Raw genomic sequence first — 56,929 nt, 5'->3', positions numbered from 1 at the left:
ATCGCTTCGTACTTGGATCAGAATCCGGATCTTGCGCTTTACCGTCATGCATTTGACGAGTTGAACCGTGAACGGGAACATGTCTTGTCAGAAGCGGAAGAGGCAATTCTCGCAAAAGCAGGAGAAGTTCTCGGACAGTCGGGAACGACATTTGGCATGTTAAATAATGCAGATATGAAATTCCCGAAAATCAAAGGTGAGGACGGGGAAGAGGCAGAACTGACGCACGGACGTTTCATCACGTTCATGGAGTCAAAAGATCGTTCTGTCCGCGAGGACGCGTTTAAAGCGATGTATGGGACGTATAGTCAGTATACGAACACATTAGCCTCTACTTTAGCCGGTTCCGTCAAAAAAGATAACTTCTATGCCGAGGTCCGGAAGTTCAAAACGGCCCGCGAATCAGCGTTACACGGAAACACGATTCCGGAGCAGGTATATGACGGATTGATTGAAGCGGTTCACGAACACCTTCCGTTGTTACACCGTTATGTTGCTTTACGTAAACGGATTTTAGGCGTCGATGAACTGCATATGTATGATATGTATACACCGCTCGTCAGTGAAGTCGAAATGAAGGTGACGTACGAAGAAGCCAAACAGTTGATGGTGGATGGATTAGCACCACTAGGACCTGAATACAAACATATTCTTGAAGAAGGTCTTGCGGAACGCTGGGTCGATGTCCGTGAAACACGTGGTAAGCGGAGTGGTGCCTATTCTTCAGGCGCATACGATACACAGCCGTTCATCTTGATGAATTGGCAGGATAACGTCAACAACTTGTTTACATTAGCACACGAGTTTGGTCACTCCGTCCATAGCTACTATACACGTCAGAATCAACCATACGCTTATGGTGATTATTCAATCTTTGTCGCTGAGGTAGCATCGACGACAAACGAAGCACTCCTAAATGATTACTTGTTGAAACGTGTGACGGATAAAAACGAGAAACTGTACCTCTTGAACAACCAATTGGAAACATTCCGTGGAACGTTATTCCGTCAGACGATGTTTGCAGAGTTCGAACACCAGATTCATGAAGCGGCACGTCTTGGACAAGCGCTGACACCTGAATTCTTAACTAAGACGTACTATGCCTTAAATGAAACGTATTTCGGTGAGGGTATCGTGTTAGATGAAGAAATTGGTTTGGAATGGGCACGGATTCCACACTTTTATTACAACTATTATGTCTATCAGTATGCGACAGGTATTTCTGCAGCAGCGGCACTGACTTCGCAAATCTTAGAAGAAGGAGAGCCGGCGGTCGAGCGCTACATCAATAACTTCCTCAAAGCAGGATCAAGTGATTATCCGATTGAAGTCCTCAAGGCGGCAGGCGTCGATATGACGACGAAAGCTCCGGTTGAAGCAGCCCTCCGTCAATTCGAACGGGTACTCGATGAATTTGAAGCACTGCTCGGAGAATGACAATTTTGTGAAAATATGAACAAAGGGCTTTCGAAGAGGGATGTATTCGATTATACTAAACATGTGAAGCGAATCACATTCCCCCTGATGATTCTCTTTTCCCCCATCCGAGTTTAAAAGAACGACAAAGAAGCTGCTTCCGCGATTGACGTGGAAGCAGCTTCTTTAAGTTAAGCATGGGCAGAATCTTTTAAATGACGCCATACTTTACCGTCACAATACGTCAGTGAAACGCATTTTTGTTGAAGCATTAACTTTTTCAATTCGTGTTCAACCTGCGCTTCTGTTGCATCATAGATAAATGCAATTTCAGAAGTCGTTGCGGTGTCATACCGTCTCAAGAATTGTTCGAGAGGAGGCTTTGCCTGTTTCTCAAACGGTTGTTCTAACAATTCGTTCAGAATCGATACATAAATCAAGTATTCATAATGGCCTTCAGCCTTGATTGCTTCCTCATCTCCAACAAAAGCAAGCGTCGGGAGAATACGTACGTCCCAATCGGTCACCAGTTCAGTTTCCTTTTCGAGCATCAATTGAATGGTATCTGATTCGATATCACGATGGAATTCTGCTAAATCAAGACCAAATTCCGTTAATGCTTCTGCCAATCGCATCAGGGAAGAGCGCGAATAAGCGCTTTTTCCTTCGACATTATGCAACATGCGTAAACGACGCATGAATCGCATGCCAAACGTTTTCCCCTGCAATTCAATTGCTTTTAGAATCAGCAGAGGTGACATATCACACGCTGATCGCGAAGGCGCACAAGGAATTGTTGCAATTGTCCGAAGACGGAACAGATGACCGTATTCTAATTCTAATTTCTTGAGAACGGGAATCAACCGTAAACCATCCGTTTGTGTGATGTCTAGAAAATGATAGATTTCTAGTGGTTTTGTCGGTTGTTGAATTGATGGTTCGTCCAATGAACAATATGAACCGTTGCATTGTTCGTGTTCCATCCGTTCACCCCTTTTCTTTTTAATATCGTTACCCTATTTTAGCAACGAAAAAAAAGAAAGAGCAAAGGTTTTGCTTGTACATTTCTACACGATTAACGTGTAAGCGCTTTACGGTCCATAAAACGGACGATTTTATTTTTTGTTTCACGAAGGGGAATCTCGTTTGTTTGCAACAGTTCTTCGAACGCACGTTTACCGGCCGCGTAGTTTGTCACTTCAAATTCAAGTTCATAATCTGTGGTGCCTAAATACGTACTTTTATCTAAAACTAACAAACCGCTTTCCAGTTGTTTCTCGAATCGTTCTGTTTCAAGGCGTCCTAAATGTTCAAGTGAAGTCGTTAATTCGAATTTTTCCAACTGCTGATTCATTTCAGGAGAGTGGATCAAACCGTATTGGAATAAATCTTCCGCCTCTTGTTCGGACAAAGACACATGTGTTTCAAGTAACCCGTCGTCCTGCGGTTCTTTCAAAGTCAAAACCAAACCGGTCTTCTTTTCACGAATGCGCAATGCAGCACCGTAGCTACGAAGTTCAAACGTAGGTGTATCAAAATAGTCATTTGCTTGCCAAACAGAAGACCCGGATGTATTGTACCGTTCCATCAGTTTGGTGTAATCCGTTTCGTTTAACAGGTTTTTAAATTCAATTTCCATTTCTTGTCTCATTTCCGACCACACCTTTCTAGTTGAATGCTTGAAAATATGATACCATGAATGGTGTAGTGGAACGAATTGAACTAACAATTTAGACTAAAAGTGGTGACAATAACGATGACAAAAGAAAATTGGGACTTATTTCTCGCACCGTATCAAATCGCAGTGGATGAACTGAAAGTAAAACTAAAAGCCATTCGAAAACAATTTCAACAACGTGGGGAACATTCACCGATTGAATTTGTCACAGGACGTGTCAAACCTGTAAAAAGCATCATACAGAAGGCTGAGCGGAAATCGATTGATATTGAATTACTCGAGCAAGACATGCAAGACATTGCAGGTCTCCGAATCATGTGTCAATTTGTGGATGATATCATTCATGTCTTGGAGTTGTTACGTTCACGGGGAGACTTTAAAATTGTTGAGGAACGCAACTACATTACACAAAAGAAGGAGAGTGGGTATCGTTCGTACCACATCATCATTGCTTATCCTGTCCAAACGATTGAAGGAGAAATCCCGACACTTGTTGAGATTCAAATCCGGACACTTGCAATGAATTTTTGGGCGACGATCGAACATTCTTTGAATTATAAATATCAGGGGAACATTCCCGAAGAGACACGGGAACGATTGAGGCGTGCGGCTGAAGCAGCGTTTCTGCTCGATGCGGAGATGAGTCAGCTGAAAGTAGAGATACAAGATGCTCAAGTCGTTTTACATGAACGAGAGGCGACCGAAGCAAAGAATCGAACAAAAGAGTAGGGGGATGACGATGCGTTTTGCGGTTACGGCTCGGGGCGATGAACGTTCCCATATGCTGAAGGAACAAGTAGAACAGGCGTTGATCGAACGGGGAAGTCATCGAGACGTCGTTACTCCGGAAATCGTGATTTCAATCGGCGGGGATGGTACGATGTTGCAAGCCTTCCATTCTTATTTGGATCAGGTCGAGGAAATCACGCTGGTCGGAATTCATACCGGGCATCTCGGCTTTTATGCCGACTGGAGACCGGAAGAAATGGATGAATTGATTCAACACATCGCGGACGATAACATAGCGACCGTTGAATATCCGCTACTTGAATTATCGATCGATTATGCAGACGGTTCGACGAATAAACTGTTGGCATTAAACGAATGTACGATTAAAAGTTTTAATCAGACATTGGTCTGTGATCTGTCGATTCGCGGAGAGTATTTTGAAACATTTCGTGGTGATGGTCTGTGTATTTCAACCCCATCCGGTTCAACAGCCTACAATAAAGCACTGGGCGGGGCCATTGTGCACCCGGCGCTCGAGGCGATCCAGATCACAGAAATGGCTTCAATCAATAACCGGGTGTACCGGACGATTGGATCCCCGATGTTATTGCCGAAGCACCACGATGTCGAGATTCAACCGGTCAATCCGATTGATTTTCAATTGACATACGATCATTATGCATCGATTGTGCATCAAAATGTTAAGTCAATCCGTTGTCGTGTGTCCGATAAAAAAGTCAAATTTGCCCGATTCCGCTCTTTCCCGTTTTGGCAACGCGTCCGAGAATCATTTTTAGCAGAAGAAAGAAGTTAATTATAAAGAGGTAACGTGATGGCATTTCAAATTGAACAACAAGTAACTTCTATTGAAGATGGCTGGAGTGTCGGTCATTTTTGTACGACACGCCTCCATATTTCCCGAAAAATGTTAGTTTCGATCAAGCACCACGGGAATATTTTACGGAATGGACAACATGTCAACGTCAACGAGCCCGTTCATGAAGGCGACCGGATTCATGTCCGGTTTCCGGAAGAACAGCCTGCTCAGGACATGCATGCGACAAGCGGGGAACTCGATATCCTCTTTGAAGATGAATGGCTGTTGATTGTCAATAAACCACCGGGCATGGCTTCCATTCCGTCCCGACTCCATCCAGAGCGGTCATTATCGAATTTCGTGCTCGGTTATTACCGGCAACATCAAATTCCATACGCGATTCATATCGTCAATCGGTTGGACCGTGACACGAGTGGTTTGGTCGTTTTTGCAAAACATGCCCTTGCGCATCATCAGTTGAGCAAGATGCAACAGAATGGTTTGCTCGATCGCCGGTACGTGGCGTTGATTGAAGGATCAATCAAACCTCAGACAATTGATCTTCCGATCGGTCAAACCGATCATTCCTTCATGGAAAGAATGGTCCGGGAGGATGGTCAACAGGCAGTAACGCATATCTTAACGAGTGAGCGAATTACTGCGTTTTCGCGTGAATTGTCCCGATTGACGATTAAACTGGAGACGGGAAGGACGCATCAAATCCGGGTTCACCTTGCTGCACTTGGTCATCCGTTAGTCGGAGATACGATGTATAAAGGGACACCATTGATTGCGAGACAAGCACTACACAGCGCATCTGCTACGTTTCCGCATCCGGGGACAGGTGAGGTGATGACATTCGTCGCACCGTTGCCGGACGACTTAAGTCTTTCGTGAATACCAAAAGAGTGGCACCCGACTGGATGCCACTCTTTTTTGAAGTTAATCTTCATCAAACATCGAGATACGGGACTGTGAAGCAATTGCCATGATCAAGCCGAGTCCAACCAAGTTAACAATCATCGTCGACCCTCCGTAACTAATGAAGGGAAGCGGGAGACCGGTGATCGGTAAGACACCCATCGTCATACCGATGTTTTGGAAGATTTGGAATGTGAACATGGCGACATAACCCGTTACGATATACGTTCCAAACGGATCTGCTGTTTCCAGCGCGATTTGAATCAACCGGTAGATGAAAAGGAACAAGATAATTAGAACGACGGCTGCACCGATAAAGCCGTAGTGAGCTGAGATCGCGGTGAAGATAAAATCGGTATGCAGTTCGGGAACTGATACTTGCAGTTTTCCGTACCCGACACCAAACATCTGACCTGAGCCGATGGCGTTAATCGATTGGACCAGCTGATAGGAAAGGTCATCCGCATACTCAAACGGTTGTAACCAAGCCATAATCCGGTTCATCGCATGCCCCGGGAAGAAGGTGGCGAGTAAATCATTCTGGAAATAAAACAGATAAAAGAATCCGACAATTGCGACGGTCAACAAGCCGAACATAGTAAGCAACCATTTCCAGTTCAAGCCGGACAGTAACATCGCACACGCTAAGATGACGCAGAGAATCAAACCGATTCCTAAGTCAGGTTGAATGATGATTAAAGCAAGCGGAAGCAACGTAATCGCGGCCATCTTGACTAACAGCAGGAAGTCCCGTTCATGTTGGACATACCGGGCATTGTGTTCCGAAATCACCGCAGCTAACGTAACAATCAGAAAAAACTTCATGAACTCAGCCGGTTGAACGGTTCCGATGACGGGGAACTGATACCAACCGTACGCCCCTTTAATGTTTGCGACCAACGGCGTATTACGTAAAACAACGAGACCAATCAGGGAGATGATCCCTGCTCCATATAAGTACCAGTGAAAACGTTTCAGCTGCTCATAATCGATGAGAATGACGACAGACAGTGCGATAAATCCGATGATATACCACTGAATCTGTTTTGCCATGAAATTGATTTCACTGATTGCCCCTTGTAAGAAAGGTTGCGCGGTATAGATTGCGATGACACTGATGACCATCAAACAACCGAGCAAAAAAAGCAACGTGTTATCATAACGTTGTGTAAATGATTTAAAACGGTTCATTCCATCCCTACTTTCTGTCTCTTTCTATATTACCGTAATTTATCAAAATCGCAATATCAAGAGCGATGGTTGACAGAAGCGTTACGTTTTTGTAACCTAGATATAGGTGTTATTACCAGGTACTAATTTAAGGGGGAACTCATAATGAATATTTATCCTTCGCTTGAGGGAAAGACGTATGTTGTAATGGGTGTCATCAATCAACGGTCAATCGCATGGGGAATCGCACGTGCTCTTGATGCAGCAGGGGCAAGTCTTGCCTTTACGTATGTCGGAGAACGCTTCAAGGCGCCACTCGAAAAATTAGGTCAAGAACTTTCACGACCGGCGACGTATTATACGTGTGATGTCACGAGTGATGCTGAAATCACACAAGTATTTGAAACGATTCATGCCGATCACGGACAGATTTCAGGAATCGCTCACTCGATTGCTTTTGCCGATAAAGAAGCATTACGTGGTGAATTCTCAGGTGTGACACGCGAACAGTTTGCGCAAGCACTCGATATCTCGGCATACAGTTTGACGGCTGTTGTGAAAGCGGCAAAAGATTTCTTCACGGAAGATGCCTCTGTTATTACATTGACGTATCTTGGTGGCGAAAAGATGGTCCCGAACTACAACGTGATGGGCGTCGCGAAAGCGGCACTCGATGCAAGTGTCCGTTACTTAGCAGCAGAGTACGGAAAGCAGGGTGTTCGCGTCAACGCGATTTCAGCCGGTCCGGTCCGAACGGTTTCTGCAAAAGGTGTCGGTGATTTCAATTCGATTCTCGAAAGTATTGAAGAGCGGGCACCACTTCACCGTAACGTCACGACAGAACAAATTGGTCAAAGTGGATTATTCCTCTTGTCCCAGATGTCGAGTGGTGTTACGGGTGAGATTCTTCACGTCGACAGCGGTTTCCATATCTTATAATATAATAAGAATTTTCGTTCATTCCGAACTAAACTGTACAGTTAAAACCAAGGGAAACCTTGGTTTTTTGTTTTTCTTAAAGAGATTTTGGGAATAACAGAATAACGAGCTGAACTTTAGGGAGGGATATTCTATGTACCAAGTAGATTTTACGGTAGTCCAATATGTGAATCGACAAGTCAGAGTCGATTTGGAGCGGAAAACAGAACCGGTCGCCCGCATCAATCCGATCAAGCGTGTCGAGCCGCATCATGCTGAGCTGGAAGAACAAGCAAATGCTTATGGGGTTTTGCCAGAACTAAAACTTCCCGGTCGCAAGTTCGACCGGGAAGTTTGATGTTATTGACCTGTAAATCGGAACGTTTCGTACACACTCCATGAACCATTTTCGAGTTCATACAGAAGAGCCATCTTGGTGACATCTTCTTGGAAACGGATATCTTCCATTTTCAATCGTTCGAGAACGTCGAATAATTCGACATCGGATAAATCTTGACCGATTGTAATGTGAGGTAAGAAATCATACTTCGGTGTGTGACTAAGATCACCCGAATGCAAGGCTTGATGTAATTGTTCCAATTCATCCGTCGGCATGACTTTTAAAAATAAGACATTATTCGTCGGATGGAAAGACCGAGCGCCTTGGATATGAAGTGAAACCGGTTTCGTTTGCTCTGCTACCTGATTGAGAGCAGCTACGATGGAATCAAGTTCGGTATCATCGACACTGATCCGTTCTCGCATCGTAATGTGTGGTGTGATTAACGCATACTTGGAATCGTACCGTTTTCGGTATGAATTCGCAAAATCCTGAATTCGTTTCGATGGAAACAAAACTACCCCGATGTTCATCGAAAATCCCCTACTTTCCCCTGAAATGATAACGCTTTACAGGATAATCATGACGGATTATCGGTGTGATGTCAAAGAAGTTTGAGGGGAGAGCAGCAATCCGTGTATACTTGTGAAGAACTTTGTCAGAGAGGTGGATTTTGTCATGAAAGAAAAAGCACATTCTAAAGAAGTAAAACAAGCAGCAATCGATAAGCTGCATGAGCGAGGTGTCACGATTCATGCAATTGCTGAAATCGTGTATCAAATGCAAGCACCATACACGATTGAACTTACGCTTGAAACCTGTGTCAGCTCCGTGGAACGTGTTCTCGAAAAACGGGAGTTGCAGCATGCTATTCTCGTTGGGGCAGAACTCGATATTTTAGCCGAAAAAGGATTGTTATCTGAACCGCTTTTATCCATCATTCGTAGTGATGAAGGATTGTTTGGCGTCGACGAGACGATTGCAATTGGAGCTGTCAATACGTATGGTTCGATTGCCGTAACGACGTTTGGTTACTTGGATAAGGCTAAGATCGGGATTATCAAAGAGCTGGATACAAAGGTCGATGACGGACGCGTCAATACCTTCATGGATGATATCGTAGCAGCCATCGCTGCCAATGCGTCTGGACGTCTTGCACACCGATTACGTGATAAAGAAGATTATTCGGCCGAAGAACTTGAGCAACGGAAAGGGACGTATTGATGAAACTAAATCGAAAAGCTTTAGCTGTTTCAGGAATTGCGTTCGTCATCTTTCTCGGAATCGCTATCTCCATCCGGTTGACGGGCTATTTTTTATTTGACGCGCAACTGTCCAATCGCATGTCGAAACAAGTCCCGGCTGACTATGTCAGTTGGTTCACGCAGTTAGGATCAGGAGTAGGAGCCGTAACGGTGACACTTCTGTTAACCGCCATCAGTTATTACCTGTGGCGAGATCGGGTGGGAAGTATTTGGTATCTGTTATCCTTTTTGGCGGTGGCCGTTCTCAATCAAGTTGCTAAAGCTTTTTTTGTCCGGGATCGTCCTTCACTCAATGAATTGGTTGGCGGAGTCGGCTACAGTTTTCCGAGCGGTCACTCGTCAATGGCTTTTGCAGTGTACGGTGGATTTTTGATTTTGAGTTGGCGGTTTTTAAACCGGGCCGGGAAAATCATTTTGGGAATCTTTCTTAGTCTGTTGATTTTAGCAATGGGTTCGTCACGTATTATCTTGAACGTGCATTACTTCTCAGATGTTGTTGGTGGTTTTTGTTTTGCTGCGTTCATCTTGTGTCTGTCCTATGCCTTCATCTCATCGCGACGTAAACAAAAGGAGACCGGTCATCATGTTATTAATTGATATCGATCACAGTCTGCTTTTTGATGAAACGGCGATGAAGACGATTGCAGTTCCTACTTTATTAGTAGAGCGAGTAGGAGAAGAAAAACGGTTCATGACGATGCGGACGCATTTGCGATTGAAACGTCTCGTTGAAAAGAACGGTTTGATTCCATTTACGAGCCGCACGTTTGAGGGATTCCGGCATTTGGAGTTGTTTCAAATCGATGCGAAGCCGAAATGGTCTATTCTTGAGAGTGGTAGAACCTTGCTGAAGGATGGGAAACCAGATAAACGTTATGCAAACTGGTTACGACAATACGAAGAAAACCCTTCTCTGGAAACGGTACTCCGTTATTTAGAGGAAGTGGAGCAGTTCGATTGGACCGTTTATCCGGCAGAAGCATGGGAAAAACGAATCACTCGTCCGCATCAGACGATTTTGCGCCAAGAAGATGAAGCGACGATGCTTGATGATGTCTTTAAACAAATGAATGATTTGCAGCAAGGATAACACTTACCCGAATGGGGACACTTAATTCAAAGGTCCCATTCGGTTTTTTTGTGTAGATGGACTGTTATACGGGCACTAAAAAAGATGACTCTGATGTAATATCGGAATCACCTAATAAGCGGGAGCAGCGTCCAAAATAAAGGAAGTCGTTCAAGGTTACTTCTTATACGTTGACAGTCAAATCATCGAACCAGTACACACCAACGGTTTCCGATCCAGCGTGCGTGAGAATGGATGGACCAAACTGTGTAATTTCGATTGAAATCTGTGGCAATTTTGTTTGCAGCAAATCGCGTAATTGTTCGGCAGAAGACCGCGCAAGTGTATGGCCGATGTAAAGGGTCTGATTGTATAAACCAAACTGTTCGATTTTAGTAGCGATCTCGAATGACATTTCGTGAAAAGCTTTTTTAATCGACCGCACTTTTTTAAACGGAACCAGTTTACCGACCTCGTCGAACTTCACGATCGGTTTAATGTTCAGCATGTTGGCCAGTAAAAATTGACTGCTGGAAACACGACCACTTCGACGCATCGTCTCCATGTTGCCGATAATCAGATAGAAATGAGAGTGGTGCTTGAACTGTTCCAAGACTTGCATGACTTCTTCCGGCTGCTTACCAGCTTGCGCCATTTCGATGGAAAGACGTAACATGTTTTGTTGATTCGTAGCACCGGTGTAAGAGTCAATGGCATATAACTTAAAACCGACAGCATCCGCAGCGGCGACAGAACTGGCATACGTCCCACTTAAGCCGCTCGTGATGTGAACAGCATACGCATAATCATAACCGTCTGCTTGTAAACGCTCGTAAAGTTCAACTAACTCACCAAACGACGGTTGTGAAGTCGTCGGGATGACAGAAGAATTTTCGCGCATTTTTTGATCCAGTTGTTCAATCGACAGATCAGCATATTCCCGGTATGATTCTCCGTTGATGATGATGACTGTTGGTACGACATGGACTCCGAGTTTTTCAGCTTCCCCGGATGGGAAAAAAGCCATACTATCGGTAATCCAAGCAATCTTATCCATTAAAGCGACGCCTCCAGTAGAATTTCATTTTTTTAATCATACCATAGCGATGAAAGCGGCATCACTAGCCAATCTGTTTTTCAGGAATAGAATTTGGAGAAACGTGTCTAATCGATGAACTGATGAAGAAGGTGATCAAAACAGGCAACAGCCAAGCTAAACTTTTATCGGATAACGGCAAGAATGAATATACAGCGACTATCGGATCAGGCAAAACTTTTAACGTATGGAGAGCACTTAATAAAGAGAACAAGGCCGTGACCGATAAAGTGGTTCGATACACAAGTGATGGTCTCTTCAGCAAAGAACGGATAAAGGTCAAACCAATCAGGACGATGACAATCGGATACAGGAACATCAAGACAGGTACCGCAATCGCAAGTAAGGCATCAAGTCCGACAATTGAAACGGAAAAACCTAAAACGGTTGTGATAATGCCGGTGACCGGAAGTGTGAGACGGGTTGAGAGCGACATCATATATTCTGAAAAAGCTGTGATAAGACCAACAGATGTCGTTAAACAGGCAAGCAAAATAGCGACTCCCAAAATCATCAGACCAATCGTTCCGAATGTACTTTCGGCATATTGTTGTAATAATGAAGGACCATTGATTACCCCGACTGCTCCAAAACTATTCCGACCAATGAAGCCGAGTCCGGTGTAAACCAGAGTCAGTGATAGTGCAGCAATCAATCCTGCTTGTGTCACGGTCTTTAATTGGACTTTTCGACTTTTTAAACCTCTGGCATCTAGCGTATGCAGGACGATGACACCAAATACAAGAGCGCCGAGAGCGTCAAGCGTCAAGTATCCTTGAAGAAATCCCTGAATGAATGCATCTGTAAAACCATCGTACGAAGAGGCGGGGGGTTGAACTGCCGATAATGGCGTTAAGATACTGCTGATACTGAGTGTCGCAAGTGCCAACAGCAACAACGGAGTGATAAAACGACCAATGATATCGAGCAGTTTGCCCGGTTTAAGGACAAGATACAACGTGATTAAAAAGAAAACGGAAGAAGAAATCAACAGCGTCGTTTGACTAGGACCACTTAAGAAGGGAACAACACCAAGTTCATACGTGACGACGGAAGTCCGTGGAATTCCAAAAAAAGGTCCGATGGCGACATATAAAGCAAAAGTCAGTAGAGCACCGACGAATTTAGGAAGCGGACGGGCAAGTGTACTGATTCCCCCGCCGACCCATGCGACAGCAATTAATCCAGTCAGAGGTAATCCGACACCGGTAACAATGAAGCCGAGTATTGCAGGAAAAAACTGTGTTCCGGCCAGGGCACCGAGTTCAGGAGGGAAAATCAAATTACCCGCACCAAAGAATAATGCGAAAATCATAAAACCTAAAGCAAAAACATCTTTTTTACTCATAATATATCTTACCTCCTGTTTTTTTTACGTTATTCACTATATCACCGGATGAGAAGTGATGAAAGAATTTTTAGAAAATTCATTTGTTTTCAAGGTTTATTTTTTGACTTTACCAAAAAAAGCCCATGTCATGGTTAGAAGATCTCTAACAGTGACATGAGCAGGATGTTGCAGGAATGATAAAGTAAAGGAGTAAGTGGTTTAGCTAGACGCCATGAAACGACCTTTTTTTTGTCGTCTTAATTTATGGAGGAGCCAAGCGTGAACGACTTCGCACGATTGACGAGGGAGGGTCAGTTCCACGAGTGGTTCTTGCTGCTGACCATGGATAATAAATAATCCTGTTTCTTCATCAATAGGTGAGATAGTCATTGAGCTCGCTTCATTCAACGATACTTTCAGTTCGCCTGTTGTGGCATCCTTCAATTTCAGGATGTTTCCGTTCGTTGCAAACTTGGTGAATGAACCGATACCGTTCACTTTTAACTGATCCATGCTAAATTCCTCCTTCGGTTGATCCAAACTTATTTAAATCATCAGAAAAGCGGTTCCAACTTCTAACTTCCAAAAGGTTAATCTCATTATAACGAAGTCTGGACCAGATACCAGTCTTAATTTATGTGAAAATTCCGATTAATCAGTAATGGTATTGTCATATAGAGGATTATACAAAAAACGAGCAAAAAGTACCGTATGAAAAATATGAGAAAACTATCCTGTTATCAAGTAAAAAAAGTGATTAGGATCAACGTAACTCCAAACTCCAATTTTTTTTACGATGGATCAACTCACCACGAAGGATGATCGATTCTTTTTTTGTCTCAAGATCTTCTTTCAGAACATGCATGTCTTCGTATCGACCGGCGATATAAACCGGAATGGTCGTTTGACGTGTGAACATCGATTGCCGTGTATGCGTGAAATCGATCAAAATTCCTTTTTGTAACAATTGACGCAGATTAATGATGATTTCCGCTGTAAGAGGTGAAAGGGTCGGAATACGGAGTTCGCGACGGATTTTTTGTTGCACTAATGTGGATAAGACTTGTTCGATACTGGGCCAATCTTTTAAATAAGCCGTTGCCTGTGTCCCATCATGCTCACTGAAATAGGCCCATTCGTTTTCGACGGAAGTCATGAATGGACTAGGCATTCCGCGTTTCATATGCATTAAAAACAACAGCTCTGCAATTTCAACATCTGTCAGGATATCCAGGGAATGAGAAGAACGGATATCAATGGCGTTCAGTGGAAAACGTTCTACATCATTCGATTGGACAAATTGTTCGACTTCATGCGCCTCGACATAATGAAAGGCGGTCCGCGAAGAATATTTGATGGATTTGAAAGCGGCTCCTGAGACAAGCAGGGCACTTTTTGAATCAATAGACGTGATAAAGTCCGCAAAAGTAACACCGGACATCGTCAAACGATGATTTTCGGCATCTTCATACAAGTAGAGCAGGGAGTTGGACATAAACGAGCGACTTCCTTTCGTGGTCAGGACGTGAATAAGTTCAATAGTAGCAAAACTTCTAATGAGCGAAAAGGGTATTTCCTTCTGAAAACGGGCATAATATAAAAAAGAGGTGATTGGGCATGTGGGGGTTAAGAAAACCATTCCCGGAACTAAAAACAGAACGCTTCATCTTGAGAGAACTGGAAAACAAAGATGCACGAGATCTATTTAAGATTTTATCGGATGATGAGGTCATGTATTATTACGGATCAGATCCGCTGGTCACGGTGTATGAAGCAAAAAATGTCATCAGTTACTTCAAAGAACAATTCACCCAAGGGAAAGCGATTCGATGGGCGATTGCCGACCAACAAACGAATCAACTGATTGGAACGATTGGATTTCATAATTGGTTGACCCAGTATCACCGGGCAGAAATCGGATTTGAAGTCAGCCAAGACTATTGGCAACAGGGAGTGGCCTCGGAAGCAGCACGGGCAGTCTTGACACACGGATTTGAAGACTTCGCGCTGCACCGAATCAGTGCACTCGTTGCACCTGAAAATATCGCGTCCAATGCACTGGTTCAGAAACTTGGTTTTCAAGCAGAAGGATTACTTGAAGATTATGCGTACAGTCATGGACGATTTATGGATTTAACGATCTACCGAATGCTTGCATCGGAATGGAAAGGATGACTAGTCGAATGTCGAAACAATCACTTGTGTTACTACATGGATTTGCCGGAGGAACGGATTATTTTAATCGGGTTGAAGCGAAACTGCGTCTGTCGTTTGATGTACTCGTGCTGGCTCTGCCTGGTCATGAAGGACAATCAGTCGGTCCGGAGACGATTGAAGAATTTGCCTCATGGGTGATGGAGGACTTGGAACGAAGAGGGATTGAACGGCCGATTCTGATTGGACATTCGTTTGGCGGTTATATCGTCTCCTCGATTGTCGAGATGTATTCGGAAAAAATCAATGGATTTGGTCTTGTCTATTCAACGGCTAAAGCAGATACGGACGAAGCCAAACAAAAAAGAAATCAAAACATCAGCCGAGTCCAAGAAATCGGTGTACGGGAATTTGTTGACGGGTTAGTTCCCGGCCTATTCGCTGAAGGTACTGATGTGATGATCGTCTCTGAAGCGAAGGAAATCGGTTATATGATGACTGTCGAAGGGGCAATACGGGCGCTGACAGCGATGCGTGACCGTAGAGATTTGACAGCCGTCTTAAGTCGAACGGATGTTCCAGGAGTGATCATCCACGGAACGAAGGATCCTTTAATTTCGGAAGCGAGTGCATTTGCGCCTCAAAACGAACGGATTATAAAACGTTCGACGGACAGCAGTCATATGGGGATGCTTGAGACACCGGATGCATTTTGTGAAATTTTAGAAGAAGTGTTCTCAGAGGAGAAGTCTTGAGGGCAATCTGTCTGATCAGCGTTCACCACACGGTGGGCGCTTTCTTGCTTCTTTTACGTAACCGGTTGAAAAAAGATACAAAAGCGTATGCGTTGCATTTTTAATTGAATTTCTGAATGATGAAAGGGGAGGGATTAAGATGAAAATTATAGCAATTGAACCAACACCAAGTCCAAATAATATGAAGGTCATCGTTGATGAAACGTTTTCGGAAAAGGGACAAACGTTTGAACATGCATTTGGTGCACCGGATCATGTAGCAAAATTACTGGAGATTCCAGGCATTAAGTCGGTTTATCAAGTGAGTGACTTTTTAGCCGTTGAACGGTTTCCAAAATATGATTGGCGTACGCTAGTCATCGAGATTCGCCGGTCCTTTGGCGAAGTACTCAGCGATGTCGAACAACATGAGACGGATGAGGCATTTGAGCCTGTTCATCTGTTCATTCAATTTATTTTAGGTGTACCGATGCAACTAAAAGGAGTCAAAGGACTAGAAGAAAAACGCCGCGGATTACCCGACCGGTTCCGGGAAGCTGCGCTATTCGTTCAACCTTATGTGAAGAATGTCATCAGTGACCGCCGCTGGGTCGAACAGGCACCGCGTTACGGGGATTTAGATGAAAGTTTGGCAGAAGTAGCTCAAGAAATCGAAGTCGCGTATCCAGCAGAGCGGATTGATCGCTTAAAGACTATTGCTTCAGGGGAAGAAGTCACATTTGACGGACAGGCGTTAACGTCGTCAGATTGGAAACAGCGTTTTGCAGCTCTAGATGAATTACCGATTGAATTGAACTGGGTCCCGGCATACGCCAAGATGCTTCAAGATGAAAAGATGCAGATCAGAAGACAGGCTGTAGTCAAACTCGGAATGTTTGAAGATAACCGATTAGAGCTGCTGGATTATATAACAAATGCGCTACACGACCCGTCAAGCAGTGTACGGCGAACGGCCGGAGATACGATTTCCGACTGGGCCTTGCCGGAGGCGGAAGTGATGATGATTGAAGCGTTGACGGATAAAAATAAACTGGTCCGTTGGCGGGCTGCCCGCTTTTTATTTGATGTCGGAACGGAACAATCGATTCCACGGTTAAAGGAAGCCGTGCAAGATAAGGAATATGAAGTCGCGCTTCAAGCGGAACTGGCATTGGCACGAATCGAAAGTGGGGAAGAAGCACTAGGTACGGTTTGGCAACAAATGAATCGAATGACGGGTGAGAGTTCATAAGAACCTCAAAAAAGCAGTGTATGAAGAACCATTCGACAAAATAACAATTAAGATGTCTAGGTATATTTTACCTTCTAACGAATAGATATGGAAAAATATGAAAAATATTTTGTAATGGTTTTGAAATGGAATTGAAATGTCGTTATAAATCACCATTTTAAAGGTGTATAACCCAACTATTTTAACATTCCAATAAATGGTTGTATTTTTTGGAATAAAGTTTTGACACGAAATGTCGAACGGGAATTTTCCGATGTTTTTCCTGTTTTGATAAAGTGAAATCACAATAACTGATTCGATTTCAACCAGCTATTCTGGTTTGACTGACATCTGACATAACAAAGGAGATTCGGGGACATGATACTTTTTGCTGAAACAAATCTAGCAGTAGGATACAAAGAACGTACGGCTTCGGGTGTATTCGTAACGATTGAAACAATGGACAGCCGGACAATTACACTTGTGGCACCGGCAACGGCAACGGATGCCATTTGCGATGAATTGTTTGTGACGGGGATTGAACAATTGTTTTCTACATCAAAAATGACAGTAGCCATTCCGGTTGCTTAATTGATGAATCAAAGAGGCAGGATGGGGGAGAACCTTATCCTGCCTCTTTTTTGTGCTAAAATTGAGAAGAGAGAAGAGAGGGGGCATTGTTTTGAAATGGATTATCCGGTTATCCTGTTTATGCGTACTGACCTTGATGTTGGCTGGATGTAACCAGCAAGAACAAAAGAAAGCGACGACACAAGGCGATGCCACGGAACAACCGATTGAAATCAAGGTGTCCGGAAAACAATTAGAACCAAACGTCGTCTTAGCTGTCGTCCAATTAAAAAATCCGAATGAACAAGCGGTGACCCTGACATTCCCGACATCCCAGCGATTTGAATTAAAAATCAAGGATGCGGATCAAAAAGTGCTCTATACTTTTTCGCAAGAGCAGGTGTTTACGCAAGCGATTGAACAAGAGCGCTTCAAAGGGTTGGAGACAAAACGTTACGAAGTAAGAATTGAGCTTCCGGATTCCAGTCATCCGACGCAAGTCGAGGCGATGACCATCCGTCAAGTAAAGGGAGATGCGATTTCCAACAGGAAAGCGCAAAATGAAATCTCGAACTAGGCAAGTATAAAAAAAGCTGAAGGAGTGTGACGGTTTCATGCAACAGGAAATCATTCAAGTGACGGGGGTCAAGCCGGTCATCGTTGCTGAAGAAGAAATTAAACAACGCGTTCAATTTTTAAAAGAGTATCTTGTGCATACAGGGGCAAAAGGACTTGTTCTTGGTATTTCAGGAGGACAGGACTCCTCATTAGCGGGTCGCCTCTGTCAACTCGCTGTTGAAGAGTTACGCAGTGAGACGAATCGAGATTATCAATTTTACGCCGTCCGATTACCGTATGGTCAACAACAAGACGAGTCGGATGCCCAGCTTGCATTGTCATTCATCCGTCCGGATCATGCGTTGCGAGTCGATATCAAGCCGGCCGTTGCTGCTTCCATGGCTTCTTTTGAACAGGCAACGGGAGGCGTTTTGTCTGATTTTAGCAAAGGAAATACAAAAGCACGGGAACGAATGAAGGTGCAATATGATATAGCGGCTCATTACGGCTGTTTAGTCGTCGGAACAGATCATGCAGCAGAATTCGTAACCGGTTTTTATACGAAACACGGGGATGGAGCATGTGATTTAACACCATTGACCGGACTGAACAAGCGCCAAGGAAAACAGTTACTCCGTGAATTACAGGCACCTGAAGGATTGATTGAAAAAGTTCCGACAGCCGACTTAGAAGACAATCAGCCGGGGTTGCCTGATGAACAAGCGCTGGGCATGACATACAATGAAATTGATGATTATTTAGAAGGTAAAACGATTTCCAGTGAAAGCCAGGCTAAGCTGGAAGGTCAGTACAAACGAGTGGGACATAAACACCATATGCCGGTCTCGCCACTGGATACTTGGTGGAAATGAGTAATAGTAATCCATTGCAGACGACAGCTGAAACAGCTGTCGTTTTTTTCGTCTGAAAATCGGGAAAAGACTCAAAACACATCAATAAGAGAGTCGGACGGGAGGTAAAGACATGGAATCAATTGCAGTCGTTGGTGGTGGACTAGCGGGATTATCAGCCGCAGCCTTGCTTGCCAAACAAGGAAAACGTGTTCAGCTATATGATGCAGCGATGTTAGGCGGAAGAGCGACCTCACAAATCATCAAAGGGTATACGTTTAACTACGGGGCGCATGCAGTGTATGGGCGGGATCATTCCGTGTTAAAGACGATCATTAAAAGCTTGAAATTAGAGATTACCTGGCTGGACTTTTCTTCGACGAAAGCAAAATATGAATTTTCCGGCCACTTAACTGCTGCTCCGGCTAATGCGATTGGTCTCTTGAAGACAGAAGTGATTGGCGGAACGGATAAACTTCGTTTTACATGGGAAGTTGTGAAAACAGTTCTCCGTCTTGAAAAAGGAGTGCCAGAGTTGTCAATTGGTCAATGGCTGGTGCAAGAAAAAGTCGAAGAAGACGTGTCACGCTTGATGCTTGATTTAGCGTCCAGTAATTTTTTTACGACCGAACCTGAAAACATTCCGTCAGTCGTCTATTTTGACTATTACCGGAAACTTTTTCGGACACGAAAACCGGTTTCGTATATCGCCGGCGGATGGCAAGTCCTAATTGATGAATTGGAACGTGTCCTGCAAGAACAGGGAGGGACGATTCACCGGAAAACTAAAATTACAGCGATTGAAGAAAAGGAACAAGGATACCGGTTACGTGACCGGAAAAAAACGGAATGGACTGTTGACCGGGTTGTCTTGGCGCTTCCGCCCCGTGATATGCGAAAGCTCGCCTTACCTGCCACCGTCCAATCCTTTATCGAACCTTTTGCCCAATATGAACCGGTAGAAGTTCTTGTGTACGATGTCGGAATCAGTCCATATCTCAAAACACCGTTTTCATACGTTTACGACCGTACCCATCAACTGTTCGTCACCGATTTATCTCATTACGATCCGAGTATCGCACCGGAAAACGGTCAGGTCTTACAAGTCGTCGCCTATCTTGCGCATCAGGAAGTCGGAAATCCAGATTATTTAGCGGAAAAGGTCAAACAGATTCACCGGCTTCTCGATCAGCATTATCCGCAATGGCAGGAACGTCTGGTCGTCGAACGGACAATGAAGCGGGCGATCGTTCAAGAAATCAAATGGAAGATGGGGCAAACTCCCCTCCCTAATTTTATGCAGGATGGACATAAGGAGACGATGGCTTTTGTCGGGGATTGGTGTGAAGGAGAAGGGCAGTTATCGGAATTGTCTTTCTCGAGCGCGTTGAACGTAGCAGCGGAATGGCAACAAAAAAACGCTCATTGAGCGTTTTTTTGTTTCGGATAAAAGGCAAGAGCAATCAAAATCGTAAAAGCAATCAAACTCATCATCGGAATCGTCAGGAAACCAAAATAATTGACCCACTTGATGAGGCAACCGTTCGTGCAGAGTGCTTCTCCGTCCGGTAAGCGTTCGAGTATGACGTGATAGGCTGCGACCGCAAATCCGAGTAACGTATATAATCGAAGAAAAAATCCATCGACCGGGCGATTACGGAATAAGGATACAAGCAAATAAATGGCGGTCGTATACATGAACAGACGTTGCCACCAGCACAACGGACAAGGAATGAATCCGCGAATCTCACTGAAATACAAACTGCCTAAAGTCGCGACCGTTGAGACGATCAACATAAAATGATAGCGTGACATATGTACCTTCCTCTCTAACGTGTTAAACTAATGCCATCTTATATCATGAGGAGTCGAATCATACATTGCAAGTGTCGGAAATGGAAATGTTGATTACGTTATCAGAAGAATTGAACATGAGACGGGCCGCAGAACGTCTTTTTGTCTCGCAACCTGCTCTCAGCCAGCGTCTGGTCGCAATCGAGCGGCGCTGGGCAACAAAGCTGTTCATTCGTTCATCACGTGGACTGAGTATCACCCCGCAAGGTGAAAAAGTCATCGGACTCGCCAAAGAAATGAACCGAAAAGAACTGGAGCTTAAAAGTGAATTGACGGCGGAAGAGGGGGCTGTTTACGGTACACTTCGGATTGCTGTCGCGTCCATTATGGGACAATATTGGCTTCCCCGTGTCCTGAAACGGTTTGTCGAACGTTATCCGCATGTCCGTGTCCAATTGGTCACAGGGTGGTCAAGTGAGATGATGCGCCATATGCTGGAAGAGCATTTTCATATTGGTATCATCCGCGGAAATCCTGATTGGAAAGGCGTGAAGGAACGGCTGTTCTCGGATCCGTTATATCTTGTTGACAGTGAACTGACGTCACTCGAACAGCTTCGGAAAACAGAACGTCCTTTCATTCAATTTAAAAGTGACTCGACGTACTATCAGGAGATTTTAGAATGGTGGCAGGACCGTTTTTCGAGTCCACCGGCCCGGACGCTCGTCGTTGACCAGATTGAGACGTGTAAACAGATGGCGCTTCACGGGATTGGTTTTGCCATCTTACCGGAATCAACGATTCATGAAGCGAGTGAAGTGATGCAGATTCCGCTTAAAACGTCATCGGGAAAAATTTTAAAGCGGGACACGTGGATTCTATCGACGGAGTCGATGCTTGAATTAAAACAAGTCCAAGCGTTTTGGGACATCGTCAAAGAAGAAGGAGGAAGTCAGTCAGATGGAATACGCAATTGAAATGCGCCGAGAACTTCATAAAATACCGGAGCCGGGTTTTAAGGAGTTTAAAACGCAAGCTTTTATCCTCGATCAAATCCGGTCGTACCCGGAAGATCGTGTTAGTTATGATACATTCGAAACAGGAGTATTTGTCCGCGTAAAAGGTTTAACGGGGAACCGGACGATTGGATATCGGGCCGATATCGATGGATTACCAATCGAAGAAGCAACGGGGTTACCATTTGGTTCTGAACACCCGGGCTTCATGCATGCCTGTGGTCATGATGTTCACGCATCCATCGCCTTAGGTTTGTTACGCCGGATTGTCGAACTGCCTGTCATGGATGATGTCGTCTTCCTGTTCCAACCGGCTGAAGAAGGACCGGGTGGGGCGGAACCGATGATCAAAAGCCCGCTGTTTGAAAAGTATCGTCCGAGTGAGATGTATGGTCTGCATGTCGCGCCGGAATATCCGGTCGGGACGATTGCAAGCCGGCCTGGTGTCTTGTTTGCGAGTGCCCGGGAAGTTCATATCACGATTTATGGACAAAGCGGTCATGCAGCCTTTCCGCATTTGACGATTGATACGGTTGTTGCTCAGGCGGCATTGATCATGCAACTTCAGACGATTGTCAGTCGTTCGATCAATCCAATGAACTGCAGTGTCATTACGATCGGGAAAGTGGAAGCGGGAATCCGGGAAAATGTCATTGCAGGTCGTGCTTTACTCGACGGAACGATGCGTGCGCTTAACGGAACAGACATGGAAAAACTAGAGCAACGTGTGCGTGACATCGTACGCGGCATCGAAGCTTCATTCGGCGTAAAAATCGATTTACAGTTTGGAAATCGGTATTATGAAGTCGTCAACGATCAACGAGTCGTTGATAAATTTTCGTCCTTCGTCAAAATGAATGCGAATTATATTGAGTGCGATGCTGCAATGACAGGAGAAGATTTTGGATTCATGTTAAAAGAAATTCCCGGCATGATGTTTTGGCTTGGTGTCAATAATGCTACGTCCGGATTACACCAGCCGACCCTGAATCCGGATGAAGATGCCATTCCCTTCGTCATTAATTTACTCGATCATTATTTCCGCGAATATGTCTAAACAAAAGACGTGACAATCGGCCCTTTATTCCTGAAAAAAATGGATAAAGGGCTTTCATTTTATAGAAGAGAACAGTTTTCGAACGTTTTGTGAAATAAATCACGAGTATATGTGAACAATTTGTTACATCAAACATTTAAAACAGACACAAATGATTATGTTCTCTATGATACGGATATAAACAATATATAGAAGTACGTCTAGAAAGAGGGGGCTATACACATGTTCAATGATCCAGTCATGCTCAGTCGATTATTGACAGGGCTCACATTAGCATTCCATATCATCTTTGCGACGATTGGGGTAGGGGTTCCATTGATGGTACTCGCAGCGGAGTACATCGGAATTAAACGAAAAGATTCAGACTATATTCTTCTGGCTCGACGCTGGACGCGTGGTTATATCGTAACTGTAGCGGTAGGTGTCGTAACCGGAACAGCAATTGGATTACAATTGTCGCTCCTATGGCCTTCTTTGATGCAAGTAGCAGGTCAAACGATCGCATTACCGTTGTTCATGGAAACTTTCGCCTTTTTCTTTGAAGCGATTTTCCTCGGTATTTATCTCTACACATGGGACCGGTTTAAAAATCCGTGGTTACACTGGTTAATCGGGATTCCGGTCGTCATCGGGGCAACATTATCCGCCTTCTTCATCACGACGGTCAACTCATTCATGAACTCACCAGAAGGATTTAAAATCGTCAACGGGACACTCACGCAAATCGAACCGTTAAAAGCGATGTTTAATACGGCGACACCGACAAAAGCAACACACGTCATCGTATCCGCTTACTTGACGGTTGCTTTTATCCTGGCAGCGATTGCGGCTTTCCATCTGTTACGGAAGAAAACCTTGTCGGCAGCAGAAACGGCATATCATAAAAAAGCTCTTCGCTTAACGGTCATGGCCGGATTAATCTTTGCGTTCTCAACTGCGTTAGTCGGAGATTTCTCCGGGAAATACCTGGCGAAATACCAGCCGGAAAAATTAGCAGCAGCAGAATGGCATTTTGAAACAACAAGTGAAGCCGAGTTGATTTTCGGTGGAATCCTGGATGAACAAGCGGACGGCAGTTATGAAATCAAAGGTGCCGTCAAAATTCCGTATGCTTTATCCATTCTCGCGGGCGGAGCGCCGGATACAGAAGTCATCGGGTTAAACGAATTCGCCAAAGAGGACCAGGCACCACTGTTTGTCCACTATTTCTTCGATATCATGGTATCGATCGGCATGTATTTAGCCGCCATCTCGGCCCTGTTCGTATTGGCTTTCCGACTCAAAAAGTTGAATCCATACAACAAGTGGTTGTTACGCGGTATCTTTATCGGTGGACCACTCGCCATCGTCTCGATTGAAGCAGGCTGGATGTATGCGGAAATCGGACGTCAACCGTGGACGCTCTATGGTATTATGAGAACGGCTGATGCGGCGACCACTTCGACCGCTGTCGGACCGATGTTGATTTTATTCAGTTTACTGTATCTGTTGCTCGGAACGATTTGTACAGTCGTCCTGCTCCGGATGTTTAAAAATAACCCTGTCGGCAAAGAACTCGCAGATGATCATCATACACGTGGTGAAGCGATGTTTGCGGACGACAACAAATAAGGAGGGAACGAGTTGGACATTCAAACACTTGGAATAACCGTACTTTGGACGTTCCTTTATGGATATCTCATCGTTGCCTCAATTGACTTCGGTGCCGGTTTTTACGCGTTTTATTCAAAATATACGAAACGGGATCATTTGACGAACCGTTTGATTCTCCGTTATCTTTCTCCGGTTTGGGAAGTGACGAACGTGTTTTTCGTCTTCTTCTTTGTCGGACTTGTCGGGTTCTTCCCGGATACGGCTTATTATTACGGAACAGCTTTACTCGTTCCCGCTTCAATCGTCTTAGTATTAATCGCGATTCGCGGTAGCTTTTACGCGTTTGCCAACTACGGTTCAAACGACAGCATGTTCTATACTTTCTTATATGGAGCAACAGGACTATTGATTCCGGCAGCGATGTCCACGACATTGACGATCAGTCAAGGTGGATTCATTCGGAAAACGAATGAGACAGTCGAATTCCTTGGGACGAAGCTGTTCACGAACTTTTATTCTTGGACGGTCGTCGCGCTTGCGATCGTATCCGTCCTCTATATCAGTGCCATGTTCTTGTTGTTCTATGCGGATAAAGCAAAGGACGAGAATGCAACACCATTGATTCGTAAATGGGCATTGTTCTGGAGTATTCCGACGATTGTTGTCTGTGCATTAGTCTTCTTTGGCTTAAAAAATCAAGCGGCTTGGCATTATGAAAACATCTTGAACGGTAATTGGTGGTGGTTCGCAGCAAGTTTCCTTTTCTTCTGCGTCGCGGTGACACTTGTCTACTTGAAGAAAAACTACGGGATTGCCTTTATCGCTGTTATGGCGCAATACGGGGTTGCCTGGTTCGGATACGGATACACACATCTTCCTTACATTCTTTATCCGTACATCGATATCAATAAAGCGGTCGTTAATGAAACGATGGCAACGGCACTTGTTGTGGTCTTTATCTTCGGATTGATGTTATTGATCCCGGCATTGTATTTGATCTTACGATTGTTCCTGTTTGATAACGACTATGTCAGTGGGAAAAAAGCAAAATAAACAGAACCTGTGTCACGTAACCATTCCGTGTGTCATCCATATAAAGGGTGGCACACTTTTTTGAGCGGATTTGTCATTCACTTTAAGGGATTGAAAACGGAAAACCGCATTAAAAAAGCGTTCATAGTAATTTAGAAGTGAATCGGGTACACTACTACTGAAGCAGAATTGTGAAGGAGAGTTGAACATGAATGGAGAGTTCGCAGTAATTGGTTTAGGTCGGTTCGGGGGTTCGATTGTCCGGGAATTATCAAAGAATGGATATGACGTTCTGGCGATTGATTCGGATGAAGAGCGTGTCAATGAATACATGGGGATTGCGACGCATTCTGTCATTGCGGATACGACGGATGAAAACGTCTTAAAGAGTCTTGGGATTCGCAATTTTGACCATGTCATCGTTGCGATTGGTGAAAATATTCAAGCGTCGATTTTGACGACTTTAATTTTAAAAGAGCTCGGTGTTCAATCGATTACCGTCAAAGCGACAAATGATTACCATGAAAAGGTGTTACGTAAGATTGGAGCCGACTTCATCGTTCACCCTGAACGGGATATGGGGGTCCGGATTGCGAACGGACTGATGAGTTCAAATATTTTAGATTATCTCGATTTATCACAAGAATTCTCAATCGTTGAAATCAAAGTCAGTGATCGAATGGCCAATCAGACATTAATCGACTTGGATTTGCGGAGTAAGTACGGTGCCAACGTCGTTGCAATCAAACGAGGCGAAAACGTCATGATTTCCTTACAAGCGGATGAATTGATTGAAAAAGGGGATTACCTTGTCGTCATTGGCGAAAATGATGACTTGGACCGTTTGGAACGTGCCATCCATAAAGTGAAAAATTAATATCAAAAAAGGCTGAGGAATCATTCCTCGGCCTTTTGAGTACTTGTTACATTTAAATGAGTTGGAATTCTTTCAGACCGTGTTCGATGCCGTCTTCTAGAATGTGTTTTGTGACGAAGTCAGCCGCCGCTTTTGTTTCAGCAAGACCATTGCCCATTGCGATGCCGGTTCCGACATAACGTAACATTTCTAGATCGTTCAGCGCATCTCCGAAGGCAAACGTATCTTCGCGCCGGATATTCGTCAACTTCAGGAATTGTCTGATACCATCAGCTTTTGACGAACCGACATTAATGACATCCATCGCATTCGGATGCCAGCGGATGAAGTCAAAGGCTTTGTAATTTTGAGTGTACTCGGCTTCTTCTTCAGCGGTACAATAGACAAGCGTTTGGAAGACATCATGTGTCGTAAATGCTTGCTCATCGAAGGCGGGTAAAGGAATATCCAGTTCTCCAAGGGATTCCTGGACCAACTGATCTGACGGTTTAGTTGAGAAACCCTGTGTTTCACCTAGATAGACGAGTGTATGACCGTTTTGATGTGCGCGAGCGGTTAAGTGCTTAAGATCTTCAATCGGTTGTGGGCGTCTGTAAATGACCTCGTTCTGATGAACAACGATTTGACCATTATAACCAATGATCGTATCGATGTTGAGCAGTTCGCGCACACCGGATAACATCGCCGGACCACGTCCGGTCGCGATGGCTACATAAACACCATTTGCTTGTAGCTGTTTAATTGCCTGTTTGGTCGACTCGGGAACAAAATGACCATCGTGAAGTAAGGTTCCATCGATATCGAAAAAGACGACTTTCTGATTTGCCATGGTTTCACCTTCTCTTTTTAATTGGCTGTTCAGCCGGATACATGTGGAATTATAGCATAGCGTTAACGTTTACGCCGACCTTGGTTTAGGAATAGGATGAAAAAATAGTAGGATATCGTGTATACTAATCTAAGGACAAAAAACAATGGACTGATAAGGAGTTGCTAAACATGATTTTTAAAGTATTTTATCAACCGCTTCGTTCGGAAGCCCCAGTACGGGAACGGACAGAAGTGATGTATGTTGAGGGAGAGAACATTCGTGAAGTGCGAACAGCGATTGATCACCTCATTAAAGATATCAATGTCGAATTCATCCGTGAGTTAAGCGGCGAATTCCTTGAATATGAAAAACTAAGCCCAGACTATAAGGTTGAAACGTTCGCATGAAGTTCGTTAAAAACCATCAAGCAGCCGTTTTCGCACTCGGTGGCTTAGGAGAAATCGGGAAGAACACGTACGTCGTTCAATTTCAAGATGAGATCATCGTCATCGACGCCGGTGTTATGTTCCCGGAAGATGAACTACTTGGAATTGACTACGTCATTCCGGATTACACGTACTTGATTAAAAATAAAGATAAAGTAAAAGGGGTCTTCATCACCCACGGTCACGAAGACCACATCGGGGGATTACCGTTCTTACTCAAACAAGTCAACTTGCCAATTTATGCTGGGAAAATTGCACTTGGTCTCATTAAAGTAAAACTTGAAGAACACGGTTTGTTACGGACGGCCGAGTTACATGAAATTGATGAGGATTCAATCATCAAATTCCGGAAGACAAGCATTTCGTTTTTCCGGACGACACACTCGATTCCAAACTCGTTTGGCGTCGTTGTCAAAACACCGCAGGGCAACATTGTCCATACCGGTGATTTCAAATTCGATTTCACACCAGTCGGAGAACCTGCTGACTTAACAAAAATGGCGGAACTCGGCAAGGAAGGTGTTCTCTGTCTGTTATCAGACTCGACGAACGCTGAGATTGAAGGCTTTACGATGAGTGAACGTGTCGTCGGAGATACGATTTCAAACATCTTCCGTAAAGCAGAAGGTCGGATTATCTTTGCGACATTCGCTTCGAATATCTATCGCTTGCAACAAGTCGTCAATGCATCGGTCGAAGCAGGGCGTAAAATCGTCGTGTTCGGTCGGAGCATGGATAAAGTCATGATGATTGGTCAGGAACTTGATTTCATCAAAGCACCTAAAGGAACAATCATTGAACCGAATGAAATGAAACGGTATAAATCGAACGAACTGACGATTCTTTGCACAGGCTCACAAGGGGAGCCGATGGCAGCCCTGAGCCGGATCGCTAACGGGACACACCGTCAGATTTCAATCATTCCGGACGACTTGGTTATCTTCTCGTCTTCTCCGATTCCAGGAAACGTCGTTTCTGTCGGAAAAACGATCAACCAATTGTACAAAGCCGGTGCAGATGTCATGTATGGCAAGTTAAATGACATCCATACATCAGGTCACGGCAGTCAACAAGAACAATTGTTGATGCTTCGTCTCCTGCAGCCGAAATACTTCATGCCGATCCACGGAGAATACCGGATGTTGAAAAAACATATGTCGCTTGCAATGGACGCCGGTGTACCGGAAGAAAACTGTTTCGTCATGGACAACGGTGAAGTCTTGGCACTCGATGCCAATGCAGCTGCGATTACCGGTAAAATCCAAGCGAATGCCGTCTATGTAGATGGAAAAGGAATTGGAGATATTGGGAATATCGTCCTGCGTGACCGACGAATTCTTTCAGAAGAAGGATTGGTCGTCGTCGTTGTAACACTTGATTCTAAAACAAATCGTCTTGTTTCAGGACCGGATATCATTTCACGCGGATTTGTTTACATGCGTGAATCAGGTAACTTGATCAAGGATGCAGAACGCTTGTTGAAGCGTTCACTTGAGCAATCTTTGGCGAATCGAAATACAAAATGGACGGATATCAAACAAGTCATCAATGATACATTGACACCGTACTTGACTGAAAAAACACAACGTCATCCAATGATCATGCCAATCATCATGGAAGTATAAATAAAAAAGGACATTTCCTTATGTTGGAAATGTCCTTTTGTTGTTTCTTAATTAAATTAAAGCGATGAACCATATTCCTTGAACGGTTCTTTCGGATCGATTCGATCGTAAAACATGATGCCATCCAAATGATCATATTCGTGCTGGCAGACGACTGCTTTTAATCCTTTTAATCTTAATTTTACAGGATTTCCGTTATGATCGATGCCAGACAGGGTAATACGCATATAGCGCGGTACATGGCCTTCGACTTCCCGGTCAACGGACAAACAACCTTCACCGCCGGCAAGATATGTTTGTTCAACGGAATGACTGACGATTTTCGGATTGTAGATCCCGAACTCGAGAATATCATCCCCGTCTTGCAGGCGAATGGCAAACATCCGTTTGTTGACCCCGATTTGGGGAGCCGCCAGTCCGATCCCGCTACGCAAATCATATTTTTCAGCTAACTCGTCGTCCTGACTGTTGGCAAGATACTCCATCATCAGACGCATCGTTTCTTTATCTTCCTCGCTGAGGGGGAAGGTAACATCGACAGAACGTTTGTGAAGCGAAGGAACGTCTTCCCGAACGATTTCATTCATGGTAATCATGAACAACACCCCTTTCATCTAGAAAAATTATAGCATATCAAAGGAGGAATATTAATAACTAACACAGTTGTAAAATGATGAATAGTACAGAAGTAAAGCCGTTCTTCGAATGTGAGGTCATTCACAAGAACATCCGCTAAAAAAAATAAAACATTTCCTTTGATTTTATAGGTGTTACAGTTTTATACTTGTAACGTAATGAACAAGACATGCTTTCGTGTCTAGTCATGTTAATACAGTTTACTCAACTGGATAGGTACACAGATATATGTTCAAGAAAAGGTCATACGGGACTTCATTTTTTGAACACTATTCGTATGTGAGCAAATCAGTCAGAGGAATATTTCGCTGAGCACAGTGAAAGGATGAGGTGAAAAGATGAACTTAAACATGTTTAAAAACGTGGAAGAAAACTTTGAAACATTCCGCATTCTGGATGAAAAAGGTGAAGTCGTCAACAAAGACGCTATGCCGGATCTTTCAGATGAAGAACTTACGGAATTAATGCGTCGTCTCGTTTACACACGTATCTGGGATCAACGCGCAATCTCACTCAACCGTCAAGGACGTCTCGGTTTCTATGCGCCAGTCGCTGGGCAAGAAGCGTCAATGATCGGTTCACAATTTGCTTTAGATAAAGATGACTGGATTCTTCCAGGATACCGTGATATCCCGCAAATGGTTTTCCACGGCTTCCCGCTTTACAAAGCATTCTTATTCTCACGCGGACACATCACAGGTGGTAAGATTCCTGAAGGTGTTAACGTCTTAATGCCGCAAATCATCATCGGTGCACAAATCGTGCAAGCTGCCGGTGTTGCACTCGGTCTTAAGAAAAGTGGAAAAGAGCAAGTCGCAATTACGTACACAGGTGATGGCGGATCATCACAAGGTGACTTCTACGAAGGTATGAACTTCGCTGGAGCATTCAAAGCACCTGCAATTTTCGTTGTCCAAAACAACCGCTTTGCGATTTCAACACCGGTTGAAAAACAATCGATGGCGAAAACAATCGCTCAAAAAGCCGTTGCAGCCGGAATCAACGGAATCCAAGTTGACGGAATGGACGTTCTTGCTGTCTACGCAGCAACGAAACAAGCTCGTGTTGAAGCACTGAACGGGGTGCCGACATTGATCGAAACACTCACATATCGTTACGGACCGCATACACTTGCTGGAGATGACCCAACACGTTACCGTACAAAAGATATGGACGATGAGTACCAAGCACAAGATCCACTCGTTCGTTTCCGTGCGTTCATGGAAACAAAAGGTCTTTGGAACGAAGACAAAGAAAACGAAGTCATCGAACAAGCAAAAGCGGATGTAAAAGAAGCACTCGCTCAAGCAGATAAAGAACCGAAACAAAAAGTAACAGACTTCATCAACGTGATGGCTGAAAAGTTACCACAAAACCTGCAAGAGCAGCTTGATGAGTATACAGCAAAGGAGTCGAAATAACCCATGGCACAAATGACGATGATCCAAGCGATCACTGACGCAATGCGCGTCGAGATGAAACGCGACGAGCAAGTTCTCTTGTTCGGTGAAGACGTCGGTAAAAACGGTGGGGTATTCCGTGCGACAGAAGGTCTTCAAGACGAATTAGGCGAAGACCGTGTCTTCGATACACCACTTGCCGAGTCTGGTATTGGTGGTCTTGCAGTCGGATTCAGCTTAACTGGTTTCCGTCCAATCATGGAAATTCAATTCTTCGGTTTCGTATTCGAAGTATTTGATTCTGTAGCAGCACAACTCGCACGTTTACGTTACCGTTCAGGCGGCACGTACAGCGCACCTGTCACAATCCGTTCACCATTTGGTGGCGGTGTTAAAACACCTGAGCTTCATGCAGATAACCTGGAAGGATTAATGGCTCAGTCACCAGGACTTAAAGTCGTCATCCCTTCAACTCCGTATGATGCAAAAGGTCTTTTGATTGCATCAATCCGTGATAACGATCCAGTCGTTTTCCTTGAGCACATGAAACTGTACCGTTCATTCCGCGGTGAAGTGCCAGAGGGCGATTACACGATCGAACTCGGAAAAGCAGACATCAAACGTGAAGGTACTGACGTTACAATCGTAACGTACGGTGCAATGGTTCACGCATCATTGAAAGCTGCTGAAGAGCTTGAAAAAGAAAACATCAGCGTTGAAATCATCGACTTGATGACAATCAGCCCGATTGACATCGATACAATCGTTGAATCAGTTAAGAAAACGAACCGTGTGGTTGTTGTTCAAGAAGCTCAAAAACAAGCAGGTGTGGCTGCAATGGTCGCAACTGAAATTCAAGAGCGCGCAATTCTTGACCTCGAAGCACCAATTCTTCGTGTCACGGCACCTGACACAATCTTCCCATTCGCACAAGGTGAAGATTCATGGCTTCCGGACCACAAAGATATCGTTGAAAAAGTGAAAACTGTTTACAATTTCTAAGAGTGAACCGGAAAAAGAGGAGAGAGGTAATTCTCTCCTTGCTTCCGTTTTAAAGATAACAATCGACCAGAAGAGTGAAATAAAAGGAGGCTAATTCAAATGGGTTTATTTGAATTCAAATTACCGGATATCGGTGAGGGTATTCACGAAGGTGAAATCGTAAAGTGGTTCGTTAAAGCAGGCGACACAGTCAAAGAGGATGACATTCTTCTTGAAGTACAAAACGATAAAGCAGTCGTTGAAATTCCGTCACCAGTTGATGGCACAGTCAAAGAAGTAAAAGTCGACGAGGGTGTCGTAGCCGTCGTTGGTGACGTATTGATCACGTTTGATGTGGAAGGCGAAGGTTCAGCTCCTTCTGAAGAAGAAGCATCAGAGCAGCCTAAAGCGGCAGACAATGCAAAAGACGTCCAAGACACAGATAAAAAAGTCGAAGACAAACCGAATGAAGTTCAAATCCATAAATCAGAACGCGTTATCGCAATGCCTTCAGTGCGTAAATATGCACGTGAAAAAGGTGTCGACATCCGTGAAGTTCAAGGTTCTGGTGACAACGGTCGCGTTGTCAAAGAAGACATCGATGCATTTGCAAACGGTGAACAATCTTCAACTGCACCAGCAGCAGAAGAAAAAGCACCGGCAGCACAAGCTTCAGCATCTAAATCTGAAGTGAAACCGTATGTTGCAGCTCAACCTGAGCTTGAAACACGCGAGAAGATCAAAGGAATCCGTAAAGCGATTTCGAAAGCAATGGTCAACTCGAAACATACAGCGCCACACGTTACATTGATGGATGAAGTCGATGTTACGAATCTTGTTGCACTCCGTAAAAACTTCAAAGAAGTTGCGGCAGCACAAGGTACGAAATTAACGTATCTTCCATTCGTTGTGAAAGCATTGACAGCAGCGGCTAAGAAATACCCTGCAATCAACGCATCGATCGACGATGTGAACGAAGAAGTCGTTTACAAAAACTACTTCAACATCGGTATCGCAGCAGACACAGACAACGGTCTTGTTGTTCCTGTCGTCAAAGATGCAGACCGTAAATCAATCTTCGGATTAGCAGATAACATTAATGACCTTGCTGGTAAAGCACGTGACGGAAAACTTTCTGGTGACGAAATGAAAGGCGGATCGATCACAATCACAAACATCGGTTCTGCTGGCGGACAATGGTTCACACCTGTCATTAACCACCCAGAAGTTGCAATCCTCGGTATTGGCCGTATCGCTGAAAAAGCGGTCGTCAAAAACGGCGAAATCGTTGCAGCACCAGTACTTGCTCTTTCATTCAGCTTCGACCACCGTCTCATCGATGGTGCTACAGCACAAAACGCGCTTAACTTGGTTAAACGTTTGTTAAATGACCCACAACTTCTCATTATGGAGGGATAAGCAATGGTAGTAGGTGAATTCGCACAAGAAACAGATTTACTCGTAATCGGGGCTGGCCCTGGTGGTTACGTCGCTGCAATCCGCGGTGCGCAACTCGGACTTAAAGTAACAGTCGTCGAACGTGAAAACGTCGGTGGTGTTTGTTTGAACGTCGGATGTATCCCGTCAAAAGCCTTGATCACAGCTGGACACAACTTCCAACATGCAAAAGGTTCAGATTCAATGGGAATCACATCTGAAAACGTCGCAGTCGACTTTTCAAAAGTTCAGTCTTGGAAACAGTCTGTTGTCAACAAATTGACTGGCGGTGTTGGTGGTCTTCTTAAAGGTAACAACGTCGAGACAGTCGTTGGGGAAGCTTACTTCCAATCTGAAGATACAGTTCGTATCATCAATGAAGATTCTTCTACACCTTACAAATTCAAAAAATGTATCATCGCAACTGGTTCGACTCCAATCGAACTTCCGGCTTTCAAATGGTCAAAACGTGTCCTTTCTTCAACAGGCGCATTGAACCTTCCTGAACTTCCGAAAAAACTCATCGTCATCGGCGGTGGCTACATCGGAATGGAGCTCGGAACAGCGTATGCTAACTTTGATACTGAAGTTGTCATCTTAGAAGGAACAAAAGATATCCTTTCTGGATTCGAGCCGGCAATGACACAAGTCGTCAAGAAAAAGCTCAAACAAAAAGGGAACATCACGATTCACAACGAAGCACTTGCACAAAGTGTTGAAGAGACAGAAGAAGGCGTGAAAGTTACGTTTGAAGTCAAAGGTGAAACACAAACTGTCGAAGCGGACTACGTCCTCGTCACAGTTGGTCGTCGCCCGAACACATCTGATCTCGGTCTTGAAATGGCAGAAGTTAAAGTCAGCGAACGTGGACTCGTCGAAATCGACGATCAGTGCCGTACGTCGAACGAAAACATCTATGCTATCGGGGACATCGTTCCTGGACCACCACTTGCACACAAAGCTTCATTCGAAGCAAAAATTGCTGCTGAAGCGGCTGCTGGACACCCGGCATACCTCGACTACAGCGCGATTCCTGCGGTTGTCTTCACAGACCCAGAACTCGCAACAGTCGGTTATACAGAAGCGCAAGCAAAAGAAGAAGGTCTTGATTACCTCGCTTCTAAATTCCCTTACGCTGCAAACGGACGTGCTCTTGCACTCAACGAGCCAGACGGCTTCTTGAAAATGATCACACGTAAATCAGACGGTCTCTTGATCGGTGCTCAAATCGCTGGTACAGGCGCATCTGACATGATCGCAGAGATGGGACTTGCAATCGAGTCTGGAATGACTGCTGAAGATATCGCACTCACAATCCACGCGCACCCTTCACTCGGTGAAATCGCAATGGAAACTGCTGAAGTTGCAATCGGTAGCCCGATCCACATCATTAAATAATCAAGAAAACCTTAAGCGGGGAGCCGACCGCTTAAGGTTTTTTTGTTTCGTTTAACCTTTCTTTAAAACAGGAAAAGGATAAAAAAGAAAGGGTGAGACACGATGGAATCGCAATTATCGCCACTCGAAGAACTGTATCATGTCTCAGAAACAGATAAAGTCAGGTTTATCGGTGTGACGACGGAACAAGCACGGTACGATTTTGGTGTCGTCTTTACCAAACAATTTTTTGGGAAGATGCTAGTTGTCAGTCTCACGAGCGGGCGCGCTGCATTGCTCGATCACACAGATGTATTGGATGCAGACGCTTTATACCGGTTACTCGGCATCGAGACCATTGATGCCGAGCCGGTAGGGGAATTTTTAGCGACACTGTTGCCGTACACTCCGAGTTATGAACAGGCAGACTAAAAGACCGCAATTGCTTTTTCAGCAGTTGCGGTCTTTTTTTAATGCACGTTTTTTAACGAATCGCGTTCGATTGTTGAATGACTTTGATTGTCTCGAGCGTATGATCTTCGAGTCCTTGAACGGGTAGACCGGCTTCGATATTTTCTTTGATATACGCCAAATTGTCTGTCGTAATCATTTCACCTGGAATGAAAATCGGAATGCCAGGTGGATAGACCATCATGAACTCTGCCGAGATCCGACCGACAGCATCCGCGAGTGGAATCGTTTCTGTTTCTTCATAAAAAGCATCACGCGGACTGAGGGCGAGTGCCGGAATATCGGGTAAGACGATCGAGTGGGACGCGGTTTTCGATCCCGTATCCCGGTGACGCTCTACAAGATCAGCCATTCCTGCAAGCAAGGCATCAATCGTCTCTTCCGAATCACCAGAAGTGATGATCAACAAGATGTTGTTTAAGTCTGACAGTTCGACTTCAATCCGGTGTTCTTCCCGTAAAAATTCTTCGACGAGATGGCCCGAAATACCAAGTCCTTTAACGGAAATCAACACTTTTGTCGGATCGAAGGCAAATGTCGCACTTGAATGCAAATCCGATTCACCAAACACGGCGAGATAAGGCAATTTCGCGAGTCCCATCCGCATCCGTGTCGCGAGTTCGAGCGCCCGGCGGTTCATTGCTTCTCCGTTAATTGCCAGATGGCGGCGGGCGCAGTCGAGTGATGCGAGCAATAGATAGGAAGTGGAAGTCGTCGTCAGCATCGACAGGACGGCCTGGACTTTATCCGGTGAGACGAGTCCGCGACGTACATTCAAGACGGAGCTGCCGGTCAGCGATCCTCCTAATTTATGAACACTTGTCGCAGCGAGATCTGCACCTGCCTGCATCGCAGACAGCGGCATATCATCATGAAACGCAATATGAACACCGTGTGCTTCGTCGACGAGGACAGGGATCCCTTTACTATGGGCAAGCGTAACGATGCTCTCTAAGTCACCTGCGACACCAAAATACGTCGGATTGATGACGAGGACCGCTTTCGTGTCCGGGTGAAGACTGAGAGCACGCTCGACGGCACTTGGCGTAATACCATGAGCGATGCCAAACATTTCATCAAACTCGGGGTGAATGAAAATCGGGTGCGCTCCAGAAAGAACGATAGCCGACATGACCGATTTATGAACGTTCCGGGGAACTAAAATTTTATCGTCCGGACCGACGACGCTCATGATCATTGCCATGATGGCGGTCGACGTTCCCTGAACGGAGAAAAATGTTTCGTCTGCATGAAAAGCTTGAGCTGCTAATTGATGAGCATCCTTGATGATTCCTTTTGGATGATGTAAATCATCGAGCGGCGCGATATTGATTAAATCGATATCGAGCGCATTTTGACCGATAAATGATCGAAAAGCAGGATCCATTCCTTGGCCATTTTTATGACCGGGAATATGAAATTGAATTGGTTGACGTTTCGCGTGCGCCAGCAGCGCATCGAATAAAGGTGTATCGAGCTGTGTTAAGCTTTTTGTTTGCACCAGATTTCCCCCCTTAAAACCGAATAAAAAAACAATCAAACAAGCTAACTATAACAATTTTTCATAAGGTTGCAACTGTTTTATGTTCGATTTCGTTGTAAAATAGGAAGCGTCAAGAAAGGAAGTGTCACAATGGCGGTCAATTATCCGATTAATCCGGACTGGTCTACGGACGAAATCGTAACAGTCATCCAATTTTTTAATATGGTCGAAGAGGCTTACGAAAAAGGAATCGATCGAATGGTCTTTTTGAATGCCTACCAGGCTTTTAAAACCATCGTCAATTCAAAGTCGGAAGAAAAACAGCTCGACCAGTTTTATTTTGAAGAAACAGGATGTTCGAGCTACCGGGCTGTTCAGCAAGCAAGAAAACAAACAGATGCTTTGTTGCGTTTAAAAAAGTAACGACATTCGTATCGTCAAGCACCCCCTCTTCTGACCGTTCAGAAGAGGGGGTGCTTGTTTAGAAAAAACAAAAACTGGTTATATACTACATACAAGACGATATCGTACAACTGTAAAATTGAAAAATAGATACTTTACATCTAAGTTAAATCGTACTATTATGGATTCAATCCACTAATTAGTCGCAATTGTCTGATAACTGAGTTTTTTATCCCGCGAAGGAGTGTGGTTACTGTGAAACAAGTGATCGAAGCATACAAAAGAAAAGATGCAGAAAAACGCATTCCTGTTTTGCGCCTTGAAATCGATTATGAACTTGCGACATTGCATGATGCAATCGTAGCAAGTGATACGGAAGCGATGGGTGCCAGTAAGGAACGTCTTGAAAAATACCGCCAAGAGATGGTTCGTCTTGAAGCGTAAACAAGATGATATCTTTTAAAATAGAATAAACGATAATAAAATAATCCCAAAATCAACCAGCGAAATTTTTGTTGGTTGATTTTTTTTGTTATCATGAGAATGTAGGACGGTTTGAAGGAGAAGGAAAGGGTGAGTCGGATGCAAGGGATTGAGTTACATGCGATCGATCTAATCAAACGGGCGGGTAAATATATTCGTCAAAAGATGGATCAAGCGTATCATATAGAAGAAAAAACAAATAAAAGTGATCTCGTCACAGAAATTGACCAACATGTTGAAGATTTATTGATTCAAGGAATCTTGGATCGATACCCGGATCATCATGTGTATGGAGAAGAAGGGCGAATCGTTCGTCCGGATACACTGGAAGGAACGGTCTGGTTTGTCGATCCGATTGATGGGACGATGAATTTCATCCGTCAAAAACGCTTATTCGCGATTTCGATTGCCATTATGGTAGAAGGGGAATTGCGTTACGGATTCGTGTATGATGTGATGGCTGATGAACTATTTCATGCCATCAAAGGGCAAGGGGCTTACGAAAACGGGATTCGACTCGCACCAATCCAGGATAGACCGGTCAAAGAAGCCATCATTTGTATGAATGCGACATGGGTGACGGCGAACCGGCGAATCGATTCTAATTTATTGACGCCACTTGTCCGGGATGCGGTTGGCGTTCGGGCTGTCGGTGCGGCCTCACTGGAACTTGCGTGGGTCGCGGCGGGACGGGTCGATGGTTACATCACGATGCGAAATATGCCGTGGGATTATACAGGTGGACAAGTATTGATTGAAGAACTTGGCGGACGTGTCGGGACAATCGAGGGAATGGACATGACATATCTTGAACAAACGAGCGTACTGGCAGGAAGCCGGCAATTCGTCGAGGATGTGTTGACGTACGTGAAAAAATAAAACGCCCGTAGAGGGCGTTTAGGCTTGTTTACGTAAACGTGCTTTCAAGACGAAGCCGACTCCCATTGTCCCGATGGTCAAAAGAAGTGAGACGACGATCATGAGCACGTTTTGTTCCGCAATAAAAATACCGATGGCAGCCATTGAACCGACTGCGATGATGGCTAACAATAAAAAAAGAATCCGCATTTGTCATTTCCCCCTTGCGATACATGAACTCGTCTTTAGTTTAGCGTGAATCAAGGGCAATGAAAAGGCTTTCGCTGTCATCTTCGATCTAAGTGATTGCCAACTACCTGTCAACCTGTGCTATACTCTTAAAGTTGACCGAAAGTATTAATGGATTATTTAAATGAACAGAAAGAGGTACACACCTATGACAACAGTAGTAAGAAACGATTTACGCAACGTCGCGATCATCGCCCACGTTGACCATGGTAAAACGACACTCGTCGATGAGCTTTTAAAACAATCTGGAACATTCCGTGCGAATGAACTAGTCGAAGAACGCGCAATGGACTCAAATGATATCGAGCGTGAGCGCGGAATCACGATCCTTGCTAAAAATACGGCAATTGATTATAAAAATACACGCATCAACATCGTGGATACACCAGGTCACGCCGATTTCGGTGGTGAAGTAGAACGTATCATGCGTATGGTTGACGGCGTTATCCTTGTTGTCGATGCGCGTGAAGGCTGTATGCCACAAACACGTTTCGTATTGAAAAAAGCACTTGAGCAAGGTCTCCAGCCAATCGTCGTCGTCAATAAAATTGACAAGCCGATGGTCCGTCCACTCGAAGTTGTTGACGAAGTCGTCGACCTCTTGATTGATCTTGGAGCAGATGAAGATCAACTCGAATTCCCAGTCGTTTATGCATCGGCAGTCAACGGCTCAAGTTCCTTTGACCCTGAACTTGAAAATCAAGAAGACACAATTACAAACGTACTTGATTTAATTCTTGAACACACTCCGGCTCCTGTTGACAACAGCATGGATCCTTTACAATTCCAAGTTACAATGCTCGACTACGATAACTATCTTGGACGTATCGGAGTAGGACGCGTCTTCCGTGGAGAAATCAAAGTTGGAGACAGCGTTTCGCTTTCTAAACTTGATGGATCAATCAAAAACTTCCGTGTTACGAAATTATTCGGATACTTTGGTCTGAAACGCGTTGAAATCGAAGCTGCAAAAGCTGGAGATTTGATTGCAATCGCAGGTATGGAAGATATCAACGTCGGTGAAACGGTTTGCCCGACTTCACACGTCGATCCACTCCCATTACTTCGCATTGATGAGCCGACTCTTCAAATGACGTTCATCGTCAACAACTCGCCATTCGCTGGTCGTGAAGGTGACCTCGTCACTTCGCGTAAAATCGAAGAGCGTCTTGAAAAAGAGCTTGAAACAGACGTTTCACTCCGTATCGAAAACACAGATTCACCAGACCGCTGGATCGTTTCTGGCCGTGGTGAACTTCACCTCGGGATTTTGATTGAAAACATGCGTCGTGAAGGATACGAAATTCAAGTATCTAAACCGCAGGTAATCATCAAAGTTGAAGACGGCGTTAAAGTTGAGCCGTTTGAGCGCGTTGTCATTGATACACCTGAAGAGTACACAGGTGGCGTCATGGAATCGATCGGTCTCCGTAAAGGTGAACTGACGAACATGCAAACAATGGATAACGGACAAACAAAAATGGAATTCATCGTTCCTTCACGTGGATTGATCGGATACCGGAATGAATTCTTATCTGCAACACGCGGATACGGAATCATGAACCATACATTCGAAGAATACCGTCCGTTCATCAACGCGGATATCGGTGGACGCCGCAGTGGTGTTATGGTCTCAATCGAAGCTGGTAAAGCGACTGCATATGCAATTTCTGCACTTGAAGACCGCGGAACGATCTTCATCGAGCCAGGCCTTGAAGTTTACGAAGGAATGATCATCGGTGAATGTAACCGTGACGTCGACCTCGCTGTTAACGTTGTTAAAGCGAAACAATTGACGAACATGCGTGCATCTGCGAAAGATACAACAAACGTTCTTAAACGTCCACGTGTCTTCTCACTTGAAGAATCATTAACATTCTTGAATGAAGATGAGTACTGTGAGATCACACCGCAATCAGTTCGTCTTCGGAAACAAGTATTAAACAAAAACGAACGTGAAAAACAAGACAAGCGTCGTCGTCTTGGTAAAGACTGAGCTCTTAACACGTAAGGGGGACTGGCAATGACTGCACAACCTGCCGTTGCTTCTGATTTCTCGAAATTTGATATTCCAGCCGTTGCGAAGTTGCTTGGTGTGGGAAGTGATCCGAATAACTTGAGTGCCGGCTTCAATGCACTGATGATTACGGTCGTCATCTTGACGTTAATCGTTTTTAAATTAGGATTTGCGAAAGAGTTAGCCTGGTGGAAATCACTGATCGTCTACTTGTTGCTCGCGGTGTTCTCTGCCGCTTTAACACTTGTCTTTTGGACATGGCCGATCCCTGAAGTATTGCTTGCTATGGTTGTCATTCTCGGAATTTACCGATTCCGGATGTGGATGGTCAAACGTGAGCGAGAACGAACCGCTTCTTGATTGTAAATCAACATAAAAAAGTTCCGTTTCCTTTTGGAGACGGGACTTTTTTGTGTGAAATGAAGGGAAATGCGTTCCGTGTTCGATTCCAGGAATAGTTTACGACAGGTTCGGGAAAAAAATAGCAAGAGGTGATAGATATGATCAACCGAAAATGGAGCATCCCGTGCAGTCTTGCTGTTGTTTTAGCCGGATGTTCAGAAACCACGACCGAAGATCCATCGAAATCGGTTCCGAAAACATCTGAGCCGGTCGAAAGTAATATCATTTTCAAAAATTTAAAGATACCGTGGAATATTGAAAAAAACAAACAGACCTTTTATATTACAGAACGGGAAGGGACAATCGTCAAAGGAACAGAAGGGAAGTATAGCCGGATGGAGCTCGAATTGACCGAACCGGTCGTTGCAGAAGGGGAGGGCGGACTGCTTGGGATGGCGCTTGATCCAGACTTCCAAAAGAACCGAATAGCGTATGTCTATCATACGTATGAGAAAGAGGGTGCACTTTGGAATCGAGTCATTGAAATCACGGAAGAGAACGAATCGTGGAAAGAGCAACGCGTGTTACTTGATGAGATTCCAGGTGCATCGATTCATAATGGCGGTCGAATTGAAATCGGACCGGATGGATTATTATATGTGACGGCAGGTGACGCGGCAGTCCCCGAAAACGCTCAAAAACTATCTTCTTTATCCGGAAAAATTCTCCGTATGAACCTCGACGGCAGCCCGGCGAAGGGGAATTTAAGAGAATACGTCTACAGTTACGGTCATCGTAATCCACAAGGGTTGGTTTTTGTCGATCAAACATTGTATGCAACGGAACACGGTCAGAGCGGTCATGATGAAATCAACCGGATTGAACAAAAAAACTATGGTTGGCCATTGATTGAAGGAATGGAAAAACAGCAAGGATTAGTAACGCCTTGGTACGAAGTGGGTGAAAATTCAGTTGCACCGAGCGGAATAGCAGAACAGGGGGGGAAGTTGTATTTTGGAACGCTGGTCGGTCAGAGCCTTCGGTCAATTGAAACGTCGACCTCTAAAGTGGAACAACTCGTAACGGACCAGGGGCGTATCCGGGACGTGATGACGGATGGACAACACCTGTATTACGTCACGAACAATAGCGATGGACGAGGAAATCCGTCGGATGAAGATGATGTCCTAGTTCGTCTCGAACCGTAAAAAAACTACTTTGAAAACCAAAGTAGTTTTTACCATCTTTTTTTAGTTGTCGCCCAGGTCGGATAGAGGTTGAACTGTCCTGTTTCTTGCCGCGCAACGGTCCGCTTTGTGATACGTTCATGGCATTCATCGCATATGTAGACGCGCACTGGTTTGTTTCGCAATCTTTTGGCTGTGAAGGACCAGTCGTCGATGGTTTCTCGTTTATCGCAGATGGTGCATTTAACACGCATGGTAGGTCCTCCTTTTTTTCTTAGTATATCATATTTAAGAATTATTCAACTTGAAAAAGGGATGCGTTTATTCGATATCGAATAGTAATAAAATAAGGAACGGAGGGGGTGGTATCATGGCAAATAAAGTGGAACATCGTCTGAGTGAACAGCAGATGAAGGCATTAACAGATTTACCACTCGTGTTTTTAATCACACATGATCAGAGCAAAAGCTGGCCGATTACACATGCCATCAGTTGGGTGTACGCAAAAGATGAAACAACGATTCGTTTTGCGATTGAAGCGGATTCGTTACTTGTCAAAACGTTAGCTGATCATCCCGTTTTTACACTTATTTTCTTTGCCGATCAATCAACGTACAGTTTAACGTGTACGGATGTCGCAGCCTGGGAAACGAACAATCGATTACCTTTACAGGTAGCGTTGTATGAAGGACAGATTCAAGAAGTCCGCGATATCTTATTCTACGGGGCCGCCGTGTCGGACCGGCCGCGTGTTCATAAAACGTATGATGAAGCAGCAGCTCTGAAACTTGATCAACAAATTCAGGATATTTTAAAAGGATAACATTCATCAAAACTCGACTCTAAAGGAGCGAACGATGGAATGAAAAAAATATATGTGCTCGATACCAATGTCATGCTACATGATCCGTTGTCTCTGTTTCAATTCCAGGAGCACGATGTCGTGATTCCGGCCATTGTCTTAGAAGAATTGGATGGGAAAAAACGGAATATGGATGAAGTCGGACGAAATGCACGGGAAACGGCGCGGATTCTTGATCAATTACGGGAAACCGGACATCTCCATGCCGGTGTTCCGCTCGGGAATGGAGGGATTCTACGGGTTGATATCGGAGATTCCATCAGTGAAGTTTCACCGTTCACGCATGAATCAAACGACAACAAGATTCTTGAACTGGCCTGGTCGATTCATCGGGAACAAAAAGAACAACAAAGCGGGCGGGATGTCATCCTGGTCTCGAAAGATATTTTAGTCCGGGTGAAAGCGGATGCGTATGGGTTAGTCGCAGAAGATTACTTGACGGATCATATCGCTGACCTGACAGGACTATATACGGGTTTTGTTGAACTGGTCGTTGATCAAGAATACATCGATTCTTTTTATCAAGATAAACGATTGTCAGTCGATGTTCTTCCGGAAAAAGTGCATCCGAATCAATTCGTCATTTTAAAGAGTAATGTGTCGAAAGCATCTGCCATTGCCGTCGTCGATCAAGAAATGCCGATTATTCGGGCACTATCACTCGACATCGATCAAGTCTGGGGTGTCGTTCCGCGAAACGTCCAACAGCGAATGGCATTTGAACTGTTGCTTCGGGATGACGTTCCACTTGTCACACTCGTCGGGAAAGCGGGAACCGGAAAAACATTACTGGCACTCGCGGCGGGGTTATTGCAGGTCGAAGATGAACACCGGTATAAGAAATTGGTAGTTGCGCGGCCGGTTGTGCCGATGGGCAATGATATCGGATATTTACCGGGGGAGATGGAAGAAAAACTCCGGCCTTGGATGCAGCCGATTTATGATAACTTGGAACATTTGTTCAACACGAGTTCCGGTGACGAACTAGGAAACATTTTGGCAGGGATGAAATCGATTCAACTGGAAGCCCTGACCTATATCAGAGGACGGAGTATGCCGGGGCAATTCATCATCATCGATGAAGCACAGAATCTGACGAAACATGAAGTGAAAACGATTTTGACCCGTGTCGGTGAAAATTCTAAAATTGTCTTAGTCGGCGACCCCCAACAAATCGACCATCCGTATTTGGATGAGTATTCGAACGGGTTGTCTTATGCAGTCGAACGATTGAAAGGTGAAAAGATGACGGGGCATGTCAAACTCGTTAAAGGCGAGCGGTCAAGCCTGGCCCGCTTGGCAGCAGACTTACTCTAAGCAAACGCGACAAAAAAGCCGTTTCTGTTTCCTTCACGTTAAGAAGGCACAGAAGCGGCTTTTTATATCTTTTTTTAGATCATACTACAGTTATAAGAGTCACAGAGCGGACGATTTGATCACGGTAAAGCAGATGGACAGGACCATCGCTTAACACTTTTCCGTCTTTTGAAAACTGTAAGTACAGTTCCGGTAACGTATTCAGATCAAGTTCAACCGTTTCCGTTCCTTCGAACCGTAAAGCGGCTGCGCCTTCGAACGGCTCGGCATTTTGAATGAACGGTGCAAGCGGCATGGCAAATGACCCGCGCAAGGCGGCATCTTTTTCTTCGCGCGTCATCGGTTTGTTATGGTCAGTCCGGCTGCCTTCCGTAATTCCTTTATCCCAAGCGGCCCCCATCTTGGCATAATAAGCTTCTTGTGCGTTATCTCCGACTTCTTTCCCAATGTGGTCGACTTCAATCTTCCGTTCATCGAAGATCCAAACCGTTGGGTCGATCGTCAGTGGATAGCGGACGTTACCTGTAATCGGAAAAATCATCATTATTCCCCCTAAATGTATGAGTCGTGCAAATCCATTATACCGAAACGTTGAATTGTTGGCGAAAGTAAGGTAAAGTTTAGCTATAACAGGAACGCGTCATTTGATGAGGAGGGATTGGATTGTCAACTGAAATCGGGACAGTTCATCGCCAGCGCGCTCTTGAGCTACTAGAAGCGGATGCCCATAAAATCCGCCGGTTGATCGAGGTCCAGCTTGCGAATTTAACGATGCCACAATGTCCTCTGTATGAGGAAGTATTGGATACACAAATGTTCGGATTGTCACGCCAAATTGATTTTGCCGTTCGTCTCGAACTGATTGATGCGAGTGAAGGAAAACAATTACTCGACTCATTAGAACAGCAATTATCTGATTTACATGATGCGGAGACGTGCTGATTTTCTACTCAAACGTGAAATGCGGCGTTTGGGTATTTTTTTTTAGAACTAGGAATTAGAAAAAGGACGTGTACATAATGCAATCGAAGTTTAAGGAAAAACGTGCGTTTTTTGATTATCGCCTCTTCTTCACGATGCTGATTCTGATGGCGATCAGCACGGTGATGGTTTACAGTGCCAGTGTCTGGAACGGTGGCGATTACGCAAACACCTCATTTTTTGAGAAACAATTGATGTTTGATGTGATGGCGATTGCTATCTTCTTGTTTGTCGCCCATCTGAATCATGAGATTTTCCGAGGACCATTGGTACGGTTGGCTTTATATGTCATCACGTTCGGTATGTTGACGGCAACGCTGTTTGCTACACCGTTGAACGGGGCGCGTGCCTGGTTGAATTTCGGGATTTTCTTGATTCAGCCGATCGAGCTGTGTAAATTTGTTCTCGTCATCGGTCTTGCCAACTATTTTGATCAAAAACATAAAGGGCAGATGAATGGTGTGATTGGAATCGTCCACCACTTCATTCATCGTCAAATCGCACCGGATTCATCCGGCAAGCGGATTTTGCTCAGTTTCACGGACTGGATTTTGATTCCGTTCATCGTGTTACTCGCCCCTTATGCCATGATTATCCGGATGCAACCGGATGATGGCGGATTATTCATTTTACTCTTAATTACGGCGATGATTTGGTTTGCAGTCGGATTACCGCGCGGCTATATCGCTGTTGCCATTGTATTCGCAGCAGGAGCCGCTCTGTATGCCTGGAACAATTTTTCCGCCAATCAGATGGAACGAATCAATGCCATCTTCAATCCCTTTCTGGATGCGGAAGGAAAAGGGTATCAATTGATCAATTCGGTCATCTCGATTGCCCACGGAGGATTCTTTGGAGTTGGTTTAGGGAATAGCTTTCAAAAGTATGGTTATCTGCCGGAACCGGAGACCGATTATATCATGTCGATTATCTCGGAAGAACTCGGATTCGTCGGAGTCCTGATTGTGCTGGGGTTGTTGTTCTTTTTAATGTGGCAAGGTGCGCTCATTGCCCGGCAATCGGCTTCCATCTACTCGAGCATGGTGGCATTCGGCATTTCGTCCATCATCTTTATTCAAACCGGCATCAATATCGGAGCGATGTCCGGTCTGTTTCCGGGGACCGGTGTGACGTTACCGTTCATCAGTTACGGCGGGTCTTCGCTTCTCGTCATGAGTACGATGCTTGGTGTCGTGGCAAATATTTCGATGCAAAACAAGCACCGGATAGCGTATCATAAAGAAGTACAGGAAGCACGAAAGATGAGTGCTACGAGTTCATTACCTAAAGGGGGAGCATCAGTTGACTAAAATCAAAAAGATTCTTGTCGCCAACCGCGGAGAAATCGCGATTCGCGTATTCCGTGCGGCAACCGAACTTGGGATTCGGACAGTCGCTATTTATTCACGAGAAGATAAGGGATCGCTTCACCGGTATAAAGCAGATGAAGCATACCGGATTGGCGAGGGGAAAAAGCCGATTGAAGCGTATCTTGATATCGAAGGAATCATCGAGACTGCGAAGAAAGCGGAATGTGATGCAATCCATCCCGGGTACGGTTTTTTATCAGAAAATATTGAACTCGCTACACGATGCCGCGAAGAAGGCATTATTTTCATCGGTCCCCGAGAAGAACATCTCTACAGTTTTGGCGATAAAGTCCGTGCGCGGACGACGGCCATTGAAGCCGGTTTACCTGTTATTCCGGGTACGGATGGTCCGATTACATCAATTGATGAAGCGTATGCTTTTGCTGAAAAGGCCGGTTATCCATTGATGGTCAAAGCTTCTTTAGGCGGCGGTGGACGCGGTATGCGTGTCGTCCGGACCGAAGAAGAGTTACCGGACATGATTGAACGGGCAAAATCGGAAGCCTTAAAAGCATTCGGCTCAGACGAAATATACGTTGAGAAATTGATTGAACGTCCAAAACATATTGAAGTTCAAATCATTGGAGATGCCCATGGCAACATCGTTCATTTGTTCGAACGTGATTGTTCAGTGCAACGCCGACACCAAAAAGTTGTCGAAGTCGCGCCATGTGTCACGTTATCAGATGAGGGGCGCCAAAAGATTTGTGATGCAGCTGTCACATTGATGAAGCACGTCGGTTATGAAAATGCCGGAACGGTTGAATTTTTGGTGACACAAGACGAATCATTCTATTTCATCGAAGTCAATCCGCGTGTTCAGGTTGAACATACGATTACGGAAATGATTACCGGGATTGATATCGTTCAGACACAAATCCGAGTCGCGGAAGGGGAATCACTACATAGTAAATTAGTGGGTATTCCTGCACAAGAAGAGATTCAAATGTTAGGTTTCGCCATTCAAAGCCGGATTACATCAGAAGATCCGGAAAACGGCTTCTTGCCGGATACGGGCAAAATCAAGGCCTACCGTTCACCAGGCGGTTTTGGTGTTCGTCTCGACGGTGGAAATGCCTATGTCGGTGCTGAGATTTCACCTTATTACGATTCTTTACTCGTTAAGATTTCGACACACGGCTTAACCTATGATCAAGCCGTTGCAAAAATGAGCCGGAACTTAAGCGAATTCCGAATCCGTGGCATTAAAACCAATATTCCATTCTTAAGTAATGTATTGAAACACCATGCGTTTATCAGCGGTGATTACAATACGTCGTTCATCGATGATACAAAAGAATTGTTCATCTTCCCGAAACGACAAGACCGTGGAACGAAGCTGCTGACATATATTGGAGAAGTATCTGTCAACGGTTTCCCCGGAATCGGAAAAATCGAAAAACCGATTGCCCGTGACGTCCGGATTCCAAAAGATCTGCCTGCCGACTATCAAGCAGGAGCTAAAGCGATTCTTGACGCGGAAGGACCACTTGGTGTCATCAACTGGCTAAAAGCACAAGAACGCGTCCAATTGACGGATACGACATTCCGGGATGCCCACCAGTCGTTACTTGCGACGCGGATGCGGACGAAGGATTTAATCGCCATCGCGGAAGCGGAAGCTAAACTGTTACCGGAACTCTTCTCAGTGGAAGCTTGGGGTGGAGCAACATTTGATGTGGCATACCGGTTCCTGTCAGAAGATCCGTGGGTCCGTTTGATGCAATTACGCGAAAAAATGCCGAATGTTTTGATTCAGATGTTGTTACGCGGAGCCAATGCAGTAGGTTATAAAAACTATCCGGACAATGTCATTCATGCCTTCGTAAAAGAAGCAGCCCAAGCAGGTGTCGATGTGTTCCGAATCTTCGACAGCTTAAACAATCCGGAATCCATTCAGCTTGCGATCGATGCTGTCTTGCCGACGGGAAAAATCGCCGAAGCAGCAGTTTGTTATACAGGCGACTTGTTCGATGCGAATCGTCCGAAATATCATCTTCCGTATTACGTCAAGCTGGCGAAACAGCTCGAAGCGAGTGGTGCTCATATCATTGCCATCAAGGATATGGCAGGATTACTGAAACCGGAAGCTGCTTATGCTTTGGTCTCAGCATTAAAAGATGCTGTTGATTTGCCGATTCATCTGCATACGCATGATGCAAGCGGAAACGGAATTTACACGTATGCCCGGGCTGTCGATGCCGGAGTCGATATCGTGGATGTCGCTGCTTCAAGTATGGCCGGTCTGACAAGTCAGCCTGCCGGAGGAAGTTTGATTCATGCATTAAGCGGTCATAAACGTCAGCCGCTCGTATCTGTCCAAAAATTCGAACAAGTGTCGGACTATTGGCAGGATGTACGCCATCTCTATCAAGCGTTTGAACTTGATATGTTAGCTCCGAATCCGACAGTCTATGATCACGAGATGCCGGGTGGTCAGTACTCAAATCTTCAACAACAAGCAAAAGCTGTCGGTCTCGCGGATCGTTGGTCTGAAGTTAAAACGATGTATGCCCGTGTCAACATGTTGTTCGGTGACATCGTTAAAGTTACACCATCTTCAAAAGTCGTCGGCGATATGGCTTTATTCATGGTCCAGCATCATTTGACGGAAGAAGATGTACTGGAACGTGCCAGCAATCTCGATTTCCCGGATTCTGTCGTCGAATTGATGAAAGGGGAGCTTGGGACGCCACCAGACGGTTTCCCGAAACAAGTCCAGGCGGCAATCCTCAAAGGCGTCGAGCCGTTGACGGAGCGTCCTGGAAAAATGATGGAGCCACTCAATTTTGATGCCATCAAGCATGAACTGTTCGAAAAACTGGAACGTCCGGTGACGGAGTTTGATGCCTTGGCATACGCTTTGTATCCGAAGGTATTCCTCGATTACAGTTCGTACGTTGCACGATATGGTGATATTTCAGTTCTCGATACGAGCACGTTCTTCCACGGCATGCGTCTTGGGGAAACGATCGAGGTCGAAATCGAGCGCGGAAAAACGTTGTATTTGAAGTTGATTCAAATTGGTCAACCAAACGATCATGGTGTCCGTGTCATCTACTACGAGATGAACGGTGTGCCGCGTGAAGTCGAAGTAAAAGATATCAGCATTAAAGAAAGCTCATCAAGCCGTCCGAAAGCCGATCGTTCGAATCCGAAACAGATTGGTGCGTCTATGCCGGGTAGCGTCTTGAAAGTCTTAGTTGAGCCTGGAACGCGGGTTCGTAAGGGAGAGCAGTTGCTTGTAACGGAAGCAATGAAAATGGAGACGACGATTCAAGCACCTGAAGACGGTGAGATCAAGTCGGTCCACGTCAAAGAAGGCGAAGCTATCGCGAGTCAAGACTTATTGATTGAATTCATTTAACACACGAAACGTAAATCGGCATAAATACAGTATGACGAAAGCAGGCAAAACGCATGGCGGATTGCCTGCTTTTCGTTCATCATTATTTTAGGGAGGCACGAATATGAACATCATCTGCTGGATTCGAAGTGATTTTCGAATCGAGGACAATCACATGTTGGCACAAGCGGTCGACTATCTAGAAAAGGATGAACAGGCAAACGTCGAGTTCGTTTTTTGGGTGAATCCAGACTATATCGGAGAGTATGATGCGAGGCAACAATATTTCTTTCAGGCACTCGAACACTTCGCAAAAAACTGTAAAACACACGGGATGCCGATTCGATTCATCGAAGGGCAGGAAAAAGATTTTCTCGAGGCGACAGATATGGCAGATGTCTTATTGTTTAACGCTGAATATGTAGAACCGTTTAAGAGTCGTGACGACGGGATTATGAAAAAGCGGGGTGACAAAAAGTCGGAACGTCTACTTGACCGTCATCTGCTTCATCCACATGCCGTCAAAAAAAATGACGGTTCCTATTATAAAGTGTTTACACCATATAAAAATACTTTTTTGAAGAAAGATATCAGTAAGCCGTATCCGGTCAATCTGGATCTCCTGAAAGAACGTTATCATACACGACGTCAAAACAATGCATTTATGTTGGATTACTTTAAACGGTCGGCATCGGAGGCTGACTTTGGTGTAGGGGAAGAACAGGCGACGAAACGATTGCAGGCATTCATCAAAAACAATCTGTCTTCTTATGACGAGCAACGGGATCTGCCGGCGGTCGACGGAACAAGTCTGATGTCTCGTTACCTGCGGACCGGTGAAATCGGAATTCGGACAATCTATGAAGCCGTCAATCAGGAGGAAGGTTCGAAGGGAAAACAAACGTATCTGACAGAATTGATTTGGCGGGAATTTTATTACACGATTTTGATGCATTATCCGGAGTCCAAACGACTGCCGGTCAACGAGCAGTATACGAAGGTTGAATGGGAAACAGATGAGGCGGGCTTTAAAGCCTGGACAGAAGGGAAAACGGGCTATCCGATTGTCGATGCGGCCATGCGACAGCTCAACACGACGGGGTGGATGCATAACCGTCTGCGGATGATTGTCGCGTCCTTTTTGACAAAGGACTTACTGGTCGATTGGCAAAAAGGGGAGCGGTATTTCCAAAAAAAACTGGTTGATTATGAAGCCGCGTCTAACATTGGCGGGTGGCAATGGGCGGCGTCGGTCGGGACGGATGCTGTTCCGTATTTCCGAGTCTTCAATCCGACGACTCAGTCGAAGAAATTTGATAAGGATGGAACCTTTATCCGCCACTATTTGCCGGAACTCAAGGATTTACCTAAAACATCGATTCATGAGCCAACGGAACAACAACGACAAGATTACGATTATCCGATGCCGATTGTCGAGCATGACATGGCCCGAAAACGAGCGATTGCCCGTTTCAAATAAAACGTGCAAAAAAAAACAGGGAGCAGGATTAAATCCTCTCCCTGTTTTTTAGTTGAAAGTCTAATCAGCGTAACCGGGAATCGTCTTTTCGCGTCCGGAATGCATGGTAAGCGAGGTAAGAGATGACTCCGAAATAGCAAGTGATCAAGAATGCGTGTAATAACGGAACGTACGTGGCATGTCCACCAAGAACGATCCAGGCACCGGTTGCAACCTGACAAGAGATAAAGAAGGTTGCGAACAACATACCGGTACGCGAAGTCCGGTGTTTCAGGCGAATCGCCGTGTAGTGAACGAACAGCGTATAGAAGAACAACAGACCGGCCAAAATCCGGTGAATCATTTGAACCCACGCTTCGAACGTCATCGTCGGTTGCGAACAGACCGGCCAGCCGACGCAGGCATACGTCGCACCGACATGGCGGACGAACGCTCCTGTGTAAACGACGATTAACGTATAGATCAATAAGCCGTACAACAGTTTACGCAAGAACGCTGGGACCGATTCCCTGAATTCTTGACCGGGACGCTCCATAATCAAGATCGTCAAGATAAGTAAGGAAGCAAAAGAAATCAATGAGATTCCAAAATGGAGTGCCATGACGAGATCCGACTGTTGCCAAACGACGGCACCTGCACCGACGATGGATTGAATCAACATGAAAATGAAGGCCAGGAAAGCGAAAATCTTGATATCCAGGCGATCTTTGAAAGCGACAAGTGTCCAAAGACACAAGGCGATGATCAATAAACCGACGACTCCTGTTACTGCGCGGTGACTATACTCAATCATCGTTTCGACACTTGGATTAGTTGGAATCAATTCTCCATGACAGAGCGGCCAATCGGTCCCGCATCCGTTTCCGGAATCTGTTTTCGTGACGGTCCCCCCCATGAGAAGAACGATCATCATCGTGAATGTGACAAATGCTGAAAAAATCGAAAGTTTTCGATTCAAAATGCAGCCACCACCTTTCTAGAGAAAATACATGATACTTGAAATACCTAGCAATAGTATCGCATAAAAAATATCGAAACGCTTGCAATCTTTTAGAAGAACGCTATTCTAATATTAGGTAAATATGGTGAACTGTGAGGTTAATCACATAGATTTCACATTTTGTTCATTATGTCGAAAGTATTTTCATACGTCATGACCTTGAATATGTGGTATCTTTTATAGAGAAAAGGACGTTTCGTGGCGTGTCTGTGTTATTTCTGTGAAGAAAATACGTGAATCCTACGTACAGAAAGAACGCGGACGGTTAGAAGGAGGAAACAACATGGCGAAAGTAAACGGGGAGACCCTGGACATCATGATCGAGCAATCGGATCAGCCGACGTTCAAGGACTATGTCACCCTAGCAAAGATGGGAATCGTTCGTGCGAATCTCATCACCGTCTTCGCAGGTTATGTCGTGGCAGCATCATACTTAACGGATGATGTTCTACTGTATTTGTGGCAGACGAAGTTGACATTATTGTGGACGCTTCTCGGAAGTGGACTGGTCATTGCCGGTAGTTGTTACCTCAATAACTATATCGACCGTGACATTGATTACAAGATGGAGCGGACGATGGGAAGACCGAGTGTTACCGGTAAGATGGATGGGCAACGGATATTGGCATTAGGACTTGGGATACTGGCTACCGGTACCGTTCTCTTGCTGATCGTTAACCATGTCGCGGCAGTTTTCGGATTGATTGGTTCGTTTGTCTACGTCGTCATCTATACGATGTGGTTAAAGCGGACACACACGATCAATACAGTCGTAGGTGGTATTTCCGGAGCAGTGCCACCGATCATTGGATTTGCGGCAGTCACTCCAACACTTCATATCGATGCATGGATTTTGTTTCTCATCATGTTCGTATGGCAACCGCCTCACTTCCTTGCGCTCGCCATGAGACGGACGGAAGAGTACCGGGCTGCCGGTATTCCAATGTTACCTGTCGTCAATGGTTTTGCGATCACGAAACGGCAAATTGTATGGTGGATTGCAGTTTTAGTTCCATCATCACTCCTCCTCGCGCATTACGGCATCATTTACATGCTTGTCATGGCTGCGCTTGGTGGATACTGGCTCTACATGGGACTGAAAGGTCTCAAAATCAAGGAAGAACAAGCTGAGATTAAGTGGGCTTCGAAGATGTTTTTCTTCTCGCTCTTTTATTTCACGGCTTGGATCGTGACGGTCGTACTCGTTTCTCTCTAAAACGATTTGACATACTTCACGGACACCATTAAGAAAGAAAAAAATTGGGGAAAAGAAAGTGGGGATGGTTGTGAAAAAATCAGGAAAAATGCTCTTCCGGCTTCTTCCGATCGGTTTGATGGCATTATTGTTATCAGGTTGTGGAATCCCGGAATTGTCCGCACTACAGCCTCGCGGGGAAGGCGCACAAATGCAACTTGAAATCATTAAGCTCAGCTTATGGGTCATGTTGTTTGTCCTTGCGATTGTAGCAGTCATCTATATTTACGTACTTATGAAATTCCGTCGTAAAGCTGGAGACAACACTGTTCCGAAACAAGTGGAAGGAAATCACACACTTGAAATCATCTGGACAGTCATTCCGATTCTCTTATTAGTCGTTCTTGCCGTACCAACCATCAAAACGACGGTTGAATTAGCAGATGCGAAAGAAGCGAAGAAAAATGAAGTCATCAACGTTACAGCAAACCTGTACTGGTGGGAGTTCGAATATCCAGACAAAGGTGTTTCAACAGGACAAGAGCTCGTTATTCCAGTCGGAAAACGTGTTGCTGTCAACTTAACTTCAAAAGACGTCATTCACTCATTCTGGGTACCTGCTCTTTCAGGTAAAACAGATACAAACCCGGGTCTTGAGAATGAAATGTGGTTACAAGCACAAGAAGCCGGTACGTACTACGGTAAATGTGCCGAGTTATGTGGACCATCGCATGCTTTGATGGACTTCAAGGTCATCGCGCTTGAACAAGATGATTATGATGCATGGCTTAAAGACATGAAGTCAGCTAAAGAAGCAGAAACAAAACAATTGGATGCAAAAAATGAAAAAAACTGGACGACTGGCGAGCAGGTTTACGCACAAAACTGCCTCAGCTGTCACGGTGGCGGGAAAGTCGCGCCAAGCTTAACAAACTTTGGTGATCGTCAGCGTATCGCTGGATACCTCGATCATGACAAAGAAAATCTCGAAAAATGGATTCGCGATCCACAAAAAGAAAAACAAGGAACAAAAATGCCTGGTTTCTCTGAAGATAAGATTAGCGATGAAGAGTTAAGCGAACTTGCAGACTACCTATTGGACAAAAAGCTCCAATAATATTTAAGGGGGAATCATAGTGGGGACACATACTATGGGTATGCCGAAGAAAAAAACCGGCATCATGGACTGGCTAACGACAGTCGACCATAAAAAAATCGGGGTTCTCTATATCATCTCTGGATTGTTTTTCCTTCTGGTTGGTGGCGTAGAAGCCTTAATGATTCGTTTTCAATTGATTAAACCGATGAACGATTTCGTCAGCGGTGAATTATTTAACCAGTTGATCACGATGCACGGTACGACCATGATCTTCCTGGCAGCCATGCCGATGTTGATCGGTTATATGAACGCTGCTGTTCCGCTTCAAATCGGAGCACGTGACGTTGCGTTTCCGTTTTTAAATGCACTTGGTTTTTGGTTGTTCTTCTTCGGGGGAGTTTTGTTGAACCTGTCATGGTTCTTCGGCGCAGCTCCGAACGCAGGGTGGACAGCATATGCACCACTTTCAACTGTTCCAGAATCACTCGGTGTTGATTTCTACTCACTCGGATTACAGATTTCTGGTTTCGGTACACTCATGGGGGGGATTAACTTCCTCGTTACGATTTTGAACATGCGTGCACCAGGTATGAAACTGATGCGGATGCCGTTGTTCACATGGACAGCATTCGTTGCATCAGCATTGATCGTTTTCGCATTCCCGCCACTTACGGTCGGATTGTTCCTCTTGACGTTTGAGCGTCTGTTCGGGGCACATTTCTTCGATCCGGCAGCCGGTGGTAACATCGTCATCTGGGAACACCTTTTCTGGATTTTCGGTCACCCGGAAGTGTATATCTTGATTTTACCGGCCTTCGGTATCTTCTCAGAAATCATTCCTACTTTTGCCCGTAAACGTCTCTTCGGTTATACGACGATGGTCTTTGCGACAATGTTAATCGGTTTCTTAGGATTCATGGTTTGGGTTCACCACATGTTCACAGTTGGACTTGGTCCGGTTGCGAACGCAATCTTCGCGGTTGCGACAATGGCGATCGCCGTTCCGACCGGGGTTAAAATCTTCAACTGGCTCTTTACGCTATGGGGCGGTAAATTGACGTTCCCAGTTGCGATGCTCTACTCGGTTGCTTTCATCCCATCGTTCCTTGTTGGTGGTATGACAGGGGTCATGCTTTCTGTTGCTCCTGCCGATTATCAGTACCATGACAGCTACTTCGTAGTTGCCCACTTCCACTACGTTATCGTTGGTGGAGTTGTCTTCGGTCTCTTCGCAGGTCTGTACTACTGGTTCCCACTCATGTTCGGGAAACAGCTCAACGAGTTCTGGGGTAAAATTCAATTCTGGTTGTTCTTCATCGGCTTCCACTTGACGTTCTTCCCACAACACATTCTCGGTCTGACTGGTATGCCACGTCGTGTCTTCACGTACTTGCCAAACCAAGGCTGGGAAACAATGAACTTACTGTCATCAATCGGAGCAGCCTTCATGGGTGTCTCGACAATCGTTCTTGTCGTATCCATCGTTGCGGCATTGATGTCAAAAGAATACGTTAAACGTGACGTCTGGGGCGACGGTCGTACCCTCGAGTGGACACTTCCTGTCCCAACTCCAGAGTACAACTTTGCACAGATTCCACTTGTTAAAGGTCTTGACACATACTGGCTCGAAAAAATGGCTGGAAACAAAACGGTTTCGGTTTCGGAAGAAGTCGGCGATATCCACATGCCGAACAACTCGATCCTGCCATTCGTCATGTCTGTCGGTTTATTCCTTGCCGGTCTCGGATTCATTCTTCGCCTTGACTACGGTACAGTAGGTCTGATTATCGCCTTGATCGGTCTTGCGATGACACTCTTCGCAATGTTCCTCCGTTCTTGGATTGACGATGAAGGATAC

At 44.9% G+C, this 56,929-nt stretch carries 59 protein-coding genes (2 of these 59 running past the window's edge); 43 read left to right on the top strand and 16 right to left on the bottom strand.

Annotation, left to right across the window (positions count from 1 at the left end):
• On the top strand, positions 1-1,437 hold the 3' portion of the coding sequence (gene pepF / locus HNY42_RS12015) for an oligoendopeptidase F (protein ID WP_188004545.1). It extends 366 nt beyond the left edge of the window; the window shows 1,437 of its 1,803 coding nt (coding positions 367-1,803); its start codon lies beyond the left edge, outside the window; its stop codon occupies positions 1,435-1,437.
• A gap of 170 nt (positions 1,438-1,607) precedes the next feature.
• On the opposite strand, the gene HNY42_RS12010 is transcribed toward pepF, so the two are convergent.
• Positions 1,608-2,399, bottom strand: coding sequence for a DsbA family protein (locus HNY42_RS12010; RefSeq protein WP_114595373.1), 792 nt, complete (start codon positions 2,397-2,399; stop codon positions 1,608-1,610).
• A gap of 92 nt (positions 2,400-2,491) precedes the next feature.
• Positions 2,492-3,067, bottom strand: a complete 576-nt coding sequence (locus HNY42_RS12005) for a CYTH domain-containing protein (RefSeq protein WP_251138588.1) — start codon at positions 3,065-3,067, stop codon at positions 2,492-2,494.
• A gap of 105 nt (positions 3,068-3,172) precedes the next feature.
• Here HNY42_RS12005 and HNY42_RS12000 point away from each other — a divergent pair, with 105 nt between their 5' ends.
• Genes HNY42_RS12000 through HNY42_RS11990 form a run of 3 tightly spaced genes read left to right on the top strand, consistent with a single transcriptional unit; the run spans position 3,173 to position 5,537 of the window.
• The gene (locus HNY42_RS12000) at positions 3,173-3,823 is read left to right on the top strand and encodes a GTP diphosphokinase (protein WP_188004544.1); all 651 of its coding nucleotides are present in this window, start codon (positions 3,173-3,175) and stop codon (positions 3,821-3,823) included.
• Between the two features lie 10 nt (positions 3,824-3,833).
• On the top strand, positions 3,834-4,637 hold the full coding sequence (locus tag HNY42_RS11995; RefSeq protein ID WP_114595374.1) for an NAD kinase: 804 nt from the start codon (positions 3,834-3,836) through the stop codon (positions 4,635-4,637).
• Between the two features lie 18 nt (positions 4,638-4,655).
• Positions 4,656-5,537: an RluA family pseudouridine synthase gene (locus tag HNY42_RS11990; protein WP_131502686.1), complete on the top strand. Its 882-nt coding sequence runs from the start codon at positions 4,656-4,658 to the stop codon at positions 5,535-5,537.
• A 45-nt stretch (positions 5,538-5,582) separates the two neighbouring features.
• On the opposite strand, the gene HNY42_RS11985 is transcribed toward HNY42_RS11990, so the two are convergent.
• The gene (locus tag HNY42_RS11985; RefSeq protein ID WP_131502685.1) at positions 5,583-6,752 is read right to left on the bottom strand and encodes an FtsW/RodA/SpoVE family cell cycle protein; all 1,170 of its coding nucleotides are present in this window, start codon (positions 6,750-6,752) and stop codon (positions 5,583-5,585) included.
• Between the two features lie 144 nt (positions 6,753-6,896).
• Here HNY42_RS11985 and fabI point away from each other — a divergent pair, with 144 nt between their 5' ends.
• A complete protein-coding gene (fabI, locus tag HNY42_RS11980; protein ID WP_114595377.1) occupies positions 6,897-7,670 on the top strand; it encodes an enoyl-ACP reductase FabI in 774 nt (257 codons plus the stop codon).
• A gap of 133 nt (positions 7,671-7,803) precedes the next feature.
• On the top strand, positions 7,804-8,007 hold the full coding sequence (locus HNY42_RS11975; RefSeq protein ID WP_114595378.1) for a hypothetical protein: 204 nt from the start codon (positions 7,804-7,806) through the stop codon (positions 8,005-8,007).
• 2 nt (positions 8,008-8,009) lie between these two features.
• Here the strand turns inward: HNY42_RS11975 and HNY42_RS11970 are convergent, their stop codons facing one another.
• On the bottom strand, positions 8,010-8,522 hold the full coding sequence (locus HNY42_RS11970; RefSeq protein ID WP_131502684.1) for a YjcG family protein: 513 nt from the start codon (positions 8,520-8,522) through the stop codon (positions 8,010-8,012).
• Between the two features lie 145 nt (positions 8,523-8,667).
• Here HNY42_RS11970 and HNY42_RS11965 point away from each other — a divergent pair, with 145 nt between their 5' ends.
• Genes HNY42_RS11965 through HNY42_RS11955 form a run of 3 tightly spaced genes read left to right on the top strand, consistent with a single transcriptional unit; the run spans position 8,668 to position 10,344 of the window.
• Complete coding sequence (locus tag HNY42_RS11965) at positions 8,668-9,213, top strand: phosphatidylglycerophosphatase A family protein (protein ID WP_026827879.1); 546 nt, start codon at positions 8,668-8,670, stop codon at positions 9,211-9,213.
• Positions 9,213-9,851: a phosphatase PAP2 family protein gene (locus tag HNY42_RS11960; RefSeq protein WP_188004543.1), complete on the top strand. Its 639-nt coding sequence runs from the start codon at positions 9,213-9,215 to the stop codon at positions 9,849-9,851. Before HNY42_RS11965 ends, HNY42_RS11960 begins: the two co-directional genes overlap by 1 nt.
• Positions 9,838-10,344 (top strand): HAD family hydrolase, encoded by a 507-nt coding sequence (locus tag HNY42_RS11955; protein WP_131502682.1) that lies wholly within the window; start codon positions 9,838-9,840, stop codon positions 10,342-10,344. The genes HNY42_RS11960 and HNY42_RS11955 overlap by 14 nt, the downstream gene beginning before the upstream one ends.
• A gap of 163 nt (positions 10,345-10,507) precedes the next feature.
• Here HNY42_RS11955 and HNY42_RS11950 read toward each other — a convergent pair whose 3' ends face one another.
• From HNY42_RS11950 to HNY42_RS11935, 4 genes are all read right to left on the bottom strand, one after another.
• Positions 10,508-11,380 carry a DegV family protein gene (locus tag HNY42_RS11950; RefSeq protein ID WP_188004542.1) on the bottom strand — a complete coding sequence of 291 codons (873 nt, stop codon included), beginning with the start codon at positions 11,378-11,380 and terminating at the stop codon, positions 10,508-10,510.
• A 64-nt stretch (positions 11,381-11,444) separates the two neighbouring features.
• On the bottom strand, positions 11,445-12,767 hold the full coding sequence (gene brnQ, locus HNY42_RS11945; RefSeq protein ID WP_188004541.1) for a branched-chain amino acid transport system II carrier protein: 1,323 nt from the start codon (positions 12,765-12,767) through the stop codon (positions 11,445-11,447).
• Positions 12,768-12,968: 201 nt separating this feature from the next.
• Positions 12,969-13,262 (bottom strand): hypothetical protein, encoded by a 294-nt coding sequence (locus HNY42_RS11940; protein ID WP_026832492.1) that lies wholly within the window; start codon positions 13,260-13,262, stop codon positions 12,969-12,971.
• Positions 13,263-13,512: 250 nt separating this feature from the next.
• Positions 13,513-14,244 (bottom strand): hypothetical protein, encoded by a 732-nt coding sequence (locus HNY42_RS11935; RefSeq protein WP_131502679.1) that lies wholly within the window; start codon positions 14,242-14,244, stop codon positions 13,513-13,515.
• A gap of 122 nt (positions 14,245-14,366) precedes the next feature.
• On the opposite strand from HNY42_RS11935, the gene HNY42_RS11930 reads away from it, so the two are divergent.
• The 7 genes from HNY42_RS11930 (at position 14,367) to HNY42_RS11900 (ending at position 20,276) form a co-directional block, all read left to right on the top strand.
• The gene (locus tag HNY42_RS11930; protein WP_012370898.1) at positions 14,367-14,924 is read left to right on the top strand and encodes a GNAT family N-acetyltransferase; all 558 of its coding nucleotides are present in this window, start codon (positions 14,367-14,369) and stop codon (positions 14,922-14,924) included.
• Positions 14,925-14,932: 8 nt separating this feature from the next.
• A complete protein-coding gene (locus HNY42_RS11925) occupies positions 14,933-15,658 on the top strand; it encodes an alpha/beta fold hydrolase (RefSeq protein ID WP_131502678.1) in 726 nt (241 codons plus the stop codon).
• A gap of 139 nt (positions 15,659-15,797) precedes the next feature.
• On the top strand, positions 15,798-16,889 hold the full coding sequence (locus HNY42_RS11920; protein ID WP_131502677.1) for a virulence factor: 1,092 nt from the start codon (positions 15,798-15,800) through the stop codon (positions 16,887-16,889).
• A 357-nt stretch (positions 16,890-17,246) separates the two neighbouring features.
• Positions 17,247-17,459, top strand: coding sequence for a hypothetical protein (locus HNY42_RS11915; RefSeq protein WP_188004540.1), 213 nt, complete (start codon positions 17,247-17,249; stop codon positions 17,457-17,459).
• 91 nt (positions 17,460-17,550) lie between these two features.
• Positions 17,551-18,015 carry a BsuPI-related putative proteinase inhibitor gene (locus tag HNY42_RS11910; protein ID WP_188004539.1) on the top strand — a complete coding sequence of 155 codons (465 nt, stop codon included), beginning with the start codon at positions 17,551-17,553 and terminating at the stop codon, positions 18,013-18,015.
• A 37-nt stretch (positions 18,016-18,052) separates the two neighbouring features.
• Positions 18,053-18,868, top strand: a complete 816-nt coding sequence (gene nadE, locus HNY42_RS11905; protein ID WP_131502674.1) for an NAD(+) synthase — start codon at positions 18,053-18,055, stop codon at positions 18,866-18,868.
• A gap of 112 nt (positions 18,869-18,980) precedes the next feature.
• Complete coding sequence (locus HNY42_RS11900) at positions 18,981-20,276, top strand: FAD-dependent oxidoreductase (protein WP_131502673.1); 1,296 nt, start codon at positions 18,981-18,983, stop codon at positions 20,274-20,276.
• Here HNY42_RS11900 and HNY42_RS11895 read toward each other — a convergent pair.
• Positions 20,270-20,662, bottom strand: coding sequence for a disulfide bond formation protein B (locus tag HNY42_RS11895; protein ID WP_131502672.1), 393 nt, complete (start codon positions 20,660-20,662; stop codon positions 20,270-20,272). The genes HNY42_RS11900 and HNY42_RS11895 overlap by 7 nt on opposite strands.
• Before the next feature lie 65 nt (positions 20,663-20,727).
• Here HNY42_RS11895 and HNY42_RS11890 point away from each other — a divergent pair, with 65 nt between their 5' ends.
• The 5 genes from HNY42_RS11890 (at position 20,728) to HNY42_RS11870 (ending at position 26,216) form a co-directional block, all read left to right on the top strand.
• Positions 20,728-21,618: a transcriptional regulator CcpC gene (locus HNY42_RS11890; protein ID WP_012370890.1), complete on the top strand. Its 891-nt coding sequence runs from the start codon at positions 20,728-20,730 to the stop codon at positions 21,616-21,618.
• Positions 21,602-22,714 (top strand): N-acetyldiaminopimelate deacetylase, encoded by a 1,113-nt coding sequence (locus tag HNY42_RS11885; protein WP_114595392.1) that lies wholly within the window; start codon positions 21,602-21,604, stop codon positions 22,712-22,714. Before HNY42_RS11890 ends, HNY42_RS11885 begins: the two co-directional genes overlap by 17 nt.
• A 222-nt stretch (positions 22,715-22,936) precedes the next feature.
• The gene (locus tag HNY42_RS11880; protein ID WP_131502670.1) at positions 22,937-24,325 is read left to right on the top strand and encodes a cytochrome ubiquinol oxidase subunit I; all 1,389 of its coding nucleotides are present in this window, start codon (positions 22,937-22,939) and stop codon (positions 24,323-24,325) included.
• Between the two features lie 12 nt (positions 24,326-24,337).
• The gene (locus HNY42_RS11875; RefSeq protein WP_012370887.1) at positions 24,338-25,360 is read left to right on the top strand and encodes a cytochrome d ubiquinol oxidase subunit II; all 1,023 of its coding nucleotides are present in this window, start codon (positions 24,338-24,340) and stop codon (positions 25,358-25,360) included.
• A gap of 187 nt (positions 25,361-25,547) precedes the next feature.
• Positions 25,548-26,216: a potassium channel family protein gene (locus HNY42_RS11870; protein ID WP_012370886.1), complete on the top strand. Its 669-nt coding sequence runs from the start codon at positions 25,548-25,550 to the stop codon at positions 26,214-26,216.
• A 52-nt stretch (positions 26,217-26,268) separates the two neighbouring features.
• Here the strand turns inward: HNY42_RS11870 and HNY42_RS11865 are convergent, their stop codons facing one another.
• Entirely contained in the window at positions 26,269-27,045 is a 777-nt protein-coding gene (locus tag HNY42_RS11865; RefSeq protein ID WP_131972465.1) for a Cof-type HAD-IIB family hydrolase, read from the bottom strand.
• Between the two features lie 170 nt (positions 27,046-27,215).
• Here HNY42_RS11865 and HNY42_RS11860 point away from each other — a divergent pair, with 170 nt between their 5' ends.
• Together HNY42_RS11860 and rnjA are read left to right on the top strand one after the other, a co-directional pair.
• Positions 27,216-27,434: a DNA-dependent RNA polymerase subunit epsilon gene (locus HNY42_RS11860; RefSeq protein ID WP_114595395.1), complete on the top strand. Its 219-nt coding sequence runs from the start codon at positions 27,216-27,218 to the stop codon at positions 27,432-27,434.
• Positions 27,431-29,098 (top strand): ribonuclease J1, encoded by a 1,668-nt coding sequence (gene rnjA / locus HNY42_RS11855; protein ID WP_012370883.1) that lies wholly within the window; start codon positions 27,431-27,433, stop codon positions 29,096-29,098. The genes HNY42_RS11860 and rnjA overlap by 4 nt, the downstream gene beginning before the upstream one ends.
• Before the next feature lie 56 nt (positions 29,099-29,154).
• On the opposite strand, the gene def is transcribed toward rnjA, so the two are convergent.
• Positions 29,155-29,694 carry a peptide deformylase gene (gene def, locus HNY42_RS11850; protein WP_131972466.1) on the bottom strand — a complete coding sequence of 180 codons (540 nt, stop codon included), beginning with the start codon at positions 29,692-29,694 and terminating at the stop codon, positions 29,155-29,157.
• Between the two features lie 378 nt (positions 29,695-30,072).
• Here def and pdhA point away from each other — a divergent pair, with 378 nt between their 5' ends.
• The 5 genes from pdhA to HNY42_RS11825 all read left to right on the top strand — a co-directional run bounded on the left by pdhA (position 30,073) and on the right by HNY42_RS11825 (position 35,361).
• A complete protein-coding gene (gene pdhA, locus HNY42_RS11845; protein WP_012370881.1) occupies positions 30,073-31,155 on the top strand; it encodes a pyruvate dehydrogenase (acetyl-transferring) E1 component subunit alpha in 1,083 nt (360 codons plus the stop codon).
• A 3-nt stretch (positions 31,156-31,158) separates the two neighbouring features.
• The gene (locus tag HNY42_RS11840; RefSeq protein WP_131502667.1) at positions 31,159-32,136 is read left to right on the top strand and encodes an alpha-ketoacid dehydrogenase subunit beta; all 978 of its coding nucleotides are present in this window, start codon (positions 31,159-31,161) and stop codon (positions 32,134-32,136) included.
• Positions 32,137-32,235: 99 nt separating this feature from the next.
• Positions 32,236-33,534: a dihydrolipoamide acetyltransferase family protein gene (locus HNY42_RS11835; protein WP_131972467.1), complete on the top strand. Its 1,299-nt coding sequence runs from the start codon at positions 32,236-32,238 to the stop codon at positions 33,532-33,534.
• Positions 33,535-33,537: 3 nt separating this feature from the next.
• Positions 33,538-34,950: a dihydrolipoyl dehydrogenase gene (gene lpdA, locus HNY42_RS11830; RefSeq protein ID WP_026827898.1), complete on the top strand. Its 1,413-nt coding sequence runs from the start codon at positions 33,538-33,540 to the stop codon at positions 34,948-34,950.
• A gap of 102 nt (positions 34,951-35,052) precedes the next feature.
• On the top strand, positions 35,053-35,361 hold the full coding sequence (locus HNY42_RS11825; protein ID WP_188004538.1) for an SAV0927 family protein: 309 nt from the start codon (positions 35,053-35,055) through the stop codon (positions 35,359-35,361).
• Positions 35,362-35,413: 52 nt separating this feature from the next.
• Here HNY42_RS11825 and HNY42_RS11820 read toward each other — a convergent pair whose 3' ends face one another.
• Complete coding sequence (locus tag HNY42_RS11820) at positions 35,414-36,901, bottom strand: aminotransferase class I/II-fold pyridoxal phosphate-dependent enzyme (protein ID WP_114595399.1); 1,488 nt, start codon at positions 36,899-36,901, stop codon at positions 35,414-35,416.
• A 132-nt stretch (positions 36,902-37,033) separates the two neighbouring features.
• On the opposite strand from HNY42_RS11820, the gene HNY42_RS11815 reads away from it, so the two are divergent.
• The 3 genes from HNY42_RS11815 to HNY42_RS11805 all read left to right on the top strand — a co-directional run bounded on the left by HNY42_RS11815 (position 37,034) and on the right by HNY42_RS11805 (position 38,647).
• Positions 37,034-37,306 carry a UPF0223 family protein gene (locus tag HNY42_RS11815; RefSeq protein WP_131502664.1) on the top strand — a complete coding sequence of 91 codons (273 nt, stop codon included), beginning with the start codon at positions 37,034-37,036 and terminating at the stop codon, positions 37,304-37,306.
• A 234-nt stretch (positions 37,307-37,540) separates the two neighbouring features.
• Positions 37,541-37,729: a hypothetical protein gene (locus HNY42_RS11810; RefSeq protein ID WP_012370874.1), complete on the top strand. Its 189-nt coding sequence runs from the start codon at positions 37,541-37,543 to the stop codon at positions 37,727-37,729.
• Between the two features lie 138 nt (positions 37,730-37,867).
• Positions 37,868-38,647, top strand: a complete 780-nt coding sequence (locus tag HNY42_RS11805; RefSeq protein WP_188005447.1) for an inositol monophosphatase family protein — start codon at positions 37,868-37,870, stop codon at positions 38,645-38,647.
• An 18-nt stretch (positions 38,648-38,665) separates the two neighbouring features.
• Here HNY42_RS11805 and HNY42_RS11800 read toward each other — a convergent pair whose 3' ends face one another.
• The gene (locus HNY42_RS11800) at positions 38,666-38,836 is read right to left on the bottom strand and encodes a DUF5325 family protein (protein WP_012370872.1); all 171 of its coding nucleotides are present in this window, start codon (positions 38,834-38,836) and stop codon (positions 38,666-38,668) included.
• 187 nt (positions 38,837-39,023) lie between these two features.
• On the opposite strand from HNY42_RS11800, the gene typA reads away from it, so the two are divergent.
• The 3 genes from typA to HNY42_RS11785 all read left to right on the top strand — a co-directional run bounded on the left by typA (position 39,024) and on the right by HNY42_RS11785 (position 42,442).
• Positions 39,024-40,871: a translational GTPase TypA gene (gene typA, locus HNY42_RS11795; protein WP_014970803.1), complete on the top strand. Its 1,848-nt coding sequence runs from the start codon at positions 39,024-39,026 to the stop codon at positions 40,869-40,871.
• A 27-nt stretch (positions 40,872-40,898) separates the two neighbouring features.
• The gene (locus HNY42_RS11790) at positions 40,899-41,252 is read left to right on the top strand and encodes a YlaH-like family protein (protein ID WP_012370870.1); all 354 of its coding nucleotides are present in this window, start codon (positions 40,899-40,901) and stop codon (positions 41,250-41,252) included.
• A gap of 140 nt (positions 41,253-41,392) precedes the next feature.
• Positions 41,393-42,442: a PQQ-dependent sugar dehydrogenase gene (locus HNY42_RS11785; protein WP_188004537.1), complete on the top strand. Its 1,050-nt coding sequence runs from the start codon at positions 41,393-41,395 to the stop codon at positions 42,440-42,442.
• Between the two features lie 29 nt (positions 42,443-42,471).
• On the opposite strand, the gene HNY42_RS11780 is transcribed toward HNY42_RS11785, so the two are convergent.
• On the bottom strand, positions 42,472-42,675 hold the full coding sequence (locus tag HNY42_RS11780; protein WP_131502662.1) for a YlaI family protein: 204 nt from the start codon (positions 42,673-42,675) through the stop codon (positions 42,472-42,474).
• 116 nt (positions 42,676-42,791) lie between these two features.
• On the opposite strand from HNY42_RS11780, the gene HNY42_RS11775 reads away from it, so the two are divergent.
• Both HNY42_RS11775 and HNY42_RS11770 read left to right on the top strand, forming a co-directional pair.
• Positions 42,792-43,244, top strand: a complete 453-nt coding sequence (locus tag HNY42_RS11775; protein WP_131502661.1) for a PNPOx family protein — start codon at positions 42,792-42,794, stop codon at positions 43,242-43,244.
• Positions 43,245-43,283: 39 nt separating this feature from the next.
• The gene (locus HNY42_RS11770) at positions 43,284-44,600 is read left to right on the top strand and encodes a PhoH family protein (RefSeq protein ID WP_131502660.1); all 1,317 of its coding nucleotides are present in this window, start codon (positions 43,284-43,286) and stop codon (positions 44,598-44,600) included.
• Between the two features lie 79 nt (positions 44,601-44,679).
• Here the strand turns inward: HNY42_RS11770 and HNY42_RS11765 are convergent, their stop codons facing one another.
• Positions 44,680-45,141, bottom strand: coding sequence for a hypothetical protein (locus HNY42_RS11765; RefSeq protein ID WP_188004536.1), 462 nt, complete (start codon positions 45,139-45,141; stop codon positions 44,680-44,682).
• A 122-nt stretch (positions 45,142-45,263) separates the two neighbouring features.
• Here HNY42_RS11765 and HNY42_RS11760 point away from each other — a divergent pair, with 122 nt between their 5' ends.
• The 4 genes from HNY42_RS11760 to HNY42_RS11745 all read left to right on the top strand — a co-directional run bounded on the left by HNY42_RS11760 (position 45,264) and on the right by HNY42_RS11745 (position 51,777).
• Complete coding sequence (locus HNY42_RS11760) at positions 45,264-45,542, top strand: Fpa/YlaN family protein (protein ID WP_014970798.1); 279 nt, start codon at positions 45,264-45,266, stop codon at positions 45,540-45,542.
• A 77-nt stretch (positions 45,543-45,619) separates the two neighbouring features.
• The gene (locus HNY42_RS11755; RefSeq protein ID WP_188004535.1) at positions 45,620-46,891 is read left to right on the top strand and encodes an FtsW/RodA/SpoVE family cell cycle protein; all 1,272 of its coding nucleotides are present in this window, start codon (positions 45,620-45,622) and stop codon (positions 46,889-46,891) included.
• On the top strand, positions 46,884-50,318 hold the full coding sequence (locus HNY42_RS11750; RefSeq protein ID WP_114595407.1) for a pyruvate carboxylase: 3,435 nt from the start codon (positions 46,884-46,886) through the stop codon (positions 50,316-50,318). Before HNY42_RS11755 ends, HNY42_RS11750 begins: the two co-directional genes overlap by 8 nt.
• A gap of 103 nt (positions 50,319-50,421) precedes the next feature.
• On the top strand, positions 50,422-51,777 hold the full coding sequence (locus HNY42_RS11745; RefSeq protein WP_188004534.1) for a cryptochrome/photolyase family protein: 1,356 nt from the start codon (positions 50,422-50,424) through the stop codon (positions 51,775-51,777).
• A 64-nt stretch (positions 51,778-51,841) separates the two neighbouring features.
• On the opposite strand, the gene HNY42_RS11740 is transcribed toward HNY42_RS11745, so the two are convergent.
• Positions 51,842-52,735, bottom strand: a complete 894-nt coding sequence (locus tag HNY42_RS11740) for a COX15/CtaA family protein (protein WP_114595409.1) — start codon at positions 52,733-52,735, stop codon at positions 51,842-51,844.
• A gap of 325 nt (positions 52,736-53,060) precedes the next feature.
• Between HNY42_RS11740 and cyoE the strand changes: the two genes are divergently transcribed.
• From cyoE to ctaD, 3 genes are all read left to right on the top strand, one after another.
• Positions 53,061-53,993 (top strand): heme o synthase, encoded by a 933-nt coding sequence (gene cyoE / locus HNY42_RS11735; RefSeq protein ID WP_188004533.1) that lies wholly within the window; start codon positions 53,061-53,063, stop codon positions 53,991-53,993.
• A 64-nt stretch (positions 53,994-54,057) separates the two neighbouring features.
• Entirely contained in the window at positions 54,058-55,089 is a 1,032-nt protein-coding gene (gene coxB / locus HNY42_RS11730; RefSeq protein ID WP_114595411.1) for a cytochrome c oxidase subunit II, read from the top strand.
• A 34-nt stretch (positions 55,090-55,123) separates the two neighbouring features.
• A protein-coding gene (ctaD, locus tag HNY42_RS11725) for a cytochrome c oxidase subunit I (RefSeq protein ID WP_026827913.1) crosses the window boundary here: on the top strand, positions 55,124-56,929 show its 5' portion. 63 nt of this gene lie beyond the right edge of the window; 1,806 of the gene's 1,869 nt are visible here — the first part of the coding sequence; it begins with the start codon at positions 55,124-55,126; its stop codon lies beyond the right edge, outside the window.

The sequence above is a fragment of the Exiguobacterium sp. Helios genome (assembly GCF_014524545.1).
Taxonomy (GTDB): Bacteria; Bacillota; Bacilli; order Exiguobacteriales; family Exiguobacteriaceae; genus Exiguobacterium_A.
Note: the sequence above shows the minus strand (reverse complement) of the source record. Positions and strands in the feature narration are given on the sequence as shown.

What these genes read in the sequence shown, in the direction of transcription:
- HNY42_RS11805 (WP_188005447.1), top strand. Translation starts at nt 37,868, where the DNA reads ATGCAAGGGATTGAGTTACATGCGATCGATCTAATCAAACGGGCGGGT.
- HNY42_RS11815 (WP_131502664.1), top strand. Translation starts at nt 37,034, where the DNA reads ATGGCGGTCAATTATCCGATTAATCCGGACTGGTCTACGGACGAAATC.
- HNY42_RS11745 (WP_188004534.1), top strand. Translation starts at nt 50,422, where the DNA reads ATGAACATCATCTGCTGGATTCGAAGTGATTTTCGAATCGAGGACAAT.
- HNY42_RS11960 (WP_188004543.1), top strand. Translation starts at nt 9,213, where the DNA reads ATGAAACTAAATCGAAAAGCTTTAGCTGTTTCAGGAATTGCGTTCGTC.
- HNY42_RS11775 (WP_131502661.1), top strand. Translation starts at nt 42,792, where the DNA reads ATGGCAAATAAAGTGGAACATCGTCTGAGTGAACAGCAGATGAAGGCA.
- HNY42_RS12000 (WP_188004544.1), top strand. Translation starts at nt 3,173, where the DNA reads ATGACAAAAGAAAATTGGGACTTATTTCTCGCACCGTATCAAATCGCA.
- HNY42_RS11950 (WP_188004542.1), bottom strand. Translation starts at nt 11,380, where the DNA reads ATGGATAAGATTGCTTGGATTACCGATAGTATGGCTTTTTTCCCATCC.
- lpdA (WP_026827898.1), top strand. Translation starts at nt 33,538, where the DNA reads ATGGTAGTAGGTGAATTCGCACAAGAAACAGATTTACTCGTAATCGGG.
- HNY42_RS11985 (WP_131502685.1), bottom strand. Translation starts at nt 6,752, where the DNA reads ATGAACCGTTTTAAATCATTTACACAACGTTATGATAACACGTTGCTT.
- HNY42_RS11785 (WP_188004537.1), top strand. Translation starts at nt 41,393, where the DNA reads ATGATCAACCGAAAATGGAGCATCCCGTGCAGTCTTGCTGTTGTTTTA.
- HNY42_RS11770 (WP_131502660.1), top strand. Translation starts at nt 43,284, where the DNA reads ATGAAAAAAATATATGTGCTCGATACCAATGTCATGCTACATGATCCG.
- HNY42_RS11995 (WP_114595374.1), top strand. Translation starts at nt 3,834, where the DNA reads ATGCGTTTTGCGGTTACGGCTCGGGGCGATGAACGTTCCCATATGCTG.
- HNY42_RS11755 (WP_188004535.1), top strand. Translation starts at nt 45,620, where the DNA reads ATGCAATCGAAGTTTAAGGAAAAACGTGCGTTTTTTGATTATCGCCTC.
- HNY42_RS11765 (WP_188004536.1), bottom strand. Translation starts at nt 45,141, where the DNA reads ATGATTTTTCCGATTACAGGTAACGTCCGCTATCCACTGACGATCGAC.
- HNY42_RS11790 (WP_012370870.1), top strand. Translation starts at nt 40,899, where the DNA reads ATGACTGCACAACCTGCCGTTGCTTCTGATTTCTCGAAATTTGATATT.
- HNY42_RS11970 (WP_131502684.1), bottom strand. Translation starts at nt 8,522, where the DNA reads ATGAACATCGGGGTAGTTTTGTTTCCATCGAAACGAATTCAGGATTTT.
- HNY42_RS11880 (WP_131502670.1), top strand. Translation starts at nt 22,937, where the DNA reads ATGTTCAATGATCCAGTCATGCTCAGTCGATTATTGACAGGGCTCACA.
- brnQ (WP_188004541.1), bottom strand. Translation starts at nt 12,767, where the DNA reads ATGAGTAAAAAAGATGTTTTTGCTTTAGGTTTTATGATTTTCGCATTA.
- HNY42_RS11885 (WP_114595392.1), top strand. Translation starts at nt 21,602, where the DNA reads ATGGAATACGCAATTGAAATGCGCCGAGAACTTCATAAAATACCGGAG.
- cyoE (WP_188004533.1), top strand. Translation starts at nt 53,061, where the DNA reads ATGGCGAAAGTAAACGGGGAGACCCTGGACATCATGATCGAGCAATCG.
- HNY42_RS11990 (WP_131502686.1), top strand. Translation starts at nt 4,656, where the DNA reads ATGGCATTTCAAATTGAACAACAAGTAACTTCTATTGAAGATGGCTGG.
- nadE (WP_131502674.1), top strand. Translation starts at nt 18,053, where the DNA reads ATGCAACAGGAAATCATTCAAGTGACGGGGGTCAAGCCGGTCATCGTT.
- HNY42_RS11940 (WP_026832492.1), bottom strand. Translation starts at nt 13,262, where the DNA reads ATGGATCAGTTAAAAGTGAACGGTATCGGTTCATTCACCAAGTTTGCA.
- HNY42_RS11925 (WP_131502678.1), top strand. Translation starts at nt 14,933, where the DNA reads ATGTCGAAACAATCACTTGTGTTACTACATGGATTTGCCGGAGGAACG.
- HNY42_RS12010 (WP_114595373.1), bottom strand. Translation starts at nt 2,399, where the DNA reads ATGGAACACGAACAATGCAACGGTTCATATTGTTCATTGGACGAACCA.
- HNY42_RS12005 (WP_251138588.1), bottom strand. Translation starts at nt 3,067, where the DNA reads ATGAGACAAGAAATGGAAATTGAATTTAAAAACCTGTTAAACGAAACG.
- HNY42_RS11870 (WP_012370886.1), top strand. Translation starts at nt 25,548, where the DNA reads ATGAATGGAGAGTTCGCAGTAATTGGTTTAGGTCGGTTCGGGGGTTCG.
- HNY42_RS11865 (WP_131972465.1), bottom strand. Translation starts at nt 27,045, where the DNA reads ATGGCAAATCAGAAAGTCGTCTTTTTCGATATCGATGGAACCTTACTT.
- HNY42_RS11780 (WP_131502662.1), bottom strand. Translation starts at nt 42,675, where the DNA reads ATGCGTGTTAAATGCACCATCTGCGATAAACGAGAAACCATCGACGAC.
- coxB (WP_114595411.1), top strand. Translation starts at nt 54,058, where the DNA reads ATGGTTGTGAAAAAATCAGGAAAAATGCTCTTCCGGCTTCTTCCGATC.
- HNY42_RS11860 (WP_114595395.1), top strand. Translation starts at nt 27,216, where the DNA reads ATGATTTTTAAAGTATTTTATCAACCGCTTCGTTCGGAAGCCCCAGTA.
- HNY42_RS11915 (WP_188004540.1), top strand. Translation starts at nt 17,247, where the DNA reads ATGATACTTTTTGCTGAAACAAATCTAGCAGTAGGATACAAAGAACGT.
- typA (WP_014970803.1), top strand. Translation starts at nt 39,024, where the DNA reads ATGACAACAGTAGTAAGAAACGATTTACGCAACGTCGCGATCATCGCC.
- HNY42_RS11965 (WP_026827879.1), top strand. Translation starts at nt 8,668, where the DNA reads ATGAAAGAAAAAGCACATTCTAAAGAAGTAAAACAAGCAGCAATCGAT.
- HNY42_RS11975 (WP_114595378.1), top strand. Translation starts at nt 7,804, where the DNA reads ATGTACCAAGTAGATTTTACGGTAGTCCAATATGTGAATCGACAAGTC.
- HNY42_RS11840 (WP_131502667.1), top strand. Translation starts at nt 31,159, where the DNA reads ATGGCACAAATGACGATGATCCAAGCGATCACTGACGCAATGCGCGTC.
- fabI (WP_114595377.1), top strand. Translation starts at nt 6,897, where the DNA reads ATGAATATTTATCCTTCGCTTGAGGGAAAGACGTATGTTGTAATGGGT.
- HNY42_RS11800 (WP_012370872.1), bottom strand. Translation starts at nt 38,836, where the DNA reads ATGCGGATTCTTTTTTTATTGTTAGCCATCATCGCAGTCGGTTCAATG.
- HNY42_RS11835 (WP_131972467.1), top strand. Translation starts at nt 32,236, where the DNA reads ATGGGTTTATTTGAATTCAAATTACCGGATATCGGTGAGGGTATTCAC.
- def (WP_131972466.1), bottom strand. Translation starts at nt 29,694, where the DNA reads ATGATTACCATGAATGAAATCGTTCGGGAAGACGTTCCTTCGCTTCAC.
- pdhA (WP_012370881.1), top strand. Translation starts at nt 30,073, where the DNA reads ATGAACTTAAACATGTTTAAAAACGTGGAAGAAAACTTTGAAACATTC.
- HNY42_RS11900 (WP_131502673.1), top strand. Translation starts at nt 18,981, where the DNA reads ATGGAATCAATTGCAGTCGTTGGTGGTGGACTAGCGGGATTATCAGCC.
- HNY42_RS11955 (WP_131502682.1), top strand. Translation starts at nt 9,838, where the DNA reads ATGTTATTAATTGATATCGATCACAGTCTGCTTTTTGATGAAACGGCG.
- HNY42_RS11930 (WP_012370898.1), top strand. Translation starts at nt 14,367, where the DNA reads ATGTGGGGGTTAAGAAAACCATTCCCGGAACTAAAAACAGAACGCTTC.
- HNY42_RS11825 (WP_188004538.1), top strand. Translation starts at nt 35,053, where the DNA reads ATGGAATCGCAATTATCGCCACTCGAAGAACTGTATCATGTCTCAGAA.
- HNY42_RS11935 (WP_131502679.1), bottom strand. Translation starts at nt 14,244, where the DNA reads ATGTCCAACTCCCTGCTCTACTTGTATGAAGATGCCGAAAATCATCGT.
- HNY42_RS11895 (WP_131502672.1), bottom strand. Translation starts at nt 20,662, where the DNA reads ATGTCACGCTATCATTTTATGTTGATCGTCTCAACGGTCGCGACTTTA.
- HNY42_RS11920 (WP_131502677.1), top strand. Translation starts at nt 15,798, where the DNA reads ATGAAAATTATAGCAATTGAACCAACACCAAGTCCAAATAATATGAAG.
- rnjA (WP_012370883.1), top strand. Translation starts at nt 27,431, where the DNA reads ATGAAGTTCGTTAAAAACCATCAAGCAGCCGTTTTCGCACTCGGTGGC.